The following is a 57,671-nucleotide window of genomic DNA, read 5'->3' as shown; positions in this document are numbered from 1 at the left end:
CGCACCAAGCAAATCTGGCACAGCCTGGGCATTCCGACCCCCCGTCACAGCGTGCTGTGCAGCGAGGACGATTGTATTTCTGCAGCCAAGGAACTGGGCCTGCCTTTGATCGTCAAACCAGCCCATGAAGGCTCCAGTATCGGCATGGCCAAAGTGAACTCGGCCGCCGAATTGATCGACGCATGGAAAGCGGCAAGTACCTACGATTCGCAAGTGTTGGTGGAACAGTGGATCCAGGGTCCCGAGTACACCATCGCCACCCTGCGTGGCCAGGTATTGCCGCCTATCGCATTGGGCACGCCCCACACCTTTTACGACTACGACGCCAAGTACGTGGCTTCCGATACCCAGTACCGGATCCCCTGCGGCCTCGATGCAAGCAAAGAACAGGAATTGATGGACCTCACGGCGAAAGCTTGTGAGGCGTTGGGTATCGCCGGTTGGGGGCGGGCAGACGTGATGCAGGACGACCAAGGGAATTTCTGGTTCCTGGAAGTCAACACTGCGCCCGGCATGACCGACCACAGCCTGGTGCCCATGGCCGCTCGCGCAGCCGGTCTGGATTTCCAGCAGTTGGTGCTGGCGATCCTGGCGGCAAGCGTTACCGGTGAAGGTGCCGGTGAAGTAAGGAACCGAGGCTAAGACATGAAAGGCGCATCGCTTCGTCATCAGCCCCCACAAGCACCGAGCCGCAAGCCGGTGCCACGGGGTGCCAGCCGAATGGTGGCTAAAGAGCCGATGTCGGCGCGCCTGCCCAAAGCCAACTTTGGTTTTATCAAGGCGCTGTTCTGGCCGGTGCTGCTGGTGGTGTTGGGCTTTGGCACTTACGAGGGCGCGCAGCGTCTACTGCCGTACGCCGATCGCCCGATCACCAAGATCAGCGTGCAGGGCGACTTGAGCTACATCAGCCAGCAAGCGGTGCAGCAGCGTATCGGGCCGTTCCTGGCGGCGAGCTTCTTTACCATCGATTTGGCCGGCATGCGCGCCGAGCTGGAACAAATGCCGTGGATCGCCCACGCCGAAGTGCGTCGCGTGTGGCCGGACCAGGTGACGATCCGCCTGGAAGAGCAACTGCCCGTGGCCCGTTGGGGCGACGAAGCGCTGTTGAACAACCAGGGCCAGGCGTTCACCCCGCGTGAGCTGGCTAATTATGAGCACCTGCCGCAGCTGTTCGGGCCGCAGCGGGCGCAGCAGCAAGTGATGCAGCAGTACCAGGCCTTGAGCCAGATGCTGCGGCCGCTGGGCTTCTCCATTGCACGCCTGGAACTGCGTGAACGGGGCAGCTGGTTTTTGACGACCGGGGCAGGCAGTTCCGGCCCGGGCATCCAGTTGTTGCTGGGACGCGACCGCCTGGTGGAAAAGATGCGCCGTTTCATCGCCATCTATGACAAGACCTTGAAAGAACAGATTACGAACATTGCGAGCGTCGACCTGCGTTACGCCAACGGCCTTGCCGTCGGCTGGCGTGAACCGGCTGCGCCCACGGCAGCGCAACCCGCTGTCGCGAAGAATTAAGAAGAGGCAGGACCCATGGCAAACGTGCAAAGCGGCAAAATGATCGTCGGTCTCGATATCGGCACCTCCAAGGTGGTGGCGCTGGTGGGCGAGGTCGGGGAAGACGGCACGATCGAAATCGTCGGTATTGGCACGCATCCGTCCCGGGGCCTGAAGAAGGGCGTGGTGGTCAACATCGAGTCCACCGTGCAATCGATCCAGCGCGCCATCGAAGAAGCGCAGCTGATGGCCGGTTGCCGGATCCACTCGGCGTTTGTCGGCGTGGCCGGCAACCATATCCGCAGCCTGAACTCCCACGGCATCGTGGCGATTCGCGACCGCGAAGTCAGCTCGGCCGACCTTGAGCGCGTCCTCGACGCCGCCCAGGCCGTGGCGATCCCGGCTGACCAGCGCGTGCTGCACACGCTGCCCCAGGACTACGTGATCGACAACCAGGAAGGCGTTCGCGAGCCGCTGGGCATGTCGGGCGTTCGTCTTGAAGCCAAGGTTCACGTGGTGACCTGCGCCGTCAACGCCGCCCAGAACATCGAAAAATGCGTGCGCCGCTGCGGCCTGGAAATCGACGACATCATTCTCGAGCAGTTGGCTTCGGCCTACTCGGTACTGACCGACGACGAAAAAGAACTGGGCGTGTGCCTGGTGGACATCGGCGGCGGCACCACCGACATCGCGATCTTCACCGAGGGTGCGATCCGTCACACCGCGGTGATCCCGATTGCCGGCGACCAAGTGACCAACGACATCGCCATGGCGCTGCGTACACCGACCCAGTACGCCGAAGAAATCAAGATCCGCTACGCCTGCGCCCTGGCCAAGCTGGCCGGTGCCGGCGAGACCATCAAAGTGCCGAGCGTGGGCGACCGTCCACCGCGTGAACTGTCGCGCCAGGCCCTGGCCGAAGTGGTCGAGCCGCGCTACGACGAACTGTTCACCCTGATCCAGGCTGAACTGCGCCGCAGCGGCTACGAAGATTTGATCCCGGCCGGCATTGTGCTGACCGGTGGTACCTCGAAGATGGAAGGCGCGGTCGAGTTGGCCGAGGAAATCTTCCACATGCCGGTGCGCCTGGGCGTGCCCCATGGCGTCAAGGGCCTGGGCGACGTGGTACGCAACCCGATTTATTCCACCGGCGTGGGCTTGCTGTTGTACGGACTGCAAAAGCAGACCGACGGCATTTCTCTGTCGGGCCCGAGCAACCGTGACAGCTACCGCAGCGACGACGAGCCCAAAGCGCCGTTGTTCGAGCGCTTGCAGGCGTGGGTCAAGGGCAACTTCTAACGATTTACCGCGGCACCGCAACACGCAACAAAGCAGTAGGCGAAAAAACTAGAGATAACGAAAGGAGAGGGAACATGTTTGAACTCGTAGACAACATCCCCGCTAGCCCGGTCATCAAAGTGATCGGTGTCGGCGGTGGCGGCGGCAACGCTGTCAACCATATGGTCAAGAGCAACATTGAAGGCGTTGAATTCATCTGCGCCAACACTGATGCCCAGGCGCTCAAAAGCATCGGCGCGCGGACCATCCTGCAACTGGGCACAGCCGTGACCAAGGGCCTCGGCGCTGGCGCCAATCCGGAAGTCGGCCGTCAAGCCGCCCTGGAAGACCGCGAGCGGATTGCCGAAGTGCTGCAAGGCACCAACATGGTGTTCATCACCACGGGCATGGGCGGCGGTACCGGTACCGGTGCAGCGCCGATCATTGCCGAAGTGGCCAAGGAAATGGGGATCCTGACGGTTGCCGTCGTGACCCGTCCGTTCCCGTTCGAAGGCCGCAAACGTATGCAGATCGCCGACGAAGGTATCCGTCTGCTGTCTGAAAGTGTCGACTCGTTGATCACCATTCCCAACGAGAAGCTGCTGACCATCCTGGGCAAGGACGCAAGCTTGCTGTCCGCGTTCGCCAAGGCTGACGATGTACTGGCCGGTGCCGTTCGCGGTATCTCCGACATCATCAAGCGTCCAGGCATGATCAACGTCGACTTTGCCGACGTCCGTACCGTCATGAGCGAAATGGGCATGGCGATGATGGGCACTGGCTGCGCCAGCGGTCCGAACCGTGCGCGTGAAGCCACCGAAGCGGCCATCCGCAACCCATTGCTCGAAGACGTGAACCTGCAAGGCGCGCGCGGCATCCTGGTGAACATCACCGCAGGTCCCGACCTGTCCCTGGGTGAGTACTCCGACGTGGGTAGCATCATCGAAGCCTTCGCTTCCGAACACGCGATGGTCAAGGTCGGTACCGTGATCGATCCGGACATGCGTGACGAACTGCACGTGACCGTGGTTGCGACCGGCCTGGGTGCGAAAATCGAGAAGCCTGTAAAGGTCATCGACAACACCCTGCATAACAGCCAGGCCAGCCACGCCAGCCAAGCGGCTGCCGCTCCAGCGCCTTCGCGCCAGGAACTGCCGTCGGTGAACTACCGTGACCTGGACCGTCCGACCGTGATGCGCAATCAGGCGCAAGCCGGTGCTGCGGCATCTCGTAGCCCGAATCCGCAAGATGATCTGGACTACCTGGATATCCCGGCATTCCTGCGTCGTCAGGCCGATTGATGGAATGTATCAGGGCTATGAAGGTGATTGGTGTTCAGCAAAGGTCTGGTCTGCTATTATCGCCAGCCTTTGTTGATACCAGTTCGCAATTTGCGCTCAAGCGGTCCAAGCCATGATTAAACAACGCACCCTGAAGAATATTATCCGTGCCACAGGTGTAGGTCTGCACTCCGGGGAGAAGGTATACCTGACCCTCAAGCCCGCACCTGTCGACACCGGCATCGTGTTTGTTCGTGCCGACCTGGACCCTGTGGTGCAGATTCCTGCTCGCGCGGAAAACGTTGGCGAAACCACTATGTCGACCACATTGGTCAACGGTGACGTCAAAGTGGACACGGTGGAGCACTTGCTCTCGGCCATGGCCGGTTTGGGCATCGATAACGCCTACGTCGAGCTCTCCGCGTCCGAAGTCCCAATCATGGATGGCAGCGCTGGACCTTTCGTATTCCTGATTCAATCTGCCGGCCTGGAAGAACAGGACGCAGCCAAGAAGTTCATTCGCATTCTGCGGGAAGTGACAGTAGAAGACGGCGACAAGCGCGCCACCTTCGTCCCGTTCGAAGGCTTTAAAGTGAGCTTTGAGATCGATTTCGATCACCCGGTATTCCGCGACCGCACCCAAAGTGCAAGCGTGGATTTTTCCAGCACTTCGTTTGTAAAAGAAGTCAGCCGCGCCCGTACCTTTGGTTTCATGAGTGACATCGAGTACCTGCGCAAGCACAACCTCGCACTCGGCGGCAGCGTTGAAAACGCCATTGTGGTCGACGCGGATGGTGTACTGAACGAAGACGGCCTTCGCTACGAAGACGAATTCGTCAAGCACAAGATCCTCGATGCAATCGGTGACCTCTACCTGCTGGGCAATAGCCTGATAGGCGAGTTCAAAGGCTTCAAGTCGGGCCACGCCCTTAACAACCAGCTGCTGCGCAAGTTGATTGAGCAGACAGACGCTTGGGAAGTCGTGACCTTCGAAGATGCCAGCACCGCACCGATCTCTTACATGCGTCCCGTTGCGGCGGTGTAAGTAACAACTCTCTTTCTTTAGTTTTAAAAGGCTGCCTTCGGGTGGCCTTTTTTTATTTGGGAATTTGCTGTGTCAGGTGGATGGCTTGACTCACAGAGCCTGGAGGGTGGCAGCGTCCACGATACGATTGCGCCCACGGTGCTTGGCCTCGTACAACGCCTGGTCGGCAGTCAGCAGCAGTGCTTCCAGCGACTGGCGGTTGCGCTTGTGCCAGGTGCTCAGTCCAATACTCACGGTAATCGGTCGCTCATCGCCCGCCACCCGTGGCAGGTGTTCGACGCTGCTGCGGATGTGCTCGGCGATGACCCAGGCACCCTGAGTGTCGGTATGCGGCAGTACCACCGCAAACTCTTCCCCGCCATACCGCGCCGCCAGGTCGGCAGGTCGGCGGATGTTGCTGCCGATCACTTGGGCAACCGTGCGCAATGCTTCGTCGCCGCCTTGATGGCCGTGTCGATCGTTGAAGGCCTTGAAGTGGTCCACATCGATCATCAGCAACGTCAGCGGTTCGTTCGAGCGTTGTGCGCGGTCCCATTCCAGGCGCAGGCGTTCGTCCAGGATGCGGCGGTTGGCCAGGCCAGTCAGTGCGTCGGTGGCCGCCAGTTCTGACAGCACCCGTTCGGCACGAAAGCGGCGTCGCAGTTCGCGGCGTAACATCCAGGTGAGCCACAGCAGGCCGACGCAAAGGATCCCGGTGGCGCTGCTGGTCAACAGCGCGGCGCGTTTCCATGCAGCGAATACATCGTCACTGGACAGGGCCACCACCACGATCAGCGGCAGCTCGCCGACGTTGGTGAAGGTATACAGGCGTTCCTTGCCACTGATGGCGGAGATGGCCTGGAAGCTGCCACTGCCTTCACGCAATATGCGTTTGAAATTCGGCCGCTCGCTGAGGTCCTTGTCGATCATGTCGCGTTCGAGCAAGGGCTGCTGGGCCAATAGGACGCCGCGGTTGTTGAGCAGGTTGACGCTGCTGCTGTTACCGATCGTCAGGGTGCTGAACAACTGATCGAAATACGCCAGGCGCATGGTTGCGACTGCTACGCCGAGGAACTCGCCATTGGGCCCCGACACGCGCCGGCTGAAAGCAATGCGCCATACCTGTTCGCAGTCGCAATGGACCCTGAATGGCCGGCTGATAAACAAGCCTGTTTGCAGGTCCCTCACGTGAACCTTGAAATAGTCGCGGTTGGCGAAGTTGCGTGGTGTGGGATGCAGGGTCGAGGAGTCTGCGATCACAGTGCCGTCGGCGTCCAGCAGCAATACTTCGCCTTTGAACGGCGCAGCTGTGGATAAATCAAACTGCATCAAGTGCTGGATACTGGGCGCGACCTGGGCCAAGTCTTCACGCTGTTTGGCTGCGATCAGCCCTTTGAGCGCCAGGTCGTACAGCTCGACGTTGCGTAGCACATCGGCATTGATCAGTTGGGCGATGTTGGTGGTCGAGCGCTTGGCCGCCTGCAAGGTACTGGCGTGCTCGCGGATCAACAACGCCGCGACGATGATCACGATCAGGGCGACAGTGACGCCGCTGCCGAGCATCAGCAACAGCTCCGGATGTGCAGGCGAGAGACGGGCGGGGCGTTGGCTCATCGGGCAGACTTCAGCGGTGAGGATGCTGGCAGTTTAGTTCTACCCGATGGAGATTAGCTGCAGGTTGAAAAGAAATCTTTATTCGTCAGAACACGTTGATCGGATAGTCGACGATCACCCGGTACTCATCCACGTCCCTGTCCACCGCCGAATAGCCGTTGCTGCCACGGTTGGCCGCCCATTGCAGGCGCACCGCCAGGTCCTTGGCCTTGCCACCCTGAACCACGTATTTCACGTCGATGTCCCGCTCCCAGTGCTTGGCATCCTTGCCGTCGGCGCTGTACCAGGCGCTATAGCCACGGCTTTGCGGGTCGACTTTGCTCAGGTCGGTCTTGCCGCTGATATAGGACACGGCCGAGGTCAGGCCGGGCAAGCCCAGGCCGCCGAAGTTATAGGCGTACTTGAGTTTCCATGAGCGCTCGTTGGGGCCGTTGAAGTCCGAATATTGCTGGGAATTGTCCAGGTACACACTGTCGCCTTGGGCGATGTAGTCGAACGGCGTATTGCCGTTGACCCGCTGATAAGCGGCGGTAACGCTGTGATGGCCGGCGTTCACGGTGAAATGCAGGCTGTAGGTGTTGTTGTCGATATCCCCGAGCAGCGACTGGCCGGTGTCCTGGGTGTGGTAGTAGTGCAGGCCGGGGTTGAGACTGATCATCTCATTTACCGCGTAGGTGTAGTCCAGGTCGTAGTAGTACTGCTGCCACACGTCCTTGAGCTCGGAAGCATAAAGGTTGCTGGACAACCCGTCGATACCGCTGAACGACACGCCCGCCCAGTTCATGTGCTGGCTGCCCGCAGCGTTCGGCAGCGCGCCATAGCTGGTGCCGATACGGCGGTGGCCGCTCTGGTTGTAAAGCTTGGTGAAGCTGGCTTGGCCCCCTTCGAACATCCAGCCGTCGAGGCTGTGGTTGGTCAGGCTCACGCCGCGGAAGGTTTGCGGCAGCATGCGGGTCATGCCACCGGCGATCACCGGATTGTTGAGGAACAGGTCGCCGGCCTTCAGCTCGGTATCAAACGCGCGCATTTTCAGAGTGCCGCCGGCCGTGGAGAATGAACCGGGCGCCTTGCCGTTGCCGCCGCCGTACGGAAGGATGCTGGAGCCGTCAGTGCCGCCACCGCCGTCCAGTTTGAGGCCGAGCATGGCGTGAGCGTCCAGGCCGAAACCGACAGCGCCTTGGGTGTAGCCGGACTCGAAGGTACCGATGAAACCTTGGCCCCACTCCTTGCTGTCGTCGGTGTGGAGGTCGCGACGGTCGCGGTTCATGTAGTAGTTGCGGGCGTTGAGGTTGAGGTGGGAACCCTCGACGAAACCGTCGGTGGGGTTGGAACCTGCCGCGTGGGCAAGTGGGGCGATCGTTGCTGCAATCGCGAGGAATAACGGGGTGAACGTCAGCGAGTTCTTCACCGGTAAAGCTCCTTTGGTCAAACGCAAACGGCCAGTGTCGTGAGGTGTGCCTGGCCTTTTTAACGGCAAAAAAAAGCCGCTGAAGTCAGCGGCTTTAAGACAGATTCCCAGTGCAGAGCCCTGGAAATAAGTCGAGGGAAATTCGGGTAAGCGGAGACTGCCTTTGCCGTCGCGCTCATCGATGCGTCAATTTAACGCAGGCGAGCGGTACGACACAGAGTGTAACAAGATAATGACTGTTGCCCAAATCGCAACAGTGCTGGGGATGATTTACCAATGTGGGAGCTGGCTTGCCTGCGATGGCGTCATGTCAGCCGCCTTGTCAGTTGCTGAACCACCGCTATCGCAGGCAAGCCAGCTCCACAGGTTAAACCGAGTTGGCTACACGGGCAGGGTAATGCCGAAGGTGTTGCCGCCGTGCTCGCTGCGTACGAACACATCGCCGCCGTGCATCAGCGCAATCGCTTTGACGATGGCCAGGCCCAGCCCGTGATTGGCCCCGCTGTTGCTGCGTGACGCATCCACCCGATAAAAGCGTTCGAACAGCCGCGGCAGATGTTCGCTGGCAATTTCATCGCCGGGGTTGGTCACGCTGATCGCCACCTGATGTTCGTGGACCTCGATGTTCACAGCGATGATCTGCCCCGGCGCGGTGTGCTGCACCGCGTTGCTCAGCAGGTTGATCAGCGCGCGGCGCAGGTGGGCTTTTTCGATGTGCACCGTGGCATCGCCACGTACCTGGACCTCGACCTGGGCGTCTTCGAGAATAAAGTCCAGGTAGTCGAGGGTGGTTGCCACTTCGTCGGCCAGGGAGCTTTCGATCAGCTTGGTGGCCTTGCTGCCCTGGTCGGCACTGGCGAGAAACAGCATGTCGTTGATGATCGAACGCAGGCGCTCCAGCTCTTCAAGGTTGGATTGCAGCACCTCGAAATAATGCTCGGCCGAACGCCCACGGGTCAGCGCCACCTGGGTCTGGCCGATCAGGTTGGTCAGCGGTGAGCGCAGTTCGTGGGCCACATCGGCGTTGAACGACTCCAGGCGCGAGTAGGCCTGCTCGACGCGGTCCAGGGTGGCGTTGAACGAATTGACGAACCGGCTCAATTCCGGCGGCAGCGGTGTCAGTTGCAGGCGGCCGGAGAGCTTGGGCGGTGCGAGTTTCTGCGCCTCGTCCGAGAGTTTGCCCAAGGGTTTCAGGCCGATGCGCGCCACCCAGAAACCCAGCAGCGATGCCATCACGACTCCCACCAGCGCCAGGCTGATCAAAGCCACCAGCAGGTGGTGCTGGGTAGCACGGAAATTCTCGGTGTCGATGGCGATCATGAACCGCAGTGGCGGGCGCTGGTCCTTGGCCGGGAACTGGCTCACCAGCACCTTGAGCGGGTACGTACGCCCCAGCACGCGCAGGTCGCGCTTGCCGGTCGGCCCTTCGGCGAACGCGCGGATCTGCGCATCGGGGTTGCCGTATTCATAGTTCGGGTCGCTGCTCACCACCCAGAAGCGGATGCGCTTGTCTTCCTCGCCCAGCAGCCTGAGCTTGGCCTGTATCTTGACCCAATGCTCCGGCGTGCCGAAGCGGTTTACCGAGGATTCCAACACGCTGTAGCGCGCATCCAGTTCGGCGCCCGGCAACAAACCCAGGCTGCGGTCCACCTGCTGATACAGCGCGCCGCCGATCAACAGGAAGATGAGCGCCGCCACCAGCGTAAACATTCCGCTCAGGCGCAGGGCGATGGAGTTAGCCACCCGTCGCATGCTCCTGCAGGCGACTCTCCAGCACGTAGCCCATGCCGCGAATGGTGTGCAGCAGCTTGGTATCGAATGGCCCGTCGAGTTTGGCGCGCAACCGCTTGATCGCCACTTCAACCACGTTGGCGTCGCTGTCGAAATTGATGTCCCAGACCATTTCCGCAATCGCTGTCTTGGACAGGATCTCGCCCTGGCGCCGCGCCAATACGCTGAGCAGCGAGAACTCCTTGGCGGTCAGGTCCAGGCGCTGGCCATTGCGGCTGGCCTTGCGGCTGATCAGGTCGATCCACAGATCGGCGACGGTCACCTGCACCGGTTCATGCCCGCCGCTGCGGCGGGTAAGGGCTTGCAGGCGGGCCACCAGTTCCAGGAACGAGAAGGGTTTGCCCAGGTAATCATCGGCGCCTTCGCGCAGGCCGCGAATGCGGTCTTCCACTCGTTCGCGGGCGGTGAGCATGATCACCGGCGTCTGTTTGCGCGCACGCAGCGCACGCAATACGCCAAAGCCGTCGAGGCCGGGCAGCATCACGTCGAGCACGATCACCGCGTAATCGTTCTCCAGCGCCAGGTGCAAACCCTCGACGCCTTCGCGCGCGACGTCGACGGTGTAGCCTTGTTCCGTCAGGCCACGGTGCAGGTAGTCTGCGGTTTTTTCTTCGTCTTCAATAATCAGGACGCGCATGAGCCTTTGCTCCAGGTCGGGGCCTCAGCCTCAGTGTGTGGTCGCCAACGCTGGCATGGGTTTGGGCTTGTGGAAAAACTTCTCCAGGTACAAGTATATGACCGGTGTGGTGAACAGCGTCAGCGCCTGGCTCACCAGCAGCCCGCCGACCACTGAAATACCCAGCGGCTGGCGCAGTTCCGCACCGGCGCCGTAACCGAGCATCAATGGCAGCGCGCCGAGCAGCGCGGCCAGGGAGGTCATGATGATTGGCCGGAAGCGCGTGATGCAGGCTTCGAAGATTGCGTCGTGCGGTGACAGCCCGCGCGTGCGCTGGGCGTCCAGGGCGAAGTCGATGAGCAGGATACCGTTTTTCTTGACGATACCGATCAGCAGCACCAGGCCGATCAACGCCATGATCGAAAAATCCTGGCCCAGCAGCCACAGCATGACCAGCGCACCCAGGCCTGCCGAAGGCAGCGTCGAGATGATTGTCAGCGGGTGCACGAAGCTTTCATACAGCACGCCCAGGATGATGTAGACCGCCACCAGCGCCGCGAGGATCAGCCACGGCTGGCTGGCGAGCGAACTTTGAAACGCCTGCGCTGCGCCCTGGAAATTGCCGATGATCGAGGCCGGCATGCCAATCTCGTTTTTTGCCTGGTTGAGCAAAATCACCGCATCACCCAACGCAACACCGGGCGCCAGGTTGAACGACAGGTTGGCGGCCGGGAACATACCGTCGTGGCTGATGGACAGCGGCCCGACCGTGGGCGCGTCGACGCGGGCCAGCGCCGACAGCGGCACCATTTCGTTGGTCAGCGGCGAGCGCAGGTAGAAGTAATTCAGGCTCTCGGCCTTGCCGCGCTGCCGGGTGTCCAGTTCCAGCACCACCTGGTACTGGTTGATTTCGGTCTGGAACTCGTTGACCTGGCGTTGGCCGAAGGCGTCGTACAGCGCCTGGTCGACGTCGGTGGCGGTCAAGCCGAAACGCGCCGCCGCACGGCGATCGATAGAAATATGGGTAATGCTGCCGCCCAGTTGCAGGTCGTTGGAGATATCACGGAACGCCGGGATGGCGCGCAGCTTTTCGGTCAGGCGCTGGGTCCAGGTATTGAGCGTCGCGCCGTCGTTGCTTTTGAGCACGTACTGGTACTGGCTACGGCTGGGGCCGGAGCTGAGGTTGATGTCCTGGCCCGCGCGCAGGTACAGCACGATGCCCGGCACCTTGGCCAGCTTGGGCCGGATGCGGTCGATGAATTGGCTGGCGGAAACATCCCGGTCGCCCCGGGGTACGAGGGAAATCCAGAAGCGACCGTTGGCGATCGTCTGGTTGCTGCCGGTCACGCCGACGGAATGGGAGAATGCCCGCACGGCCGGGTCATCCTTCATGATTTGCGCCAGCGCCTTGTGCTTGGCGACCATGTCCGGGTAAGACACATCCGCCGCCGCCTCGCTGGTGCCGAGGATGAAACCGGTGTCCTGTACGGGAAAGAAACCCTTGGGGATGAACACATAGCCCGCCACGGCAAGCGCCAGGGTCAGCATGAAGATGCCGGCCATGGTGCGTTGGTGGGCCAGGGCGCGGCGCAAGGTCTTTTCGTAGGCTGCCAGCAGTCTTTCGCCAAAGCCGGGTTTATCATGGGGCCGGTGGCTTGGCGCGTTCATGAACAAGGCCGCCAGGGTCGGCGCCAGGGTCAGGGACACCACCACGGAAATCAGGATGGTCGAGGTGGCGGTCAAGGCAAACTCCTTGAACAGCCTGCCCACCACGCCCCCCATGAACAGCAGCGGAATGAACGCCGCCACCAGCGATACGCTGATGGACACCACGGTAAAGCCAATTTCGCTGGAGCCCTTGAGCGCCGCCTCGCGTTTGTCCAGGCCGGCCTCCAGATGGCGATGGATGTTCTCCACCACCACAATCGCATCGTCCACCACAAAGCCCACGGCCACTACGATTGCAACCAGGGTCAGGTTATTCAGGCTGAAGCCCATCACGTACATCAGGGCGAAACTCGCGATCAACGATACGCCCAGCACGCTCGACACAATGATGGTCGCCGACCATTGGCGCAGGAAAATCGCCATTACCCCGACCACCAGCAAGACGGCGATCAGCAGGGTCATTTCCACTTCGTGCAGCGAGGCGCGGATGGTGGTGGTGCGGTCCATCAGCACGCTGACCTGAACCGATGCCGGCAGCATGGCCTCCAGGCGGGGCAGTTCGGCCTGGATACGCTCCACGGTCTCGACAATGTTGGCGCCGGGTTGGCGGGTGATCACCAGGTTGACGCCGGGCGTGTCCACCGCCCAGGCCTGGACGTAGGCGTTTTCCGAGCCGTGGACGACCTTGGCCACGTCGCGCAGTTGCACCGGCGCACCGTCCTTGTAGGAGACGATCAGGTCGCCGTATTCATCCGGATGAAACAACTGGTCGTTGGTCGCCAGGGTCGACACGCTGTTCTTGCCATAGAGCGCGCCTTTGGCCAGGTTCAGGCTTGATTGCTGGATCGCCAGGCGGATGTCGGCCAGGGTCAGGCCGATGGCGGCAAGTTTGTCGGGCGACGCCTGCACGCGAATCGCCGGGCGTTGCTGGCCGGTGATGTTGATCTGGCCTACACCGTCGATCTGGCTGATCTGCCGGGCCAGCAGGGTTTCCACCAGATCGCTCAGTTCAGTGCCGGGCATGTCATGGGAACTGACGCTGACGATCAGCACCGGGCTGTCCGCCGGGTTCACCTTGCGCCAGGTCGGCAGGCTCGGCATATCGCCCGGCAGTTTGCCTGCGGCGGTGTTGATGGCCGCCTGCACCTCCTGCGCGGCGGTATCGATGCTTTTGTCGAGGGTGAATTGCAGGGTCAGCAGGGTGGAGCCCAGCGCACTGCTCGAGGTCATCTGCGTCATGCCGGGGATCGCGCTGAACTGCACCTCCAGCGGGGTCGCAATCGACGAAGCCATGGTGTCGGGGCTGGCGCCGGGCAACTGTGCGGTCACCTGGATGGTGGGAAACTCCGCCTCCGGCAGGGGGGCGATGGGTAATTTGGGGAAGGCGATCAACCCGAGCAGCACCAGGGCGAAAGTCAGCAACAGCGTGGCGACCGGGCGGTCGATGCACCAGGCGGAAATCGATCCCCGCGCTGTCGTCATGGCTGCACCCTGGCGTCAGCGGTCTGGATCGTTTGCGGCGGATCCTTGAGGATCTCTACCTGGGCGCCAGCCTTGAGCCGCGACTGGCCATCGCTGACCAGTACATCGCCCGCCTGGATGCCCTTGAGGATGTTGCGGTCGCTGTCCTGATACACCACCTGCACCGGAAGGATCTCTACCTTGTCACCGTTGACGCGGTACACGAAGTGCGAGTCGAGGCCGCGTTGCACGACGCCTGGCGGGACGGCCAGGGCGTTGCGGTCGAGAGCGGTCTGGATCTTGATCGTCACCAGTTGGCCTGGCCAGAGTGTCTGCGTGCTGTTGGGGAATTCGGCCTTGGCGCGGATGGTGCCGGTGGTACCGCTGATCTGGTTGTCGATCAGGCTCAGGCGTCCCTCGCCCAGCAGGTCGGAGTGCTCGCCTTCGGTATCGGCGCCCATGTAGGCGTCCACCCGGGCAGGCTCGGAGGCGGCGATCAAACCCTGCAACGTCGGGAGCATTTGCTGGGGCAGGGAGAACTCGATGGCAATCGGGTCGATCTGCGTGACCGAAAACAACCCCTGGGCATCGCTCATGCGCAGGAAGTTGCCTTCATCCACGCTGCGAATACCGACGCGGCCAGTGACGGGAGAGCGGATCTGCGTGTAGGACAGCTGCACCTGGGCCGCATCAATGGCGGCTTGATTCCCTTGCAGCGTAGCTTTGAGCTGGTTGACCAGCGCCTGTTGCTGGTCGTAGGTCTGCTTGGAAATGCCGTCATCGACGCTCAGTGCCTTGTAGCGCTTGAGGTTGACCTGGGCCACTTGCAGTTGCGCCTGGCTCTCGCCCAGTTGTGCCCTGGCCTGGTCGAGACTGGCGCGGATCGAGCGGTCGTCGATAGTCGCCAACAGGTCGCCGGCCTTGACCCGTTGCCCCTCCTTGACCAGCAATCGAGTGAGGATGCCGTCGATTTGCGGGCGGATCACTACGCTGTGCAGCGACAGCACCGAGCCGATCCCCGTCACGTAACGCGGCAAATCCTGCTCCACCACCGTCATCACCCGTACCGGAACGGCGGCGGAAGCGACCAGCCTGGTCTTGGCGGGGCGGGTCAGCGCCCAGGCGGCAGTCGCCAGAAGGGCAAGGACACCCACGGTCAATACCGTTTTTCTTTTAATGTGCATGCTGTAAGGCGCCCAGGCAGGGATTGGGGGAGAAGGGTGAGTATTTATAGCCTGCCGACCCGGTCAGTAAAGTGACTGCCATCTGACAGCCGTGTCAGTTAGCTCCTGACCATTCGTACGACGTTGGTCAAAGATCGCGGCTGCGCAGGTATACTTCCTACATATAGGGCCCATCACTGGGGTCCGCATCCTCGTCTGCATGCCCTGGAGCGTTCATGAAATCCCCGACACATTCCCCTGTCGAAGCGACCGATCTGGTCGATTCGGTCAACGCCGACGGCGTTGAGAAATCCGAGATCCCGGCGTTCAAGTTTCCTTTCAAACCGGGTGAACTGGCCGGGGCCAGGAATGACGCCCAGCCCTGGTACAAGAACGGCGCCAAGAACGGCCACACCAAGACCCCTGGCATGGCCCCGCCGGGCACGCGTCGCTCGATGGGCAAACGCTAGGAATAATCCGCAACAAACATTGCAGGATGCTACCTACAGCGCCCGCTGAAATTTCCGCTTGTAGGCCCGTGATCGTTTCTTGAAAGCTTGCACCGCTTGTGTCCTGCCCCGACGTTTCAACGGGGCTGGGCAGAAGGCGCTCTTTCCGGAAAAGGATGTTTCCTGTGGCCCTGATACACCTTTGTGTTGCGCTTGCCCTGTTGCTTGCGGTGGATGCCGTTGCCGGCGTTGATCAACCGCGAAGTGAGCTCCGGTTCGCCGTCGCCGCGCAGTTTCCTCCCTTCCAGAGCCGTAACCCGCAAGGGCAGTTGGTCGGTCTGAATATCGAGCTGGGCAATGCCTTGTGCCAGCAGCTGAATGTGCGCTGTACCTGGGTCGACCAGGTTGTGGTCGAAAACTTCGATGACCTTGACGCCCGCCAATTCGACGCCATCATGGGCATCGCCCCTACCTCCAGGCGCCGCCGCCGGGTGAGTTTCACCGATATCCTCTACCCCTTCACCACGCGCCTGGTCGCACGCCGCACCTCAGGCCTGATGCCGTTTCCAGCGTCCCTCAAGGGCAAGCGAGTCGGTGTCTTGCTGGGGAGCAATCGCGAGGCTTTTGCCCGGTCGCAATGGGCGCGCAAGGGTGTGATCATCAAGAGCTTCTGGCTCAACGACGAACTGGTCCGCAGCCTGGTGGCAGGTGATATCGATGCGACGCTGCAGGGCACTGTGGAAATTCGCGACGCCCTGCTCGATACCGCCGCAGGCGAGGATTTCGCCTTCCTGGGGCCCGCCGTGTCGGCCGAGCTGCTGGGCGACGGTGTGGCGATCGCGTTGCGCAATACCGACACAGCGTTGCGTACCGAACTCAATCGAGCCCTCGAGCAACTTAAGCACAATGGTGAATACCAGCGAATCATCGCGCCTTACCGCCTCAACACGCCCTAATCTGCATACATAACCCTGTAGTGAGCGGGCTTGCCCCGCGCTGGGCGGCGAAGCCGCCCCAAACCAGGCGACTCGGTTTTATCTGTAAATCGGCGGTGACTGCATTAGGGCGGCTTCGCCACCCAGCGCGGGGCAAGCCCGCTCACTACAGAGATTCGTCAGCTGTAGAAGGCTTACGCCGCCCGCAGGGAGATAAACGCATAATTGGCCGGCACCTCGGTTGCAATCTGCGCCCCGGCTTCCAGCACCTGCTCGGCGATGTCCATCCCCGATACATGAAACACCCACTCATTGGCCACGGACGGGCGCTCCGCCGCCCGTTCAAGCGCTTGGGCAAATGCGCCCATGTCCGGCAGGTAGGCGGTAAATCCATCACCTTTGAGCGCCGTGGTCCTGATGCCCAGCAGAGCGCATACCGCTTCCTTGGCCTGTACATCGTCGCGGTCGGCCTGGCGTGAGCGGCGGATCAGCTCGGCCAGTTCCGGGTCGATCAACTCGCCACCGACGATCAGCGCCGGCCCCTGTTCCCAGGACTCCGGCGGGCAATCCTTGGCGGCGGGGTTCAGCGGGATATGCGGGTTGATCTCCATCGGGTAGATGCGGCACACCAACGGGCGACGCGCATAGATGCGGCACAGGTTGTCTTCGTCAAGATTCCGGCAGCGTCCGGCGTTGTAGGCGGCAAAGGTGATCGCCACGAACGCCTCGGTGTTGCCACTGGGTACCACCACCGAACGGCGTTCGGCATGTTCACGTTGTTGTTGGGGCAAGCCCAGGCCATTGCCCAGAAACCCTTCGACCAGAACAATGACAGTGCCGCCGTCGGCCGCCCACAGGCGAGCCTCGGCAAGGGTCAAGGGCACATGATGGTCAGAGCAGCATTTGCCGCAACCGACGCAGGAGAAGTGAGTGTTCATGGCAGATCTGTCACCAGGCTAGGTCAGAGAGGCACGCAGGATCGGTGACGGGTTTTTACCTCTGTTCACCGTTTTGTCTGTCTGGAAGCAAGTTATACGCCAGTGCCGCTCAATCCTCGGGCACCGCATCGCGTAGGACAAATCTCATACCCGCGCTTTCATACAACCGCCGTGCACGCAGGTTGCTCTCCATGACCTTGAGGTCGACGTAGGGCTCGCCGCGCTGTTTGAAGATCTGGAAGCTGTGCAGCAACAGCGCGCGGCCCAATCCCTGGCCTTGGGCGCAAGGGTGAACGCTGAGGTTCTTGATGAACGCGCTGGTCCAGCACTGTGCCACGCCAAGAATGCCCTCGGCATTACTGGCCACCAGGCACAGCGTGGGATCGAACTCGGCATCGGTGATGAACTGACGCTGCCAGGTTGGCAGGTTGGGGACGCGGCCGCCACCCTGGTCCTGGGCCAGGCGCAACACCGCGTGAATCGCCGGGGCCAGGTCGTCGCGGTAATGGTCCAACTGGGTACCCACCGGCCATTGGGGGGCGGGCAGGCTGCCGGTGAGATCGCGGCGCAGCAGTTGGAAGTACGCTGTCACTTATTACTGTCCCTGCTGTGCCACGCTCTGCGCTGCCACTACCAGACACTTGGTCAGCTCGGGCGAGGAGAACTTGGTCAGCACCGCGTTGGCGCCGGCCAGGCGGGCTTTTTCGCTGTTCATTGCGCTGTCCAGGGAGGTGTGCAGCAACACATAGAGGTGCTGGAAGTCCGGGGTTTCGCGCAGGGTGCGGGTGAGGGCATAGCCGTCCATTTCCGACATCTCAATGTCCGACACCATCACGTTGATCTGTTCGGCCGTGCCTTGCAGCTCCAGCAGCACATCGATGGCTTCCTTGGCACTGCGCGCGGTGTGGCAGGTGAGGCCGAGGTTGCGCAGGGTGTGCACCGATTGCTGCAGGGCGACCTGGCTGTCGTCGACCACCAGGATGCGCGCATGGCCCAGCACTTCGGCCTCTTCCATGGTCAGATCGGTCGGCGCCACTTCAATCGGTGCCGGAGCGATGCCGTGGATGACTTTTTCGATGTCGAGCACCTGCACCAGACCGCCTTCGACCTGGGTGACCCCAGTGATGAACGCGCGGTTACCGCCGGAGCCATAGGGCGGTGGGCGAATGTCGGTGGTCAGGCAATGCACGATCTTGCTCACCGCCTGCACGTGCAGGCCCTGCTTGGAACGGCTCACATCGGTGACGATCAGGCAGCCGCCGTCCGGGTCCGCCAGAGGCATTTCGCCCAACGCGCGGCTCAGGTCGATCACCGCCAGCGAGTTACCGCGCAAGGTGGCGATGCCTTTGACGTGGGGGTGGGACTCCGGCAGCTTGGTCAGCGGCGGGCAGGGGATGATTTCGCTGACTTTCAGCAGGTTGATGGCCATCAGCTTGCCGCTGCGCAAGGTAAAGAGCAGAAGTGAAAGTGAGTCTGCGCGGGCTTTGGTGGTGGACATAAAAACCTTCTGTGGATCAAGGATGGTGATCTATAGAGGGTTATCGACTTGGGTGAGCCAGGCTTTAACCGGATTTTGTGTCGGGCAGAGCTTGTGTGGGCGCTGGCTTGCCTGCGATAGCATCACCCCGGTGCAACTGAAAGACCGAGGCGCCTGCATCGCAGGCAAGCCAGCTTCCACACAAGCCCGTCCCACAGGGATTTGGTTCAGCCCTTCCAGACCTGCGGGTTCACCAGGTCCTGCGGACGCTGACCCAGCAGGGCGCTGCGCAGGTTTTCCAGGGCGCGGTTGGCCATGGCTTCACGGGTTTCACCGGTGGCCGAGCCGATATGCGGCAAGGTCACGGCATTGCTCAGCTGGAACAACGGCGATTCGGCCAGCGGCTCCTGTTCATACACATCCAGCCCGGCACCACGGATGCGCTGGGTTTGCAGGGCTTCGATCAGCGCCGGCTCGTCGACCACCGGGCCACGGGAGATGTTGATCAGGATCGCGCTGGACTTCATCAGTCCCAGCTCGCGGGTGCTGATCAAATGACGGGTCTTTTCGCTCAATGGCACCACCAGGCACACGAAATCCGATTCGGCGAGCAACTGATCCAGGCTGCGGAACTGCGCGCCCAGTGCTTGTTCAAGCTCGGTCTTGCGGCTGTTGCCGCTGTACAGGATCGGCATGTTGAAACCCAGTCGCCCGCGCCGGGCGATCGCCGCGCCGATATTGCCCAGGCCGACGATGCCCAGCGTCTTGCCGTGCACATCGCAGCCAAACAACGGCGCGCCGACGCTGGCTTTCCACTGCCCGGCCTTGGTCCAGGCGTCCAGCTCGGCCACACGGCGCGCGCTGCTCATCAGCAAGGCGAAGGCCAGGTCGGCAGTGCTTTCGGTGAGAACGTCGGGCGTGTTGGTGAGCATGATCCCGCGCTCATTGAAGTAGGGCACGTCATAGTTGTCGTAGCCCACCGACACGCTGGACACCACCTCCAGCTTGTCAGCGCCTTGCAACTGCTCGCGGCCCAGCTTGCGCCCCACGCCGATCAAACCGTGGGCGTGGGGCAGGGCTTCATTGAATTGAGCGTTGATATCCCCCAGCTTGGGGTTGGGCGCGATCACCTCGAAATCCTGTTGCAGGCGTTCGATCATTGCCGGGCTGACGCGGCTGAAGGCGAGGACAGTCTTTTTCATGGCAGGCGGGCTCATCGACTACGGAAGAATGCCAAGCACGCTAACATTCCTGTGCACGGTTGTCAGGACACAGCAGCGCTGAAGTGGGCAGAGGATAAGTGTGGGAGCTGGCTTGCCTGCGATAACGGTCGGTCAGCACTACATAGGGCACTGACTCACCGCTATCGCAGGCAAGCCAGCTCCCACATTGAAATGATGTTGTGTGGGGAGGAATCAGTTCGCCAGGCGAGCGCCGCTCAGGCTGCCACTCAATTCATACGCCACCAACTCCGCCTGGTGCGCTGCCAGAATCTCCGGCAACGAACCGCGCAGGTATTCCACCCAGGTCTTGATCTTGGCATCCAGGTACTGGCGTGACGGGTAGATGGCGTACAGGTTCAACTCCTGGGAGCGGTAGTTGGGCATGACCCGCACCAGGGTACCGTTGCGCAGCCCCTCGATGGCCGCGTACACCGGCAGCAGGCCGATGCCCATGCCGCTGGTGATCGCGGTTTTCATCGCATCGGCCGAGTTCACCAGGAAGGGGGACGTGTTGATGGCCACGCTTTCCTGGCCTTCGGGGCCGTTGAAGGTCCACTTGTCCAACTGGATCACCGGGCTGACCAGGCGCAGGCAAGCGTGGTTGAGCAGGTCATGGGGGCGATGGGCACAGCCCTTGGCCTTGACGTAATCCGGCGAGGCACAGGCGATGCTGTAGGTAATGCCCAGGCGCTGGGACACGAAACCCGAGTCCGGCAGCTCGCTGGCCAGCACGATGGACACGTCATAGCCCTCATCGAGCAAGTCCGGCACACGGTTGGCCAGGGTCAGGTCGAAGGTCACGTCCGGGTGGGTGCGGCGGTAACGGGCGATGGCGTCGATGACGAAATGCTGGCCGATGCCGGTCATGGTGTGCACTTTCAGCTGCCCGGCGGGGCGCGCATGGGCGTCGCTGGCTTCGGCCTCGGCTTCCTCGACATAGGCCAGGATCTGCTCGCAGCGCAGCAAATAGCGCTTGCCGGCCTCGGTCAGGGCAATGCGCCGGGTGGTGCGGTTAAGCAAGCGGGTTTGCAGATGGGCCTCAAGGTTGGAGACCGCGCGCGACACATTGGCTGTGGTGGTATCCAGTTGCACCGCGGCCGCGGTGAAGCTGCCGGCTTCGGCCACGCAACTGAAGGCGCGCATGTTTTGCAAAGTGTCCATGGAGTGTTCTCAGGGGAGATAGCAAATTGTGACAGAAAGTTGCGCCGTCCAGTGATCCCTACCAACGGATTATCGCCTGAACGGTAACAAAGATTCACAGGAATGCCTGCTTATCGTTCCCCATGCCGCCCCCTAGAATTGCGCCACCTCTCCCCGCACCACCACCTCAGGAATTCGCAGCAGTGCCGCGTCGCATCAACAGAGAGTTGAAGGCTCTCAGTGTTTGGGCTTTATCGTTAGCAATCAGCGGCTGCATCGGAACCGGAGGAATCGCCCCCCATGGCCAGTCCCTCAACGCCAACAACCTGGCCACCGACGAAGCGATCCAGAGTGCCGCCAAGGATGCTCATTGGCCCGCCGCGCAATGGTGGCAGGCCTACGGCGACCCTCAACTCGACCGCTGGGTCGACCTCGCCACTCAAGGCAGCCCGAGCATGGCCATGGCTGCCGCACGCGTACGTGAAGCACGGGCGATGGCCGGGATTGCCGAGTCGGCCGAGTCGTTGCAGCTCAACAGCGACACCACCCTCAAGCGCCACAACTGGCCGAAGGATCAGTTCTACGGTCCCGGTGAATTGAGTGGCGCCAACACCTGGGACAACAATGCGTCCCTCGGCCTGAGCTATGCCCTCGACCTGTGGGGCCGCGAAAGCAATGCCTCCGAGCGTGCCGTCGACCTGGCGCATATGAGCGCCGCGCAAGCGCGCCAGGCCCAGCTCGAACTGCAAAATAACGTAGTGCGCGCCTATATCCAGCTGTCCTTGCATTACGCCAACCGCGATATCGTCGCGGCCACCCTGGCGCAACAGCAGCAGATGCTCGACCTGGCCAACAAACGCCTGAACGCCGGGATCGGCACGCACTTCGACGTCAGCCAGGCTGAAACCCCGCTGCCGGAAACCCATCGCCAACTGGACGCCCTGGACGAAGAAATCGCCTTGAGCCGTAACCAGCTGGCGGCGTTGGCGGGCAAAGGTCCGGGGGAGGGCGCGCAATTGCAACGCCCGACACTGTCATTGGCCGCACCGCTGACATTACCGTCAATCCTGCCCGCGCAATTGCTCGGCCAACGCCCGGATGTGGTCGCCAGCCGCTGGCAGGTTGCGGCCCAGGCGCGTGGCATCGATGTGGCCCACGCAGGCTTTTATCCAAACGTGGACCTGGTCGGCAGCCTCGGCTACGTGGCCACCGGCGGCGGCATGCTTGAGTTTTTGGCGGGCAAGAAATTCAACTACAACGTTGGCCCGGCGATCACCTTGCCGATCTTCGACGGCGGTCGCTTGCGTGCGCAACTGGGTGAAGCCAGCGCCGGTTATGACATCGCGGTGGCGCGCTATAACCAAACCCTGGTGAATGCGCTCAAAGGCATCAGCGATCAATTGATCCGTCGCGAATCGATGGATAAGCAATCCTCTTTCGCCGCGCAATCGGTCGCCTCGGCGCGCAAGACCTACGACATCGCAATGATCGCCTACCAGCGCGGCCTCACCGACTACCTCAATGTGCTAAACGCCCAGACCTTGTTGTTCCGCCAGCAGCAGATCGAGCAGCAAGTACAGGCCGCACGCCTGACCACCCACGCTGAACTGGTGACCGCTCTTGGCGGCGGCATCAAAGCCGGTGACGACGTACCGCCAGATACCAAGACCCTCCCGAGCAAGACCCCGACGGCGCTGGCCGTGTTTGATCACTGAGTAGGATCTGATGACTCCCTTGCCTGCACCGCTGCGCTGGTTGTATGCCCTTGAATGGCGCCGTGGTTTTTTCGATTGGGCGCGCAGTGACGGCGTGACCTGGGTGTATATCTTCAAGGTGCTGATCGCGGCGTTCCTCACGCTGTGGTTGGCGATGCGCCTGGAATTGCCGCAACCGCGCACGGCGATGATCACGGTATTTATCGTGATGCAGCCGCAGAGCGGCCAGGTATTCGCCAAGAGTTTCTATCGCTTCCTCGGCACCCTGGCAGGGTCGGCGGTAATGGTGGTGCTGATCGCCTTGTTTGCCCAGAACACGGAATTGTTCCTCGGTGCGCTGGCAATCTGGGTGGGCGTCTGCACGGCGGGTGCGACACGCAATCGCAACTTTCGCGCCTACGGTTTCGTGCTGGCCGGCTACACGGCGGCAATGGTCGGCCTGCCCGCGCTTGCCCATCCGGATGGCGCCTTTATGGCGGCGGTATGGCGGGTGCTGGAAATTTCCCTGGGGATTTTGTGCGCCACGCTGGTCAGCGCGGCGATCCTGCCGCAAACCACCAGCGCGGCCATGCGCAATGCCTTGTACCAGCGTTTCGGCGTGTTCGCGCTGTTTGTCACCGATGGCCTGCGCGGGCGCAGCCAACCTGAAGCGTTCGAGGCCAGCAACGTGCGCTTTATCGCCGAAGCCGTGGGCCTGGAAGGGCTGCGCAGCATCACCGTGTTTGAAGACCCGCACATGCGCCGGCGCAACGGCAGGCTCAGCCGCCTCAACAGCGAGTTCATGAGCATCACCACGCGCTTCAATGCCTTGCACCAGTTGCTTGAACGACTGCGCAAGGATGAAGCGGACCATGTGGTCGCGGCAATCAAACCCGGCCTGCAGGACCTTGCCGAAGTGCTCGATGGTTTCTCGGGCCGCGCGCTCACCAGCCCTGATGCGGCGCGCCTGGTCGACCTATTGAGTGCCTATAAGGACGGCCTGCCCGCCAAGGTCCGCAGCCTGCGCGCCACTTTCCAGGAAGCGAGTCCCAGCGAAGCCGAGCAGTTGGATTTCCACACCGCCTACGAGCTGCTCTATCGCTTCGTCGACGATCTGCACAACTATGCGCAAACCCACGCTTCGCTCGCTGAACACCGCCATGCGCGCGAGCAATGGGACGAAACCTTTATCCCGAAAACCAACTGGCTGGCTTGCGCCGCGTCCGGCATCCGCGCGTCATTTATCCTGATCGTACTGGGCAGTTATTGGGTGGCCACCGCCTGGCCGAGCGGCGCAACCATGACCCTGATCGCCGCGGCCACCGTCGGCCTCTCCGCCGCCACACCGAACCCCAAGCGCATGGCGTTCCAGATGGCGTGCGGCACCTTGATCGGTGCGTTGGTGGGCTTTGTCGAGATGTTTTTCGTGTTCCCCTGGATCGATGGCTTCCCACTGCTGTGCGTGATGCTCGCGCCGGTGATCGTCTTTGGCGCCTTCCTCGCGTCACGCCCGCAGTACGCCGGTGTCGGCGTCGGCTTGCTGATCTTCTTCAGCACCGGATCAGTGCCGGACAACCTGACGGTCTACAACCCCTACACCTTCATCAACGACTACATCGCCATGGTGATCGGCATGCTGGTGTGCGCCGCGGCGGGGGCGATCATCCTGCCGCCCAACAGCCGCTGGCTCTGGCGGCGGCTGGAGCAGGACCTGCGCGAGCAAGTGGTGTACGCCATCAGCGGCAAGCTCAAGGGGTTGGCGTCGAGTTTCGAAAGCCGTACCCGCGATCTGTTGCACCAGGCGTACGGCCTTGCGGTTGGCCAGCCGCGGGTACAGCGCGACCTGCTGCGCTGGATGTTCGTGGTGCTGGAGGTCGGCCACGCGATCATTGAACTGCGCAAGGAACAGGCGATTCTACCGGTGCACCCGGCGTATGCCGAATCCCAGCCATGGCGCCAGGCGATCCGCGTCATGGGGCGCTCGCTGGTGCGGCTGTTCCTGCAGCCCAGCGCGAGCAATCTGGAGCGCGGCCTGATCGCTGTCGACCATGCGATCAGCCGCGTGCAGGCCACCGACGAACCCTTCGCCCCGCACTTCGACACCTCGGCCCTGCGGCGGGTGAAAAGCTACCTGCACTTTATCCGCACCTCGTTGCTGGACCCGCAATCACCGCTGGCGGCCCTCAAAGGAATCCCGAATGCCTCGTGAAATCGCATTCCACGGCCTGTACATGCCGACCATGACCCTGATGTTCCTGATCGCCGCCGTGCTGGCCTGGGCGCTCGACCGCTTCGTGGCCGGGTTCGACCTGTACCGGTTTTTCTGGCATCCGGCGCTGCTGCGCCTGAGCCTGTTCGTTTGCCTGTTCGGCGCCCTGGCGCTGACCGTCTACCGTTGAGACTGCCCCGATGAAAAAGTTTTTCAGCCTGCTCGCCACCTTGCTGGTATTGGCTTTGGCGATCTGGATTGGCCGCACGTTGTGGGTGCACTACATGCAAACGCCGTGGACCCGCGACGGCCGTGTACGGGCCGATATCATCAACGTCGCCGCCGACGTTACCGGTGAAGTGGTCGAGGTGCCGGTGCGCGACAACCAGCTTGTCAAAAAAGGCGACCTGCTGATGCAGATCGACCCCGAGCACTACCGCATCGCCGTCAAACAGGCGCAATCGCTGGTCGCCTCGCGCAAAGCCACCTGGGAAATGCGCAAGGTCAACGCGCACCGCCGCGCCGACCTCGACGCCCTGGTCATTTCCAAGGAAAACCGCGACGACGCCAGCAACATCGCCGACTCGGCGCTCGCCGATTACCAACACGCCTTGGCACAACTGGAAGCTGCCGAGCTCAACCTGAAACGCACCCAGGTCTTGGCGGCGGTGGACGGCTACGTCACCAACCTCAACGTGCACCGCGGCGACTACGCACGCATCGGCGAAGCCAAGATGGCCGTGGTCGACATGAACTCGTTCTGGGTCTACGGCTTCTTCGAAGAAACCAAACTGCCCCATGTGAAAGTCGGTGACAAAGCCGATATGCAACTCATGAGTGGCGAGACCTTGAGGGGCCACGTGGAAAGCATCTCGCGCGGCATCTACGACCGTGACAACCCTGAAAGCCGCGAGCTGATCGCCGATGTGAACCCGACGTTCAATTGGGTACGCCTGGCCCAGCGGGTGCCGGTGCGGATTCACATTGATGAAGTGCCGGAGGGCGTACTGTTGGCGGCGGGGATTACCTGCACCGTTATCGTGAACCAAACACAAAACTAAACGGTGGGCTAGCAAGCTCCCACATTCGTTCTTTGTTGATAAGCAGATTGGGCTCTGTCTCAGACAGTTACTTGGGTCTGATTTTTCGTCGACGCCTGACCCGCAACATACTGACGTAGCGGCGGTGGTTTCTTGTGTGGAGGAGGAACAACCAGAACAGCGCTTGAAATAAAGGAAACACTGCAAACATCGTCACTCGTTGGTTACCCAAGTAGTCGGCCGCAAGCATAGCGTTCAACGCTGCGACGCCTACCAGTAGGGCAGGGCCAAAACGAAACCCCGCCGCGACCAGCGCCATCCCAATGTAAATGATCAGTAGCAATACCAGAGCCGCCAAAACCGCATATTCGCTTGGCAGGTAATTTATTCGAGCGTAATACGACAGGCTATGCGACAAGTTGCCGGATGTGCTGACGAGGCTCATTGATACTCCCATGCCCACCGTGAATGCAAAACGTCGGGTGTAATAACGTAAGGTTCGGGGGCCCTGCGCCCTAACAATGTCACTGTTCATGGCTGACGAACTCCTCGTAAATCCCAATAACGACAGAATTGATGTTTCCGGACAGGCCGCTGCCAGTGACCGCCAGAGCGGCGCCCACTTGATCGGCTAACTGAATGAGGAGGTCCTGACGTAATTGGACATTGCTGAAGCGCTTGGGGAGTGTTCCTGCCAACTGCTTTAATCGGATCATTTCGCGAGGATGACGAGAGTTCTGCAAACGCAGAACTTCGTTTGTCAGTTTTGCGCGTTCTTGGCGGCTCATGCGTCTCAAGATGTCGGTCAGGGTGCGGCCTGTCGTATTTTTGGTCGTCATGACGGTCTTTACCGTCATGAACGTCGAGCTGCCTGCCCCCACCAGCGAAATGCCATCCAAGGCTGCGCTCATCGCCTGATACCAACCAAGGCTGTCGTAATAATCGTTTTCAGCCGGGTCGGTCAGTTCTTTGTAGGTTCGCCATAAGCCGTTACCACATTGCAAAGCACTGGCGGCTGCCGCTGTATAAGCAATGTAAGTAACTGCAAGGCTGGAGCCTGCACTAAGCGGCGCTGAAGCGATGCCTGCCTTGGCAACGATAATGCCTATCACGGCTCCACTGCATGCCAGGGCCATCCCCGCCGCCTCGCGCCATAGATGCGACTCGCGCGGCGAGTTTGCCACCCATTGCGCATAATCATCGGCAGCCATCATCGGTCCTGTGACCTCCCGCAGAATCACCCGCTTGGGTTTGATACTGCACAGCGGCACAAACTCCCGTAGCACCGTCATCTGATAATCACTGCCGATATGCACCACACCCGCTCCGACAAGGGCCGGGTCGGCGTCAATGGTTCGATAGAGCTTGGGCAGATTCAGCAGGCTGGTCAGTCGCTGGCGGGTCGTGGTGTGGGCATCCGGCACACCGTTTCGTAGGAAGTCGCTGGGCATCCTTTCACCTGTGAGGAGACAGAGGTGAAAGAGCCTGAGGATTGATTCCTTTTAATGATGTCAGGCCGTTCGCTTTTTGCTGTAGGACCTGGCTACTGCATGTTGACTGCGTCAGGCCTTGATAAAGGTCTCATGCAAATGGCGCCACAGCAGCGCGCCACTGGCTTGTTTTTCGAAGACCACCGTGGCGCGGCGATCGGTCTGCGTGCCGCTGTCATCAATCTGCTGCTCGCGGTAGGTCACGGTGGCGCCGCGTGCATGGCGATCAATCCCCGCCATCTCGCTCAAGGTGATTTTCAACCCCGGCCGCATCCCGCCCAGGCGCGTGAACAGCGCATTGACCCCGGCCGCATTTACCCGCGTGCCGGTGGCGGGGGCAACCATGCTGAATTCAGGCGAGAAGCGAGCCAGCAAATTTTGCAGGGTGCCCTCAGGCGCAACGCCCGCAAACCATTGCTCGATCTCGACGTGGGTCTGGATCACTTCTTCGAAAAAGTCGTTGTAGTCGATCATGAGGGTACTCGTTATCAGGCGCTTAACTGGCGAATCACATTCACCAGCACGGGGGCGAAGGGTTTCAGGCGGTTGTTGGCGTCGGGCTGTTCCAGTTCTTCCTTCAATGCCGTTAATAAGTCGATGTCAGCTACTTCAAGGTCATCGCCTTCCATTCCGCTGTTGTAGAGCAGCGCGTCCAGAATCGACTTTCTAGCGCCGAACAGAGCGCGATTGTTTTCGCGAGAGTCTCCAAGGTTCAGGACCTGGATGGAGGTCACGGCTCTAGCGCTCAGCCCCTCCACACGGCCGGAGAGATAAAATTTCAGTTCTGTTTCGCATTCATCCATTAAGGATGTCAGCGGCAAAACCTGATGGGCGTGCGCTCTGCCGCATTGTTTGCTGCGGTTGCAGCTCGCGACGATGTTGGCAAAATCCAACGAACGATGTGGGGCGGTTTCTCTGGCCTCAACGTGTTCATTGTGGGCGCTGTCGGGTGTTATTTCGTGGCAGCAATACGCGCACAAGCCATGTTGCTCTTCGATACAGGCGCGGCGAATGCATGTCCTTTCTTCCGGGGTCAAATCTGAGTAGCGGCCATTCGGGTACGTGCGCTTCCATTTTGTCAGGGCTGCCGGTTCATTTCCTTTGGTGATCTTACGCACTGCGCAACTCCAGCTTGCGAATCAGAAGGGCGGCTTTGGTCAGTTCGATATGGCCGGGCGGCAGGTCTGCGGACAGCTCTTCGAAGAGGGCTTTAGCTGCTTTCAATTTTTTGTCTTGCAGCAGCTCCAATAATTTATCCAGGCGTGCTTGAACTTCACTGTTGCGCACGTCCGTGTCCATGACGCTGAGCAGTACCTGGTTTGCGTCGAGACCGTATAAGCCGTTGCGTTCTTCCAGTTCGCCGTCGTCCAGCACGTAGCACAGGACGTCTTTGGTATCGCTGATTACCAGGGGGGAGTGGGTGGTCAGGATAAATTGGCAGTGGGGGAAGGTAGCGGTCAGTTGGTGGATTAGGCGACGTTGCCACTGCGGGTGCAAGTGCAGATCGACCTCGTCAATCATGACTACACCTTTGCCAAGTAACGGATTGCTCAATGAAGGATTCATTAGCGCAAGACGGCGGGCTATGTCTCCAATCAGAGCCATCAACGTTTTTTCGCCCTGAGACAGCTGGTTAACATTCAGCGTCCTTCCTGCTTTATCTACTGCCATATGCAGGTGTGGTTGGCGCTGGACTCGGAGATTATTAAAATCGGGCATAAATGCGTTAATGGCATTTCTTACTGCATTGAGCTGAGGGTCGCGAGAAGCAAGATATACAGCAGTCAATTCGGACAAAATATGGTTTTGTGCAGGCGTAACCGTTTTCGCGAGATTTTCCATTACCGAAAGCGGAATGCCTTTTTCGTTCTCGCTATCTTCCCGCTCTCTAAACCATTCAAAAAAGTGACTGAAGTCCACACGCCCACTTAACGAATAATCGTAGCCATCCAATTGGTCAGATGGTTTTCCAGACTTCTTGATGTTTAAGGGGATATCCAGCACTGATCGCTCTACTGGATAAAAAGCAATGATCGGAACGGATGCCTTTTCATCAACGATGGCGATATGCAAGCGAAAATAATCGGCTAACTTTGTGACGTCAGCAAGGTTGCTAGTTGCCTTGGATGGGTGCCCTTTTCGAGTGCGAGAAAGCGTCCAGCGAAAACCTTCTGATTTGTCTTCGGTAGGGTGGCCGGTCGAGCGTACAAATATGTCGATAGAAGAAGAGGATGTGCTGTTATTTACAATGTCCTCGGCTATCGGGCTTCCACTTCCGTTATCCGTTTTAATTCTTCCGACAAGCCAACTGAGTGAAGTCGCCAACGACTTCAAAATCGTCGTCTTCCCCGCCCCATTATTTCCCACAAACACCGTCACCTTCGATGCATGCTTTTCGGTAGGCGCAAAGGCGACTTCCAAGTCGGTAAAACGACCGACGTTGTTCAGTCGAATTTTTCTAATTTCCATCGCATTACCCTTGTGGGGCCAGTCAGTTTCAAGAGGCAGGCGGCGATTATGGCACTCATCCCAGGTTTTGGCAGGTGGGCTTCACGCTTGCTTACAACACACCGCTCAACCCAAAGCGTTTGTTCAACACCTTCTCCAATAACCCTTTGGGCACTAACGCCGCCATCAACGGCAACGCTCGGCTGCCATTGCCCGAACGCAGCAGGCGCGGCGGTTTTGGTTGTTGCACGGCCTTGAGCACATCCGCCGCAAATTCGTTGGCCGGGGTCGGCTTGTCCTGGGAAGCCTGGCTGCGTGCACGGATGCCGTCGCGCAACGGCCACCAGGGGGATTTTTCGTTGATCAACTGCTCGGCTTGGGCGCCGGCGGTTTTTGCAAAGCTTGTATCAATGGCGCCGGGCTGAACTTCCATCACCCGCACGCCGAACGGTGCCAGTTCCATGCGCAGTGCATCGCTCAAGGCATGCACGGCCGCTTTCGAGGCGCAGTAGGCGCCGGCAAACGGTGTGACCAATACGCCGGAAACACTGCCGATATTCACCACCAGGCCTTTGCTGCGACGCAGGGCCGGGAACAGCGCCTGGGTCATGCCGACGATAGAGAACACATTGGTCTCGAACTGGCGCTGCATCGCCTCGGTGCCGCCATCGAGCAGCGGGCCCATGGCGCCGTAGCCGGCGTTGTTGACCAGCACATCCAACTCTCCCAATTGCTCGGCCAGGCGCTGCAAGGCGGCACTGTCGTTGACGTCCAGTTCGAGCGCATTGAAGCCGGCGCCGGCCAGGGCGGCGACGTCTTCCGGGCGGCGGGCGCTGGCCCACACGTTGAATCCGGCGGATTTGAAGGCGTCCGCCAGGGCGCGGCCAATGCCGCTGGAGCAACCGGTGATGAGTACATTGGGCATGGGTCAGTCCTTTGTCAGTCCGAGAAACTGCCTTGCAGGTGCTCGGCACGAAATTCCAGGGTTTGCGGCCGGTAGCCGGGGCGCAGCGGCGGGGTGGGCAGGCAATCGTCCCAAGTGGCGCCGGCCTGCAACTCGCCGGGGCCGCGATAGCGTGGAGCAGCATAGACGTTGTCGGCGAGGTTGACGGTGTCACCCGGTGCATAGGCGGCGACGCGCCAGCGCAGTTCGGTCAGCGGTACGTCGTTGCCGTTGTTGAGGGTCAGCTTGAGCGGGCGGTCGGCGGGGCATTCCTGTGGCGCGTAGGTGATGCGCAGCTCAAGGCGCGCCAATTGGGACGCTTCACGGTTATCCAGCCATACCATCCAGATCGCTACGAAGCCCAGGCCGACAGCGGCGGCGAGAGATACCGGCAAGGCCTTGGCGGGATAGCGCAGCAGCAGGATCAGCCAGGTGATGATCAGTAGAACGCCGAAGAACATGGAGGTTGCCTCGAATAGGGAACGAGCATCCTAACTTAAGCGTAGGTGGGATTGGTTAGCTTGAGCATTGTGTGGGCCGCACGGGCGCCATCGCAGGCAAGCCAGCTCCCACAGGTTGAGCGTATTCCGGGGATGAACCCGGTCAACTGTGGGAGTGGACTTGCCCGCGATGACTTACTTACTGAGTAGAAGCATCGGCCTGCAAGCCATCAATGCAAGCCTCCACCAAAGCCAAGCCAGTTTCTGCCAACTGCAGGCTCGCCCAATTCAGGTAACTCTGGTGCTCAGTGCATAAATCTTGAGCGGCCAGGGTGAGCACGCGCGCAGTGCCTAAGACACAACTGGCATGTTCCAGTGCTTGTTCGATAGGGATGTCGGGCTGTACGGAAAACAGAGGTGCCTCATTCCGGTCGCAGACGCCGAAAGGGGTGGGGCGGGTGGTTTGTTTGGACATGGTGGATCTCCTATGAAAATGGGAGTTGCCACGCTTCGCCGTCAAACGAATGGGTGGCAACTGTGCGCAGGTTGACGGACCGGTCATAGGAACCCGGCGCGCTCGAAAGCGCCCCACGCACAGTCGCCATGACAATGTGCTTGGTCCTATGAGTGGTAGAGGCCGTCAAACCTCATCACGAATGAGTCGTGACAGGCGCGAGGATAGGCAGGATGGGGGCAAGGGTCAATGCTGGCGGTTGTGCTTCCAGGCGTCATCGCAGGCAAGCCAGCTCTCACAGTTGACCGGGTACATCCTTTGCAATGCGGTTAACTGTGGGAGCTGGCTTGCCTGCGAAGAGGCCCTTACAGCCACTGCAAGGCCCAAACAAAAAGCCCCCACCCAACCCACTGCGGATAGGGGACGCAATGGGCTGGGCGAGGGCTTCTCTTACGACTGTATTATTGCGCGATAGTTTTCACCGACACGCCACGTTCAACCGGCGTCGAGCGACCGTAGATATCTTCGAACCGCTCGATATCGTCTTCGCCCAGGTAACTGCCCGATTGCACTTCGATGATCTCCAACGGAATCTTGCCCGGGTTGCGCAGGCGGTGCACCGAGGCGATCGGGATGTAGGTGGACTGGTTTTCGGTGAGCAGGAACACGTTCTCGTCACAGGTCACTTCGGCCGTGCCGCTGACCACGATCCAGTGTTCGGCGCGGTGGTGGTGCATCTGCAGCGACAGGCACGCGCCCGGCTTGACCGAGATGTGCTTGACCTGGAAGCGACCGCCCATGTCCACCGAATCGTACGAGCCCCACGGACGATAGACTTCGCAGTGGTTCTGGGTTTCGCTGCGGCCCTGGTCGTTGAGGGTCGAGACCATCTGCTTGACGCCCTGGACCTTGTCCTTGTGGGCAATCATCATTGCGTCCTTGGTTTCCACCACCACGATGTTGTCCAGGCCGATCACCGACACCAGTTTGCCGTTGCCGTGGATCATGCAGTTGCGGCTGTCCTGGATCACCACGTCGCCTTTGCTGACGTTACCGTGTATATCTTTATCGTTGACCGCCCACAGCGACGCCCAGCAGCCCACGTCGCTCCAACCGGCGCTCAACGGCACCACGCAGGCGCGCTGGGTTTTTTCCATCACGGCGTAGTCGATGGAGTTGTCCGGGCAGCAGGCGAAGGTGGCTTCGTCGAAGGAAACCGTATCGGCATCCTGCTGGCTGCGTTCCAGCGTCAGCAGGCAGGTGTCGTAGATGTCCGGGTCGTGCTTTTTCAGCTCTTCGAGGAAGCGGCTGGCACGGAACAGGAACATGCCGCTGTTCCAGAAGTAACCGCCGCTCTTGACGAACTCGACGGCGCGCTTTTCATCGGGCTTCTCCACGAACTGTTCGACGCGGCTCACGCCCTCGGGCAGCAGCGCATCGTTGGTGGACTTGATGTAGCCATAACCGGTTTCCGGACGGGTCGCCGGTACGCCGAACAGCACCATCTCGCCGCGTTCGGCCGCTACGGTGGCCAGGGCCAGCGCACGTTGCAGGGCTTTCTGATCGTCGATCACGTGGTCGGCCGGCAGCACCAGCATCAGTTCGTCACGGCCTTCATTGACCAGCATCATCGCGGTGAGGGCCACGGCCGGCGCGGTGTTGCGGCCGAACGGTTCCATCAGGATGCGCTGGCATTCCAGCTTGCGCGCGGCCAGTTGCTCGTTGACGATAAAACGGTGGTCCTTGTTGCAGACCACGATCGGGGAGTCCATGCCTTCGAACACCAGGCGTTCCAGGGTTTGCTGGAACAGCGTGTGCTCACCGGTCAGGGCGAGGAATTGCTTTGGGAACTGTTTACGGGAAAGCGGCCAAAGACGTGAGCCGCTACCACCGGAAAGGATGACTGGAATCATGGGGGTTTCTCCTTGAATCGATTTGGGTCAGAGCTACGAAGGTTTGTCGTTTCACTCTTGTTTTTGTCTCGGTCCCTGTGGGAGCTGGCTTGCCTGCGATGCAGGCGACTCGGTCTGTCAGTGACACCGAGGTGATGCCATCGCGGGCAAGCCCGGCTCCCACAGAGGAATAGTTAGCGGGTCGACACGGGGCGTTTTACCCACACTGGCGACAGGCTCGAACCGGAACCGGTGACGTACAGCACCGCCGCTTCACCGCGCTCCAGGGCAACCGGCTTCACATCGCCGACCTTCTTGTCACCGTCATAAAGCGCCAGGCTCACCTTCACCGGGTTGATTTCGCGTTCGCCACGGCTTTTGGCGGCGACTGCCTTGACCACGTCAGTCTTGCCATCGGCGGTTTTCAGGGTCAGCGCTTTGTCGCTGAGGTTCTGCACACGCACCAGGGACTTCTGCTTGTTCTTGAACGGCGGTTCTTCGATCAGTTGTGGCTGGCCGCTGCTGTTGTTGACCAGGGTGTAGTAGTGATCGGGGGCGAGTTTGACCGGCACCGTCTGGCTGCCGACCTTGGCGCTGTAGTCACCGCCAGGCATGAAGCTGAAATCGCTGCTGGCCAGTGGCGCGACTTCGCTCAGGTTGGTGCTGCCAACGGTCGCGCTGACTTCCTGGTTCGAAGCGTTGTAGATACGCACGAAGCTCGAGCCTTTTGGTGCGGTCGGGCCATAGAGGGCGGCGTCACCGCCGGCGAAGGCGGACATCGATACGAAGCTCAAGCCGGCAGCGATGGCCAGGGTCTTGGCGAGACGACGCGGAGTTGTAGTGAAAGTCATGTGAGTTACCTCTCTTTCAGTTTTGCGCCCGGTCGGGCGTCTCGGATTTAGTGTTGATTGCCATGTTTTGTTGGCGCGAACCGGCTTGTTTTAGCTGCGCAACCCATGAAGGGTCGGCATCGCCGATTTCGTTGTTGATAGGCAGATAACGTTCAGGGAACTCCCAGACCAGCACCTGTGGCGGGCTGTTCTTGAAGTCGTCGCTTTTGAGGTAGCTGAGCATCGGCAGGATCGGGCCGTGGCCGTCTTCGGCGTAGCTGACCACGTCGCGGCCCAGGGCTTGCTTGAGCGCGCCGACGAAGTTCCAGTTGGGGTTGGCGCTGTAGCTGGTGCCCACCAGGGCCACCGGGGTTTCGCTGTCACTGAACAGTGCGTCGTCGCCTTTGGTTTCGGCCAGGTGCGTCACGCGTTTTTCCAGCGGCTCTTTAGGCGGCATCAGGTTTTCGAACAGCGGGTCCAGGGGCAGGAACAGACGCAGGTCGCCTTTGTGCGGCGCAGTTGTTTCGGCCTCGGTGACAAACTGCTGCGGCTCGCCGCTCAGCGGGGTCTTGTCGGCAATCGCCTTGGCCAACTGCTTGGCCGCGATTTCCGCACCGTCCGGCGTCCAGTGGGTGTCGGTGCGCAGGAACACTTGCTTGCCGCCCAGCTTGGCTTGTTGCAGGGGGCCGAGCAGGTCTGGGGCGATGATCTTGTCGGCCGCGACGCGGGCATGGAAGTCCTGGTACAGGTTGGCGTGGATGCTCGCCGGTTTCACCTCATCCAGGTGTTCCGGGTACAGGCGCACCTTGGCCGGTACGATCGCCATTACCAACTGAATGCCTTGGGCCTTGAGCTTTTGGCGTACGCCTTCGACCAGCGCGTAGTTGTCTTGAAGGTTCTGGTCTTCGTTGACGGCGGGGTTGAACTCCTCGTCGCTGTACAACCAGTGATCGCGGCCCAGCACCACGCCAGGGCGGCCTTCATTGAACAGCTTGTAGTCCAGCGCCGCCCAAAGGTTAGTGCCCAAGCGCTTGATCGGGAACTCCTCGTCGTAGTGCGTCTCGACGGCTTTGGCCCAGCGGCCGTTGAGCACGGTCGCGTCGGCATTGGTGCTGAAGCCGAAGAAACTGCGCAGCGACCAGGCGCCCAGGGCCAGCAACAGCACCAGGAACAGGCCGATGTAGAGGATGCGTAATGAACGGGTCATGGTCGGCTCCCTCAGAATTGGAAGTAAAGGAACGGCGAGAAACTCTGCGCCGACAGTTTGAGAATCGACGCCACGAACAGCAGCAGCACAGCCGCGCGCATTGCGTAGCGTGGCCAGTCAGCGGTCCAGTAGGCCGGTTGCACGGCGGCGTCACGGCCCACGGTAAAACCGGGCTCGTGGATGCTGCCTGGGTTGTCGCCCGGTACGGCCTTGATCAGGCTCGGGTCGGCCGGCTTGGTCTTCTCGGCAGGGCGATTGGTGTAGAAGTCGCGCAGGCCAAAGAACGCCAGGGTCGCGTAGGCCACCACCAGGGTCGCCACTTGCAGCCCGGTGAGGTTGGCGCGGTTGAGTTCCGACAGCGACCACTCGCCAAAGCTGAACATCGCACCGTACATACGCCCGGCAACGTGCAGGTTCTCGGCGCGGAAGATCACCCAGCCCATCACCACCAGCAGGAAGGTGAAGGCCCAGCGCAGCACATTGAAGCTGCGCGGCGCGGTATTGAGGCCGATGGCTTTTTCAATCGCCAGCCACATGCCGTGCCAGGCACCCCACACGATGTAGGTGATGTTCGCACCGTGCCACAGGCCACCGAGCAGCATGGTCAGGAACAGGTTGCGGTAGGTGGTCAGCGTGCCTTTACGGTTGCCGCCCAGGGTGATGTACAGGTAGTCACGCAGCCAAGTGGAGAGGCTGATGTGCCAGCGCCGCCAGAACTCGGTGATCGACTGGCTGATGTACGGCTGCTTGAAGTTTTCCATGAAGCGGAAACCCATCATCAAGCCCAGGCCGATCGCCATGTCGCTGTAGCCGGAGAAGTCGAAGTACAGCTGCGCGGTGTAGGCCAGCGCGCCGAGCCAGGCATCGCCGGTCGTCGGGTTCTGCAAGGCGAAGCAATGATCGGCCACCACCGCCAGGGTATCGGCGATGAACACCTTCTTGATGAACCCCTGCATGAACCGCGTGCAGCCCTCGGAGAATTTATCCAGGGTATGGGTGCGGTTGTTGAACTGGTCGGCCAGGTCGCGAAAGCGCAGCACGGGACCGGCGATCAGGTGCGGGAAGATCGCCACGAACGCTGCAAAGTCGATGAGGTTGCGTGTGGCCGGGGTATCACCGCGATACACGTCGATGATGTAGCTGATGGACTCGAAGATGTAGAACGAGATCCCGATCGGCAACAGCACGTGGGTGAGGATGAACGGCTCCAGGCCCATCGACTTCATCATCACGTTGATGCTGTCGACGCCGAAGTTGGCGTACTTGAAGTAGCCGAGGATGCACAGGTCGACCGCCACGCCGAGCAGCAGCCAGCGCTGGGCCGGCTTGGTGCGCACGCCGGCCGCACCGACCTTGAGGCCGATCCAGTAGTTCCACAGCGTCACGGCGGCGAACAGGGCCAGGAAGTCCACTCGCCACCAGGCGTAGAACACGTAGCTGGCCAGCAGCAGCAGCAGGTTGCGATAGCGTTGCCCGCTCAAATAGTACAAGCCGAGAAAGATCGGCAAGAACAGAAACAGGAACACATTGGACGAGAAAACCATCCCGATCTCTCCATGTTTAACCAACAGTCAAGGGCCGCAGCCCCCCCAAACCCCCCCACGATGTCGGGGGAGGCTGTGATCGTTCCCACGCTCTGCGTGGGAATGCCTCTTGTGACGCTCTGCGTCACGCTTTGGGACGCAGAGCGTCCCGTGCTGCATTCCCACGCAGAGCGTGGGAACGATCAGCGACTAACTGCCTTTGTTGCCTTTCTCATGCGTCGGGTCGTAGACCTTGGTCAGGTCACCCCCCAGACGGAACGTCTTGAACGGCTGCATCCCATGCTTGCGCTCGATCACATCCGGCGCGCAGGTGTAGAGGGTGCAGAAGGGTTCAAGCCAGGCATATTTCATGTCCTCCTTGAGGTCCTTCATGTCCTGCTCTTTGCCGTTCTTCTGCTCGAAGATCTCCGGGTCTTTCACCCCGGCCAGCACTTTTTCGCCGAGGCGCTTGAGCGCGCTGTTGTTTTCCTGACGCAGATCCACCCCGTTGACCAAGGCAAAACTGGCGATCATCGACAGCGGCGGCAGGGCGTAGTTGTGGTACGACAACGCGCGCTGCTGACGCTTCAATTCATTCGGCAGGAAGCCCTGGTCATCGACCTGGTTCACGCCGACCTTGTATTCCTTGACGGCCCAATCGAACAGATCGCGACGGTTGGTGGCGATGGACGTCGCCATCACCGACCAGGCGGCCCAGTAGGAGTGGTTGTTGGTTTTTTCCAGCGGCAGGTTGTCCCAGTCGCTCACCACCTGATCAGCCAGTTTGTTGAACCAGGCTTCGATCAGTTGCGCTTCCTGCGGGTGGTTGGCCAGCGGGTGCGACTCGGAGAACTTCAGGCGCACGTAGGCCGAGGCCATGCTGCCCAGCGCCCATTTGCGCATCGATTTACCGGTGTGGTTGAAGTCCTTGGACATCAACGCATCGGCCTTGGCCCACGAAACCAGCCAGTTCAGCGTGCATTCGAGCTGTTCCGGGCGACCGTCGCGCATGAACTGCATCACGCGTTTGCTGGTGTCTTTTTCCAGCTTGGTGATGTCGGCGGTGCTGTCGCGAAAGGCTTTCTCCGATTGCACGTTCAAGGTCGAACGCGCCTTGTCGGAGCCTTCGTACTTGCTGCGAAACTGCAGAGGCCCGGTGTAGGGCGTCGGCATGGTGTCGCAGTTTTCCTTGGCTTCGCCGGTCTTGAACGCTTCGATCGGTGCGAAATAGCCCTGGGGCGGACGCAGCGGGGCGGCAGCGTTGGCTGCGCCGGCGAAAATCGCCAGGCCCAGCAACGATGGAATCAGTAATTTCTGCATAGGTAACCTCATTGCCCCGTTGAGGCAGTCTGTTGACCACCGGCGGGGAATACGTTGCGTGTGCAAATTTTCGCTTCGACTTTCTGCGCCGCAGCGCCCGCTTCAGGGCCCTGCACTTCCACGGCCAGCAAGTTCTGCGAGGCCCAGTCTTCATCGGTGCGCAGTTCAAAGGCGAAACGCCCGTCTGTATCGGATGTTTCGGGTTTCTCGATCTTGATGTCCTCGTGGCGCCCGTTCATGTACCAGAGGGTGGCTTGCAGGGTTTTCACCGACGGGTCGGCAAAGCGGATATCGACCTGATGGTTGGCGTTGCGCAGGTCTTTGTTCGAACTGTTAACCATCAATTCGTTCTTGCCGGGTTTCAATGTCGTGCTGGCGGTCATCTGCGCGGTCTTGCCTTCGCAACCGTTGTCCAGCAGCGCCATCATCTGGCGGTAGATGGTTTCCTGGTCGAGGCGGTACAGCGGCGAGAATTCCCAGATCAGGATCTTCGGCGGGTTTTTCTGGAATTCTTCGCTGCCCAGGTACTGGATCATCGAGCCTTCCAGGCCACCGCCGGGGAAGGCGACGTTGAGGATGTCGGCACCGATCTCCTCCTGCAGGAAACCGGCGAAGTTGTAGTTCTTGCCACTGTGGCTGGTGCCCACCAGCGTGATCTGCGGGTCGCCCGAATCGCCGAACAGATCGCCGTCGCCCGCTTCGCCCTTGGGCTCGGTGGTGAACTGGTCCATGTACTGGATCGCGTAGCTGGTGCCGCACAGTTGCCCGGCCATGTTGTGCAGGGTGCCGGTCTTGCCCATGCGCCCGGAGCGCTTGGTTTCGAATTCACGCTTGGGAATTGCGGCGTACTCAGGCATCTGCTTGATCTTGGCTGCGACGATTTTCGCCGTGCGCTGGGCACCGTAAGGAGTCCAGTGCTGGTCGCCACGGAAATAGAAGTCGTGGGCCGGCAATTCATCCGGCAGTTGCTCATTGGTCAACGGCGACAGGTCCGGTACCACGTAGCCCATCTTGGCGAAACGGCCGAGCATGGTCTTGTAGTTGCCCAGTGCCTTGTCGAAATCGAACTTGGCTTTCTCTTCGGGGTTGAGCTTGTTGCGGTTCACCAGGCCGCGGGTCGGCTGGTAGACCACCACCAGTTCCACGCCCTTGCTCTTGAACGCATCGTGCAGCTGTTGCATGCGCTTGTAGCCGGACGGGGTGGTGTCGAATTCGGTACGCAGGTCTTCCTGGGTACGGAACAGCCAGTCGCCCTGGGCTTGTACCAGAGTGGTGAAGTTCTGCTGATAACGCGTGGTGTAGTTCTTTGCGTCATGGGCGGCCGGGCACAGGCTGCAGCAAGGTTCGGCGGTGAAAGTCGGCGCCTTGATCTCGTCGGCGCGCACGCCCTGGCTGGCCGCGAGCAGGCCGAGGGTCAGACCCGAGAGGCTCAGCAGTTTGATCATGTGTGGGTGCATAAGGGTCATCCTCAGTCCTGCAATTCGGTCTGGCGTTCGACAGGGTCGATCAGCACGGCTTTCTGCTGGCGCACCAGCAGATCGAGAATCTCTTCCTGGCGATCGCCCAGCACGCCGTTGAAGCTGATGCCGCTGGTTTTGGTCGGCGCCAGCATCGACACGCGATACAGTTCCACGCTCAACGGCGAGTCGATGGACAGCGGCCCGCTGCCGTTACCCGCCAGTTCACCGCCGACCACGATCAGCGACACCTTGGCGTCGAACGGGTCGAGTGCGATGTCGCGGTCGGTGTCGGTCAGGTCCTTGATGTGGCCGTAGAGCCCGGTCAGGCCGTTGGCCATCGAGGTGTTTTCGTACAGCTTGATGTTCACGCTGTTACGCACGCGGATACCGTGGCGACGGTTGGCGATGACCTTGTTGCCCCACAGCAGGTTGTCACCGCTCTCATAGAGGGTGATGCCGTCGGTGTGGTTGCGGTAGAACTCGTTGTCGGCCACCAGGTTATTGACGCTGTTACGGTCGAGCACCAGGCCCGAGAGCTTGTTGTCGTAGCTGCGGTTGTTGAAGATGAAGCTGTCGTTCACTTCCCGGGAAATGATGATGCCGTGCTTCTTCTTCGTGCCGTAGACGGTGTTGTCCGCGATGATCAGGCCGTGGGAACGGTCGTGCGGGTCAATGCCGTAGACGATGTTGTCTTTGTAGGTATTGCTCTTGATCACAAAGCCTGTGGTCTCGTAGCAGTAGAAGCCGTACCACATGTCCGAGAACTCGGAATCGATGATCCAGCCCGTCGGCTCCGCACGCTTGAGCACCTTGGCCATATTCGGCGTGTACTGGGAGATACTCACCCCGTACGACTTACTGTTGGCGTAGCCGAAACTGGCCATCTTGGTGTTGGAGATATAAGTCTCGGTGCCGCCCCAGGCCAGCAGGAACGGACGAAATTCCTTCGGCGACTTGAACAGCGCCGGGCCGTTGGCCTTTTCGCTCCAGCCGGTGACTTTGGTGTCACGCACAAACAGCTGGCCATCGTTGATCAGGAACGAACCGGCTTCCTGCGAAAGGCGCAGCTCCTGGGTGTTTTTGTCGATGTCCAGGATGCCCTTGCGCCCGACCACGATCGGCAGCTTGGCCAGGAACACGCCCGGCGAAGTTTCGCTCAGGTACTGCTTGGGCACTTTGCCCAGCAGGTCCTTGAGGTTCATGTAGCCATCGTCGATGAAAATCGCCTGGGGGATGCCGTGCTGGCGCACCACCCACTCGGCCATCTTGTTGTCACCGCCAATGAAGTCCTTGAGCGCGTCTTCCTGCATCATGCGGCGGATGCTGATCTTGCCTGGTTTGGTGCGCACGATCTTCTTCTCGATCGCCGCCGCGGTGTAGCCCGACAGGTCCGGCAGGGCCGGCTTGGCCATTTCCAGCGGCGCGGTCGGCGGGCTGGAAATGGTGTAGGTCTTGGCCTGCTGCAGCTCTTTGGCGATAGTCGGCGCTTTAGCCTGCGGCGCGACATCGGCCATGGCGGCGCCGCTTGCCAGCAGCATCGCTGCCGCCAGCAGGGCCGAGCCTTTGAGGGCTTGAGGGTTCATTGCGCAGGCTCCCATCAGAATTTCCAGATCACGTCGACGAACGCGCGATGCATGTAGGAGTCGACGTTGCTGCCATAGGCATCACCTGGCTTGAACACACCGGCACGGAAACGCACCAGGGCCGAAGGCTCGTCGAACGACTGGCTGATTGCTGCCGGCAACAGGCCGGACTTGAAGTACTTGGTCACCACCAAGTCCATTTCCTGGCCCAGGTCCTTTTTACCGTCTGCCAGCGGTAGCGAGGTGCTGGCGACAATGTCACCCGCGGCGTCGGTGGTGTTGTCCAGCGCCGCAATGCCGTTGCTGCTGACCGGCTTGTTGCCGTCCACGCGCCAGAACTTGTGGTACACCAGGCTGGCGTCATAGTCCTCACGCAGCTGCCAGGAACCGAACAGGCTCATGGACTGCATGTTGTTCATCTCGCCACGGAACGCTTCGCCGAAACGGTGCACGCGGGACTGGGTGCCGGTCCAGTTCGAACGGTTGCTTTGCAGGCCGTTCTGCTCATAGTTTTCGCTGGCGCGGGCATAGGCCGCACCCACTTGCCACTGCGGATCCAGGCGCAGGCGAACACCGATGTCGGTCGCCCAGCCGTTCACGTCCTCGCTGCGCTTGGCCTGGTCCGGGCGCGAGCCGTCGGACTTCAACGCGTTGACGCTGTCACGGTCGCCGCGCATGCCGGTGATGCTGGCCCAGTAGTTCACGGTGTTGGTGTTGCGCCAGTTGTAGGCGTCGCTGTTGGCTTCGATGCCGAGCCAGGTCAGGTCGCCGTTCGAACGCTTGTCCAGCGAGTCGGTGGGCTGGCCCGGTTCCGGATAATCGAGCTTGCCGTTGTCATGGGTGTGATGGCCACGCAGGCCGATCCACTGGCCCGGCATCCACTGGTAGGACGCGTCGGCGTAGAGGTGCTGACGGTCCTTGTCCACCGGCGACAGTTCCTTGAGGTCGGTGCGGTATTCGCTGAAACGCTCGGCGACGCCGACATTGGCCTTGAGCAGGGTGGTGTCGAAGGTCCAGTTCAGCGCCTCGATGTTGGTGTCGCGCCATTGGCCGTCGTCATTACGCAGGCGTTGGCGACCCAGCTTGAGGATCTCGCCGGGGTACGGCGTGAAGCCGCTGTAGCCGACCCAGAATTCGCGCATGGCCAAGTAATTTTTCTTGGTCTTGCGGTCATTGTTGGTGGTCTGCTGGTTTTCGTCATTCGCCGACTGTTGCAGGGTGTCGGTCTCGATGATGTCGCTCGACACCACCGCCTGGCCCATGGCGTAGGCGCTCCAGGCGCCACTTTCGCCGTAGACCCACGGGCGCAGGTCGAGGCCGATGCCGTTGACGTCGCCGCCTTTCTGCGTGCCCAGATCGCGGTCATCTTCGGACTGCGCGGTGGCCTTCACTTCCAGCCCGAAGTTCTTCGCTTCGGTCAGGGCGGCCAGGGTCGGGCACGACCACAGCAGGGCAAAAGTCAGGCCAATACCGGCCTTGACGAATGGGTTGAGCTTCATAGGGATTCCTCGCCGTCTTCTTCTTCTTCATCCAGGGCGTGCAGTTGCAGCGTGCTCTGGGCCAGGGTGCCGCGGGCGGCCAGTTCCTGCTGCACCAGGCGTTGGCCTTGCGCGCGTTGTTCCGGCGTGAGCGGGGCTTCGAGCTGCGTGGCCAAGTCATTGGCCTCCGGCGTGTCCTGGGCTTTAGCCAATTGGCTGAAGACATAGGCGTTCAATGGGTCGGGCTTGGTGCCCTTGCCTTGGGAAAACAATTGGGCGATGGCGAAATCGGCGCTGTTCTGGCCATTGCGCGCAGCGGTCAGCAAGTGGTCCAGGGCTTTTTGCGGATAGACCTTGCCCAGGTAGCCACGGCGGTAGATCTGGCCGAGGTAGTAATCGGCGGCCACTTCCTTGCCGACGGCTTTTTCGAAATGGGCTTCGGCGGCCTTGGCGTCGGCCGGTACCCACTTGCCTTCGTAGTAGAGCTTGCCCAGCAACAGCTCGGCGCGCGGCTGGTCGGCGGCGCGGCCGTTGTCCAGGTACTTCATCATCTGGTCGACATCGCCCAGTTCGGGGAAGTCGTAGAGCAGTTGCGCCAGGCTGACCCACGACGCCGGGTAGCCAGGGGCGATTTTTTCCAGCAGGGCCTGGGCGGTTTTCTCGTCGGTCTTGCCCAGAGTCGAATCGCCCAACACACGGGCGACGCTGTCGACACGTTGTGCGGTGACGGTGCCACGGCTGTAGCCGGCTTCCATCTGCTTGAGCAGCTCGGCCTGTTTTTCCGGCTCGGCTTTTTTCTGGTAGACCGTGGCCAGTTCGACGTAGCAGATATCGGTGGTGTTCAGCGCCGCTTTGCAGATGCGCTCTACGTCATCCAGATGCTGGTCGTAGGTGTCCTGGGTGCGATACAGCAGCACCTGGGCCAGGCCGGCTTCCGGGTAGCCGGCGGCTTGCCACTGGCTGATCTGCTGCTGGGCGTTGACGTTCGGGAAACTGTGCGGGTATTGCAGGTACAGCATCGCCAGCGGGATCAGCGTGTTGCCTTCGCCATTGGCAAAGGCCTTTTTCAGCAGGCCTTCGGCTTCATGGTGTTCGGCTTCGGTGCTGCCTGGCTTGGCCACCAGCAAGCGGCCAAGCCGCGCCTGGGCGCGCGGCGATGTCTGCGCCGCTGCGCGATAGGTGGCTTCGGCCTGTTTGATCTGCGCCGGATCGCGGGTGCCCACCTGGATGTCGGCCAGGCCCACCTGGGCCTCGCTGTAGCCCAGGTTTGCCAGTTGCTGGTAATTCTGCTGGGCGGTGACGGTGTCACCGCGCTTGAGGGCTTCATTGGCCAGGCGTTGGTCGGGCAGGCCGGCGCAACCGGCGAGGCTCACGGCCAGTGCCAGCGCGCAATACGCAGCGGCCGAATGAGCTTTGCTCTGTGTGGGAGCTGGCTTGCCTGCGATAGCATCGACGCGGTGCAACTGATGCACCGAGTCGTCTGCATCGCGGGCAAGCCCGGCTCCCACAGAAGCTGATGGTGTAATTGAAATACGATTCACAGGCATGTCCTCGCTTACAGACCGTGAGCCATGGCTTTATCGATCAGCCAGTTCAGCGATGGGCCACGGTCGCTGGTCACTTCCACCGGGCGGCCGGCGTAGGTGCTGTCCAGCGGTGCATCGGGCTTGATCTGCACACGGATGTCGGAGGACAGGTCGGCGCTGTTCAGGCTGGTGCTGCTGACGATGGTGCCGGTGCGGGTCTGTTCTTCGTCGGCGACCTGGAAGGTAACCGGGGTGCCTGGGCGCACGTCGCCGAACTGGCGATAGGAGAAGCGTGCTTCAACATTGGCCTGGGCGCCGCGTGGAACCAGTTGGAAGATCACGTCGCCTTTGCTGGCGTACTGACCGTCGGCGACCAGTTGCTGCGCCACGATGCAATCGCAAGGGGAGGTCAGGGTGCCGGTCATTTGCTTGCCGAACAGTTCTTCAACCTTGGCCGGTTGCAGCTGCTCTTCGTCCAGGTGGCCCTTGAGCACATCCAGCATGCTGGTGCTGAACGTCGCCAGCGGCGCGCCTTTGGCGGCGATCGCGTCACCTTTGAGCAGGCTTTGTACGGTGCCGTCACGCGGCATGGTCACGTTCATGCCCGGCACGCTGACGAGGCCGGCCTGTGCGTGGCTGACGAAATACATGCCGTAGAGCGACTTGAAAACAAAACCGAACGCGGCGAGGCCCACCAGGAAGATCGCCAGGCTGAAGGTCACGGCGCGCAAACGGCCAAAGGCGCTCATGTTGCTGCCGCTGTCCTTGTTCTTGCGCGCCTTGGTGAAGTTGTCGCGTTGCAGGGTGGCCAGCACGTCGCCCATGGTCACGATGTCACCGGACAAGTGCGAGGTGATCAGGTGGCGCAGGGTGGAAATATCCTGGGCGTCGAGGTTCTGGAACTGGCAACCGGTGCGGCCGGTCTGGCGGTCGTAAGAGCGGATCTGCAGCTCCACGTCCATGGCCAGGCCGAGGTTATCGATCACAAACTGCAGGCGGCCCTTGTGCACTTCACCGACGGTCAGCGGCTGGGTGGCGGTGAACGCCAGGCCGCCGGCGGACAGGTCGAGCACGCGTGCTTCGGTCGGCGTGCGGTCAGTGTTGAAGAAGCGCAGCTTGGCCGGGATTTTGACCCGGGCGTGCTGGCGCTGGGCTTCGGATTCGTGGACAACGTTGGCGTTTACTTGGCTATTCATGGTGTGTGTAGTTCCTAGTTAATTCAGGCTTGGCAGGGTCAGACCATCATCAGCAACACGGCGACGAAAATGCTGCCGGCGGAGAAGGTCATGGTCCGAGACGACCAGGTGTTGAACCAACGTTGAAAGCTGGCCAAATCGCGGGTCAGTTTGGTGTCCTGGCGGGTCCAGGACTGTTGATCAAGGCGGAAGAACACGTAGATCTTCACCAGCGCGCCCATGATCTGGTTGTAATAGAGAATCGCCGGGTACGCCGGGCCGATCGTGTGGCCGGAGCACGACAGCAGCAGGGTCAGAATCAGGCGGGTGATGCCGATCCACAGCAGGTAGACGAGGATGAACGCGCCGCCGTACTTGAAGGTGGCGATTAGCGCCACGGTCAGGCCGAGCAGCGAGGTCCACATCGACACACGCTGGTCGAACAGCACCACGCTGGTGAACAGACCCAGGCGGCGTACACCCAGGCCCAGGGCGCGGGAGTTCTGGCGCAGGTTGTTGCCGTACCAGCGGAACATCAGCTTGCGGCTGGCCTTGATAAAGCTCTTTTCCGGCGGGTGTTCCACGGTGTGGATCGCGGCGTCCGGCACGTAGAAAGTGTCGTAGCCCAGGCGCATCAGGCTGAACCAGCTGGACTTGTCGTCACCGGTAAGGAACTTGAAGCGGCCCAGGCGCCAGTGTTGCAGCGAGTCGCTTTCGACGTCGGCGATAAAGCCCGGGTCGGTCACGACACTGGCACGGAACACCGACATGCGGCCGGTCATGGTCAGTACCCGCTTGGACAGGGCCATGGAGCACATGTTGATGTGGCGCTGGGCGAAGCGCAGTTTGTGCCACTCGCTCATGATGTAGCCGCCGCGCACTTCGCAGAACTCGTTGGTGGTCAGGCCGCCGACATTGCCGAACAATTGGAACCACGGCACGGTCTTGCGCACCACGCCTTCGGCGAGCACGGTGTCGCCATCGATCACTGCAACCACGGCGCGGTCATCGGGCAGGTGGCGGGAGATGGCGCGGAAACCGAAGGCCAGGCCGTCGCGCTTGCCGGTACCGGCGATACGCACGAAGTCGAGCTTCACATGCTCCGGCGGGTTCATGCGTTCCCACAGGCTTTTCACCAGCAGCTCGTCGGACATTTCCACCAGCGAGCAGACCACGGTGGTGGGGAAGCCGCATTCGATGGCTTCGCGGATCACCGAGCTATAGACCTGCGCGGTGGTCAGCGCATCGATACGGAAACTGGTGACCATCAGGAACACGTGGGACGGGTCGGCGGATTTGCCCAGCTTGCGCACTTTGCGGCGCAGGTGCGGATACACCACATACAGGAACAGCATGCCGCGAAAGAAATGCGTAGCACCCATCGAGTAGCGCCAGATACCGACGGCGCCAATCAGGAAAATAAAATTCTTCGACTCGGAGTCGAACGTACTCGCCGGCAGCAGCAGGGCGAGTCCCATCAGCAGGCTCAGGAAGAACAGCCAGCCGGCGGATTGAAGGAATACGTGTTTTAACTTGGACATAAGCGTCATCCGAAGGTGAAGAAGGCTCCAGGCTGCAAGCGCTGGGGATTGGTACGCTTGCAGCCGGGAACTTGCCGTTGCTGTTACCAGCAAATGCCTTCGGTGCGACCGCTCGCACTGGTGGCCTTGGACATGAAGCCCACCAGGTCGATCACTTGCTTGCCGTGCGGTGCGTTCTGCGCCAGGGCACGGAACTTCTCATCACGGTTGCCCAGGATGATCACGTCGGAGTTGTTGATCACGTCGTCGAAGTCCGAGTTGAGCAGGGACGACACGTGCGGGATCTTGCCTTCGATGTAGTCTTTGTTCGCGCCGTGGACACGGGCGTACTCGACGTTGGCGTCATAGATGCTCAGGTCGTAGCCCTTGCCGATCAGCATTTCGGCCAACTCGACCAGCGGGCTTTCGCGCAGGTCATCGGTACCGGCCTTGAAGCTCAGGCCCAGCAGCGCGACTTTGCGTTTATCGTGGCTGGACACGATGTCGAAGGCGTTCTGTACCTGGGACTCGTTGCTGCGCATCAGCGAGTTGAGCAGCGGCGCTTCCACGTCCAGGGTGCTGGCGCGGTAGGTGAGGGCGCGCACGTCTTTGGGCAGGCACGAACCGCCAAAGGCGAAGCCTGGGCGCATGTAGTACTGGGACAGGTTGAGCGTCTTGTCCTGGCAGACCACTTCCATCACTTCGCGACCGTCGACGCCGACAGCCTTGGCGATGTTGCCGATCTCGTTGGCGAAGGTCACTTTGGTGGCGTGCCACACGTTGCAGGTGTACTTGATCATCTCGGCAACGGCGATGTCCTTGCGGATGATCGGTGCGTCGAGTTCTTCGTACAGCGACTGCAGGACATCGCCGGAGGCTTTGTCGAATTCGCCGATGACGGTCATCGGTGGCAGGTCGTAGTCGGCGATGGCGGTGGATTCACGCAGGAATTCCGGGTTGACCGCAACACCGAAGTCGACACCGGCTTTTTTGCCGGAGCAGTCTTCGAGGATCGGGATCACCACATTGGCCACGGTACCCGGCAGCACAGTGCTGCGCACGACCACGGTGTGGCGGGTGGCTTTGTCACGCAGGACCAGGCCGATCTCGCGGCATACCGCTTCGATGTAGTCCAGTTCCAGGTCGCCGTTTTTCTTGCTCGGGGTACCGACGCAAATCATCGACAGGTCAGTGTCGCGGATGGCTTCGGCGAAGTTGGTGGTGCCGCGCAGCCGGCCGGTTTCAATACCCTGGCTCAACAGCTCGCCCAGGCCGGGTTCAACGATTGGCGATTTGCCTGCATTGATAAGGTCAATCTTGTCCTTGGAGATGTCTACGCCAACCACTTCGTGGCCGCGGGCAGACAGGCAACCGGCACATACCGCGCCAACGTAACCCAAACCAAATATGCTGATGCGCATCGCATTTACCTCATTGTCATTGAAGACGGTATTAATCATGCCAAATAGATGGCGAGTTCATTTTTGCAAGCGTCACTGAATGCCACGGAAGTTGAGCGAATAGACGCCGACTTACCGCGTACAGGCATGTTAAATAGTGAGTGACTAACTATTGCACTCAAGTTGTGCGCAACTTGGCCTTGTTATTGGGGCTTGCCCTTAAATGCAGCCGGCCTTCTTGGGGGAAGGTGCCGACGCCAGTGCCGCAGGGTGCAGATAGAGGCTGCTAGCCTTTAAATATCAACACCTTGGGTGTCATCACTGACACATTTGGGTAAGCGCTACCTTGGCCTCTTGGGGATAGCAATTGATCCTTATCGCCGCCCTCAACTCATATCAGTCGATGATGTGACCCGTGAGTCAAAGTTGATGGGGCAACTTGGCTGCTTCCGTGGGTCGCTATGTAAGTCATCTCTTACAGGAACAGAGAATTTCGTTACCGGTGGTATGAGCCGTGCGTTCAGACGAAGTTCCTGGCCGCTCATCCTGTTTCCAGAAATTTTTTGAAATATTGGCAGAGATGGCACTAATACTATATTGATAGCACTTGCAATTTGGGCCAGTAGTTACAGGTAGTTGGCGCGAAGGGATAGTTTTGTGCCACTAGTGTTTAAAAAAATTGGTGCCACTACGAAAAAAAACGACGGATGTCGAGTGAAAGAATTGTTAGATGTGCTTCATGATGTTTTTTGACGCCAAAAGTATGACGTTTTAAGGCGGGAATGCGCTAAAAATGTGGGAGCTGGCTTGCCTGCGATAGCGGCGGGTCAGTTGGCAATTGTGCTACTGAAAGACTGTTATCGCAGGCAACCCAGCTCCCACATTTGAGCGTCTGTGCGAGGGCGCCTTATTCCGGTGCGTGATCGCGCAGAAACACCAATTTTTCCGGCGTGGACTGCTGCGCATCGAAGCGATAGCCCTGCGCATCAAAGGCCTTGAGCTTGGCTGGGTCGTTGATGCGCTCCTGGATGACAAAGCGGCTCATCATGCCCCGCGCCTTTTTGGCGTAGAAGCTGATGATTTTGTACTGGCCGTTCTTGAGGTCCTTGAACTCGGTATTGATGACCCGCGCGTTCAAAGCCGTGCGCTTGACCGCCGAAAAGTACTCGTTGGACGCCAGGTTCAGCAGCACGTTGTCACCTTGTTCAACCAGCGCTTCGTTCAACCATTCGCTGATGCGCGTGCCCCAGAACGCATACAAATCCTTGCCCCGCGGATTGGCGAGCTTGGTGCCCATCTCAAGGCGGTACGGCATCATCAGGTCCAGGGGGCGCAGCAGGCCGTACAAACCCGAGAGCATGCGCAGGTGATCCTGGGCGTAAGTGAAATCGGCATCGCTGAAGGTCTCGGCATTCAAGCCGGTGTACACATCGCCTTTGAACGCCAACAGCGCCTGCTTGGCATTGGCCGGCGTGAACGCCGGGGTCCAACTGCCGAAGCGCGCGGCGTTGAGGCCGCCGATCTTGTCGGAGACGTGCATCAACTCGCTGATCTGCGCCGGGCTGAGTCCGCGCAGTTGCTCGATCAATTGCTGGGAGTGGTCCAGGTACTGCGGCTGGGTGAAGCGCGCAGTGGCCGGCTTTGACTCAAAGTCGAGGGTTTTGGCTGGGGAAATCACCATCAGCATGAAGTTGGCTCCTGGAATCGTGGCGTGTAGCGTGGGCGCGATTCTAGGGGTTGGGGCGTTTTGACTCCACCTATGATGGTGATAGGCATGATCCGCTATAGTGGCCGACGACTCTGGAGAAGGAGACCCCAAGTGCGAATCGCGCTTTTACTGACAGCCTGCGTGCTCTGCCTGAACGCCCAGGCGGCGCCGGTGGATGTGGCCAGCCTCGACCGTGGCACCTGGCCCGAGCAGCTCAGCAGCCCGGCGCTGTTCGATGTGGCTTCGCGCGCGGAAATCCTGATGTTCGCCCACAGCCTGCTCGCAAGCGAGTCCCAGGATGACGCCGCGCTCAAACAGCGCCTGGGCTTGAAGATCATCAACCGGGCCGCCACCGACGACCTGCGCCGCCGGCTCTGGCAGCGCTTGCTGGAGAACTATAGGTTCGCCCAGGAAAGCTGTGAGGTCGACGCGTCGTTCTGCTATCTGGTCGAAAGCATGGACGACCTGCGCGAGCAGGCCGGCAAGTTCGAAGTGAGCCAAGACTCTTTCTATATAGCCTGGGCTGCCCCGAGCCGCACGTTTCATGAGCGCTATCTGGACGAGCTGCTGCGCAAGGCCGCGCTGTTCCCGCAGATCAGCAGCGAAGTCGCGCGTTTCGGCGAGCACGAGCGCAATGGCGACGAATTCAACGACCGTCTGTTCCTGCTGACGTTTGACGGCGGCCCTGCGCCGGCCAGCGGCAACACCGACTGGCTCGCCGATTACCTGCGCAAGCAGAAGATGAACGCCACGTTCTTTGCCCTCGGCAGCAGCCTGCAAACCCGTGTGGAACGTAGCTCCGTCGCCGAGGTGCAGGCGTTGTACCAAGGCCAGTGCGTGGGCACCCAGGGCTGGCAATATCGCTCCCACAGCCATTGGGTGGATTGGCAGGGCTCCGTCACCCGCAGCGCCTCCCTGGTGCAAAACCTGATGCCGGAAAACTATGTGCCGCTGTTCCGTCCACCCTATGGCCAGCGCCGCGCCGACAGCCAGGGTTTTTTCCAGGCCCAGGGCTTGCAGGTGGCGTTGTGGGACATCGATTCCCAGGACGAGCCGGGCAAGCTTGAGGCCGATGAGTCGGCGCAACGGGTGCTCACATTGATGCTGCTGTGGCGCAAGGGCGTGATCGTGTTTCACGACACCCAGGGCAAGGCGCGTGAGGCGTTGCCGATGTTGTTGCAGGCGACGGCGCAGAGTGGTTTGGGTTGGCAGGACTGCCGGGAGGCATTTCGCTGAAATGCCCGGCCCTGTTGGGTACGGGGCATTTCGGGGTGATTTTGCGCGACATTTCGATGCAGGCGGACTTCCGACTTTAGCGGGCTGCCTGGCACTCGGCTAGTGCTATTCGTCATTCTGAAAAATAAACTTCAAAAAAGCGTCAAAGTGCTTTTTCCTGTCATGGGTTTTGCGGTATTACGAAGTCAGATCGCCGAAACCTGCAACACAGGTGGCGTCTTCCAAGACTCCTGCTGTGGGCAATGCACTTGACGTCACTCAGGTGTGTTCGGTGGTCGATTCGAGGCGCAGCACCGCCCAGGTATTGCGTCGAATGGCTCCCACAAAGGTGACCGAGTATGGATGATCATGGACGTAACCCTTCTTCCGACCAGCCAATCCTTTATGTGCTTGATACCAACGTACTGATCCACGATCCAAACGCACTGCTTAACTTCGAAGAACACCACGTCGCCATCCCCATGATCGTGCTTGAGGAACTCGACAAACTCAAAAGCGGGCATCACAGCGTGGCCGCCGAATGCCGACAGGCCATCCGCCTGATCGACAAGACACTGGGCGAGGCATCGCCGGAGGACGTTGAAGTCGGCGTACCCATCCAGCGTGGCAAGAGCGGGCCCAAGGGCTTGCTGTCGATTCTGATGAGCAAGCGCAGCGAGCCCAACAGCCTGCTGCCGGAAAACCTGAACGACAACAAAATCATCAACCAGTTGATCGACCTGCACGCGCGCGACAAGGACCTGCGCCTGGTGCTGGTGACCAAAGACATCAATATGCGCCTCAAGGCCCGCGCGTGTGGGATCGCCGCCGAGGACTACAGCACCGACCAACTCGTCGACGACGTATCGATGCTGTCCCGTGGTTATCACACCGTGACAGGCTCGTTCTGGGACCTGGTCAGCAAGGTCGAAACCCGCCAGGACCATGGCCGCACCTGGCACCAGGTACAGTTGATCGACAACCTGCCGGCCGTGCACATCAATGAATTCATCATCGACGAACAGGGCTTCGTCGGCTGGATCAAGGAAATCCAGGTCGACAAGCTGCTGATCCTCGACCTGCATCAGGAACCCCTGTTGCACCAGGAAGCCTGGGGCCTGAAACCACGTGATATCTACCAGAGCCTGGCGTTGTATGCGCTGCTCGACCCGGACATCCACCTGGTCAACCTGACCGGCGCCGCAGGCTCGGGCAAAACCATCCTCGCCCTGGCCGCCGCCATCGAACAGACCATGGTGACCAAGCGCTATCGCCGCATCATCGCCACCCGCAGCGTGCAGGGCCTGGACCAGGAGATCGGCTTTTTGCCCGGCACTGAAGCGGAAAAAATGGAGCCGTGGCTGGGGGCGATCACCGACAACCTCGAAGCCTTGCACATGGATGACGAAAACACCCATGGCAGCGTCGACTACATCCTCAGCAAAGTGCCGTTGCAGTTCAAATCCCTCAATTACATCCGAGGTCGCAGCTTCCAGCAGAGCCTGATCCTGATCGATGAATGCCAGAACCTGACCCCGCACCAGATGAAAACCATCATCACCCGTGCCGGCGCCGGCTCCAAAGTGGTGTGCCTGGGCAACCTGGCGCAGATCGACACCCCTTACCTGTCCGCGACCAGCTCCGGGCTGACCTACCTGACGGAGCGCTTCAAAGACTTCCCGAACGGCGTGCATATTGCGCTGCAAGGGGTGCCTCGTTCGATTCTGGCCGAATACGCCGAATCTCACTTATAGCCTGCAAGAGCCGGTTTGTGTGGGAGCTGGCTTGCCTGCGATAGCATCACCTCGGTGCAACTGATACACCGCGGTGGCTGCATCGCAGGCAAGCCAGCTCCCACACAGGTCTGCTGCCACATTTAATCCTGGTTGGGTTTACAATCCCTGCTCCTGATCAGGAGTATCCCTGTGCTGACTCATCTCGATTCCCAAGGTCGCGCCCATATGGTCGACGTCACCGACAAGTCCGTGACCTTCCGTGAGGCGGTGGCCGAAGCGCGCGTGCGCATGTTGCCCGAAACCCTGCAAATGATTGTCGACGGCGCGCACCCCAAGGGCGACGTGTTTGCCGTGGCCCGCATTGCCGGGATCCAGGCGGCGAAAAAAACCAGTGACCTGATCCCCCTGTGCCACCCGCTGATGTTGACCGGGGTCAAGGTCGAACTCAGCGCCGACGGTGCAGACTCGGTGCACATCCTGGCGCGCTGCAAACTCTCCGGCCAGACCGGCGTGGAGATGGAAGCGTTGACCGCCGCCAGCGTCGCCGCATTGACCATCTACGACATGTGCAAGGCCGTGGACCGTGGCATGACCATCGAAAGTATTCGCCTGCTGGAAAAGCTTGGCGGTAAGAGCGGGCACTTCAAGGCGGACCAGGCATGAGCATCAACGTATTGTTTTTTGCGCGCTACAGCGAAGCGATCGGCTTGGATTCCCTGGAGATGGAAGGTGACTTTGCGACCGTCGACGCCGTGCGCCAGGCGCTGGCGGGTGAGCCTGACTTCGCAGTGCTCAACGAAACCAGCCTGATGTGCGCGCGCAACCAGGAACTGTGCAGCCTGGACGAGCCGCTGCAAGCCGGCGATGAAGTCGCGTTTTTCCCACCCGTGACCGGAGGCTGAGCATGGCCATCCGTGTGCAGGTCGAAGCGTTTGATCCCGGTGCCGAAGTCAACGCGATGCACGCGGCCAACGTCGGCGTGGGCGCGGTGGTGGGTTTTGTCGGGTATGTGCGCGATTTCAACGATGGGCTGGATGTGGCGGGGATGTTCCTGGAGCATTATCCCGGCATGACAGAGAAAGCCTTGGCCAAGATCGCCGTGGAAGCCGAGCAGCGTTGGCCGCTGCTCAAGCTGGAAGTGCTGCACCGCATTGGCGCACTGGAGCCGGGTGAGCCGATTGTTTTCGTTGCAGCTGCCAGTGCCCATCGGCAGGCGGCGTTTGATGCCTGTGCGTTTGTGATGGACTATCTGAAGACGCGGGCGCCGTTTTGGAAAAAGGAAATTACCAGTGAGGGGCCGCGTTGGGTGGATGGGCGGGACAGCGACCACGCCGCTGCTGACCGCTGGAAGTAGTACGCCAGGCGCAGAACCAAGTGTGGGAGCTGGCTTGCCTGCGATACAGGCACCGCGGTGCATCGGTTACACCGAGGTGATGCTATCGCAGGCAAGCCAGCTCCCACACAAGCCAGCTTCCACATGTTTACTGCATTTCAGACTTGAGGGCGTTTGCGCTCCACGGCCCGCAACAAATGCGTCGGTGGCGTCTCACAACTGATCTTGCGCCCCAGCAACGTCTCGATCGACGGCAACTGATACGAGTCATCCTCCCCGGCAAAACTGATCGACACACCCGCCGCGCCTGCGCGACCCGTACGGCCAATGCGGTGCACGTAGTCGTCGGGCACTTCCGGCAGGGTGAAGTTGATCACGTGGCTGATGCCGTCGATGTGGATCCCACGCCCGGCCACGTCGGTGGCCACCAGCACGCGGATCTTGCCTTCGCGGAAACCTTCCAGGGTCTTGATGCGCTTGTGCTGCGGCACGTCGCCGGACAGTTGCGCGGCGTTCACGCCGTCGCGCACCAGGCGCTCTTCGATGCGGCGCACTTCGTCCTTGCGGTTGGCGAACACCATCACGCGTTCCCAACCGTTGTCGTTGATCAGGTTGTAGAGCAGCTTGTACTTGTCGGCACCGGCCACGGCGTAGATGTGCTGCTCGACGTTTTCGCTGGCGACGTGGAGCGCTTCGATCTCGACGATGGACGGGTCGGTGGTCCATTGCTTGGCCAGGTTCATCACGTCTTCGGTGAAGGTGGCGGAGAACAGCAGGGTCTGGCGCTCGGCTTTCGGCGGGGTCTGGCGAATGATCTGGCGCACTTGCGGGATGAAACCCATGTCGAGCATGCGGTCGGCTTCGTCCAGCACCATCACTTCGACCATGTCCAGGTGCACGTCGCCGCGCTGGTTGAAGTCCAGCAGGCGGCCCGGGGTGGCGACCAGGATGTCGCAGTGGCGGGCTTCGAGGTGCTTGAGCTGCTTGTCGAAGTCCATGCCGCCAACGAAGGTCATCACGTTGAGGCCGGTGTACTTGGTCAGATCGGCGGCGTCCTTGGCGATCTGCACCACCAGCTCCCGGGTCGGGGCGATGATCAGCGCGCGCGGTTCACCCATGTAGCGTTCTTTGGGCGGCGGCGTCTGCAGCAACTGAGTGATGATCGAGATCAGGAACGCGGCAGTCTTGCCAGTGCCGGTCTGGGCGCGGCCGATGGCGTCCTTGCCCGCCAGGGTGAAGCCCAGCACCTGCGCCTGGATCGGCGTGCAGTACGGAAAACCCAGGTCCTGGATGGCGTGCATCAGTTCCGGGGCCAGGTTGAAGTCGTGGAAGCGGGTCTTGCCTTCCTGGGGCTCGACGACGAAGTCTTCGAGTTTCCACGGGATCACGGCCGGCTTTGGGGCGTGTTCGCGGCGCGGCTTTGGCGCGACTGGCGCGGCGGCGACCTCAACCGGTTTTGCCTGCTCAGGCGCTGTCACCCTCGGCTGGGCAACAGGTGCCGGCCGGACGGGCTGTTTGCCGTTATTGCGGCTGCCGGTTGGCGGGACGGGAGCACTGGGCACTGGCGCGAGCGGCTCAGCCTCGCTTTTGCCGAACATCTTCTTGAGTGCTTTGAGCACGGTCATCTCATTTAATTGGCTAAGGAATATACGCCGGCCAGTGTAATGCAAGAATCGGGCGCGGCGTAGTGCGTCTGTCATACGGCTACAAAAACGCCCGGTTCAGCCCAGGCGCGCGGTCAACCAGGCGCCGATATCGTGTATCTCCTGGGGTAACACTTCGTGCCCCATTGGGTATTCCTGCCATGTCACGGTGACACCACGGCTCTTCAAGTGCTCGAAGGCGCTGCGGCCCATGGCGTTCTGTACCACCTCGTCGTACTGGCCGTGCAGGCACAGCGTAGGAATGCGCTGTTGGCTGGCGGATAGCTCCAGCTCATCACCGAAGGTCGGCGCATAAGTGGAGAGGGCGATCACGCCACCCAACGGGCCTTCCCAATTCAGGAAGGCGGTGTGGAAAACCACGGCGCCGCCTTGGGAAAACCCCGCGAGGAAAATCCGCGAAGCGTCTATTCCGGTTCTCTTCTGCGCTTCGATCAGGTCTGTCACCATCTTTGCCGACACTTCCAGCTCTTGCAGGCTGATCGAACGGGCCGGGCTCATGGCCTTGATGTCGTACCAGCTGGGCATCTCGTAGCCGCCGTTGATGGTCACCGGACGGGTCGGTGCCTGGGGCAGAACGAAGCGGGTGGTCAGCAAACTTTCCTGCAGCGCTTCGGCCACCGGCAGGAAGTCGTAGCGATCGGCACCCAGGCCATGCAACCAGATGACGCAGGCGTCTGCGGGCTTGGCGGGCTGAAGAATCAAGGGTTCGGTCATGTCTGCTCCATTAATGTGCGCGCGCTCCGATTGGGTGCGTCGGAACGGTGCGCGACGGGTTGATCTGTTAATAAGATGTCGCACGGTTGAATCTTTTTCTATTGACCGTGGGCTGAATCGACCCGGCCGGCACTCTGGTACGGGCCTTGCTATGTGTTGAACGATGTCAGCGCTATCTCAGGACGGTAACACTATCAGTGACAGCCGTTCGTGGGCTAGCAACTGGAATGACCGCGACAACTTCATGCCGCTTGACCCCAAAAAAAGCCAACACGGGTCGATATCGCCTCATAAGGGTGCGCTGAAGTTCGAGCTCCGACACAACAAGAGCAACTGGAGGTTTTTGAATGAAGGTATTGAAATCCACCCTGGCCATCGTTTCCGCGGCGGCTGTACTGGGTGTCAGTGGTTTCGCCCAAGCGGGCGCCACGCTGGACGCCGTGCAGAAGAAAGGCTTTGTGCAATGTGGCGTGAGTGACGGTTTGCCGGGTTTCTCGGTACCGGATGCCAGCGGCAAGATCCTGGGGATCGACGCTGACGTGTGCCGCGCTGTGGCCGCTGCCGTTTTCGGCGACGCGACCAAGGTCAAATTCAGCCAGTTGAATGCCAAGGAGCGTTTCACCGCGCTTCAATCCGGCGAAGTCGACATTCTGTCGCGCAACACCACCATGACCAGCTCCCGCGATGCCGGCATGGGCCTTAAATTCCCA

Annotated in this window: 51 protein-coding genes (2 of these 51 only partly in view); 17 read left to right on the top strand and 34 right to left on the bottom strand. The window is 60.7% G+C overall.

Going from position 1 to position 57,671, the window contains the following annotated elements; genetic code table 11:
• From KVG91_RS00740 to lpxC, 5 genes are all read left to right on the top strand, one after another.
• Window positions 1–642 carry the 3' portion of a D-alanine--D-alanine ligase gene (locus KVG91_RS00740; RefSeq protein WP_169378320.1) on the top strand. It extends 339 nt beyond the left edge of the window, so 642 of the gene's 981 nt are visible here — the last part of the coding sequence; the start codon falls outside the window, past its left edge; the stop codon is at window positions 640–642.
• Between the two features lie 3 nt (window positions 643–645).
• Complete coding sequence (locus KVG91_RS00735) at window positions 646–1,515, top strand: cell division protein FtsQ/DivIB (RefSeq protein WP_169378319.1); 870 nt, start codon at window positions 646–648, stop codon at window positions 1,513–1,515.
• A gap of 15 nt (window positions 1,516–1,530) precedes the next feature.
• Complete coding sequence (ftsA, locus tag KVG91_RS00730; RefSeq protein ID WP_122712521.1) at window positions 1,531–2,793, top strand: cell division protein FtsA; 1,263 nt, start codon at window positions 1,531–1,533, stop codon at window positions 2,791–2,793.
• Window positions 2,794–2,867: 74 nt separating this feature from the next.
• Window positions 2,868–4,073 (top strand): cell division protein FtsZ, encoded by a 1,206-nt coding sequence (ftsZ, locus tag KVG91_RS00725; RefSeq protein ID WP_017526184.1) that lies wholly within the window; start codon window positions 2,868–2,870, stop codon window positions 4,071–4,073.
• A gap of 112 nt (window positions 4,074–4,185) precedes the next feature.
• Window positions 4,186–5,097: a UDP-3-O-acyl-N-acetylglucosamine deacetylase gene (lpxC, locus tag KVG91_RS00720; RefSeq protein ID WP_003171886.1), complete on the top strand. Its 912-nt coding sequence runs from the start codon at window positions 4,186–4,188 to the stop codon at window positions 5,095–5,097.
• Between the two features lie 90 nt (window positions 5,098–5,187).
• On the opposite strand, the gene KVG91_RS00715 is transcribed toward lpxC, so the two are convergent.
• The 6 genes from KVG91_RS00715 to KVG91_RS00690 all read right to left on the bottom strand — a co-directional run bounded on the left by KVG91_RS00715 (window position 5,188) and on the right by KVG91_RS00690 (window position 14,818).
• Window positions 5,188–6,690, bottom strand: coding sequence for a sensor domain-containing diguanylate cyclase (locus KVG91_RS00715; protein WP_169378318.1), 1,503 nt, complete (start codon window positions 6,688–6,690; stop codon window positions 5,188–5,190).
• Window positions 6,691–6,775: 85 nt separating this feature from the next.
• Entirely contained in the window at window positions 6,776–8,098 is a 1,323-nt protein-coding gene (locus tag KVG91_RS00710; RefSeq protein ID WP_169378317.1) for an OprD family porin, read from the bottom strand.
• Window positions 8,099–8,479: 381 nt separating this feature from the next.
• Window positions 8,480–9,850 (bottom strand): heavy metal sensor histidine kinase, encoded by a 1,371-nt coding sequence (locus KVG91_RS00705; protein WP_169378316.1) that lies wholly within the window; start codon window positions 9,848–9,850, stop codon window positions 8,480–8,482.
• Entirely contained in the window at window positions 9,834–10,526 is a 693-nt protein-coding gene (locus KVG91_RS00700) for a heavy metal response regulator transcription factor (RefSeq protein ID WP_217894856.1), read from the bottom strand. Before KVG91_RS00700 ends, KVG91_RS00705 begins: the two co-directional genes overlap by 17 nt.
• A 30-nt stretch (window positions 10,527–10,556) precedes the next feature.
• A complete protein-coding gene (locus KVG91_RS00695; protein ID WP_169378481.1) occupies window positions 10,557–13,655 on the bottom strand; it encodes a multidrug efflux RND transporter permease subunit in 3,099 nt (1,032 codons plus the stop codon).
• Window positions 13,652–14,818 carry an efflux RND transporter periplasmic adaptor subunit gene (locus KVG91_RS00690; protein WP_169378482.1) on the bottom strand — a complete coding sequence of 389 codons (1,167 nt, stop codon included), beginning with the start codon at window positions 14,816–14,818 and terminating at the stop codon, window positions 13,652–13,654. Before KVG91_RS00690 ends, KVG91_RS00695 begins: the two co-directional genes overlap by 4 nt.
• A gap of 215 nt (window positions 14,819–15,033) precedes the next feature.
• Between KVG91_RS00690 and KVG91_RS00685 the strand changes: the two genes are divergently transcribed.
• Both KVG91_RS00685 and KVG91_RS00680 read left to right on the top strand, forming a co-directional pair.
• Window positions 15,034–15,267 carry a hypothetical protein gene (locus KVG91_RS00685; protein WP_169378483.1) on the top strand — a complete coding sequence of 78 codons (234 nt, stop codon included), beginning with the start codon at window positions 15,034–15,036 and terminating at the stop codon, window positions 15,265–15,267.
• Between the two features lie 164 nt (window positions 15,268–15,431).
• Window positions 15,432–16,202 carry a transporter substrate-binding domain-containing protein gene (locus tag KVG91_RS00680; RefSeq protein WP_169378484.1) on the top strand — a complete coding sequence of 257 codons (771 nt, stop codon included), beginning with the start codon at window positions 15,432–15,434 and terminating at the stop codon, window positions 16,200–16,202.
• A 173-nt stretch (window positions 16,203–16,375) separates the two neighbouring features.
• On the opposite strand, the gene KVG91_RS00675 is transcribed toward KVG91_RS00680, so the two are convergent.
• The 5 genes from KVG91_RS00675 to KVG91_RS00655 form a co-directional block, all read right to left on the bottom strand.
• Entirely contained in the window at window positions 16,376–17,119 is a 744-nt protein-coding gene (locus KVG91_RS00675; protein WP_169378485.1) for a YkgJ family cysteine cluster protein, read from the bottom strand.
• Between the two features lie 109 nt (window positions 17,120–17,228).
• Window positions 17,229–17,711, bottom strand: a complete 483-nt coding sequence (locus KVG91_RS00670; protein WP_169378486.1) for a GNAT family N-acetyltransferase — start codon at window positions 17,709–17,711, stop codon at window positions 17,229–17,231.
• Between the two features lie 3 nt (window positions 17,712–17,714).
• Entirely contained in the window at window positions 17,715–18,617 is a 903-nt protein-coding gene (locus KVG91_RS00665) for a chemotaxis protein CheV (RefSeq protein WP_169378487.1), read from the bottom strand.
• 206 nt (window positions 18,618–18,823) lie between these two features.
• Entirely contained in the window at window positions 18,824–19,798 is a 975-nt protein-coding gene (locus tag KVG91_RS00660) for a 2-hydroxyacid dehydrogenase (RefSeq protein ID WP_169378488.1), read from the bottom strand.
• Window positions 19,799–20,011: 213 nt separating this feature from the next.
• On the bottom strand, window positions 20,012–20,980 hold the full coding sequence (locus KVG91_RS00655; RefSeq protein WP_012722315.1) for a LysR family transcriptional regulator: 969 nt from the start codon (window positions 20,978–20,980) through the stop codon (window positions 20,012–20,014).
• Between the two features lie 182 nt (window positions 20,981–21,162).
• Between KVG91_RS00655 and KVG91_RS00650 the strand changes: the two genes are divergently transcribed.
• Genes KVG91_RS00650 through KVG91_RS00635 form a run of 4 tightly spaced genes read left to right on the top strand, consistent with a single transcriptional unit; the run spans window position 21,163 to window position 25,923 of the window.
• Window positions 21,163–22,674 (top strand): efflux transporter outer membrane subunit, encoded by a 1,512-nt coding sequence (locus KVG91_RS00650; protein WP_169378489.1) that lies wholly within the window; start codon window positions 21,163–21,165, stop codon window positions 22,672–22,674.
• 10 nt (window positions 22,675–22,684) lie between these two features.
• Entirely contained in the window at window positions 22,685–24,862 is a 2,178-nt protein-coding gene (locus tag KVG91_RS00645) for an FUSC family protein (RefSeq protein WP_169378490.1), read from the top strand.
• Window positions 24,852–25,052 carry a DUF1656 domain-containing protein gene (locus KVG91_RS00640; RefSeq protein WP_076951250.1) on the top strand — a complete coding sequence of 67 codons (201 nt, stop codon included), beginning with the start codon at window positions 24,852–24,854 and terminating at the stop codon, window positions 25,050–25,052. Before KVG91_RS00645 ends, KVG91_RS00640 begins: the two co-directional genes overlap by 11 nt.
• Window positions 25,053–25,062: 10 nt before the next feature.
• Window positions 25,063–25,923, top strand: coding sequence for an efflux RND transporter periplasmic adaptor subunit (locus tag KVG91_RS00635; RefSeq protein ID WP_169378491.1), 861 nt, complete (start codon window positions 25,063–25,065; stop codon window positions 25,921–25,923).
• Between the two features lie 67 nt (window positions 25,924–25,990).
• On the opposite strand, the gene KVG91_RS00630 is transcribed toward KVG91_RS00635, so the two are convergent.
• The 21 genes from KVG91_RS00630 to yaaA form a co-directional block, all read right to left on the bottom strand.
• Window positions 25,991–26,437 carry a hypothetical protein gene (locus KVG91_RS00630; RefSeq protein WP_225926934.1) on the bottom strand — a complete coding sequence of 149 codons (447 nt, stop codon included), beginning with the start codon at window positions 26,435–26,437 and terminating at the stop codon, window positions 25,991–25,993.
• Complete coding sequence (locus KVG91_RS00625; RefSeq protein ID WP_169378492.1) at window positions 26,427–27,353, bottom strand: NAD synthetase; 927 nt, start codon at window positions 27,351–27,353, stop codon at window positions 26,427–26,429. The genes KVG91_RS00630 and KVG91_RS00625 overlap by 11 nt, the downstream gene beginning before the upstream one ends.
• A gap of 111 nt (window positions 27,354–27,464) precedes the next feature.
• Window positions 27,465–27,866 (bottom strand): DUF4440 domain-containing protein, encoded by a 402-nt coding sequence (locus KVG91_RS00620; protein ID WP_169378493.1) that lies wholly within the window; start codon window positions 27,864–27,866, stop codon window positions 27,465–27,467.
• A gap of 14 nt (window positions 27,867–27,880) precedes the next feature.
• Window positions 27,881–28,510, bottom strand: a complete 630-nt coding sequence (locus tag KVG91_RS00615; protein WP_169378494.1) for a retron system putative HNH endonuclease — start codon at window positions 28,508–28,510, stop codon at window positions 27,881–27,883.
• Window positions 28,503–29,861, bottom strand: coding sequence for an AAA family ATPase (locus KVG91_RS00610; protein ID WP_169378495.1), 1,359 nt, complete (start codon window positions 29,859–29,861; stop codon window positions 28,503–28,505). The genes KVG91_RS00615 and KVG91_RS00610 overlap by 8 nt, the downstream gene beginning before the upstream one ends.
• A 91-nt stretch (window positions 29,862–29,952) precedes the next feature.
• The gene (locus tag KVG91_RS00605; protein WP_169378496.1) at window positions 29,953–30,765 is read right to left on the bottom strand and encodes an SDR family oxidoreductase; all 813 of its coding nucleotides are present in this window, start codon (window positions 30,763–30,765) and stop codon (window positions 29,953–29,955) included.
• A gap of 14 nt (window positions 30,766–30,779) precedes the next feature.
• Complete coding sequence (locus KVG91_RS00600) at window positions 30,780–31,244, bottom strand: multidrug transporter (RefSeq protein WP_169378497.1); 465 nt, start codon at window positions 31,242–31,244, stop codon at window positions 30,780–30,782.
• A gap of 178 nt (window positions 31,245–31,422) precedes the next feature.
• Complete coding sequence (locus KVG91_RS00595; protein WP_169378498.1) at window positions 31,423–31,698, bottom strand: DUF3077 domain-containing protein; 276 nt, start codon at window positions 31,696–31,698, stop codon at window positions 31,423–31,425.
• A gap of 440 nt (window positions 31,699–32,138) precedes the next feature.
• Window positions 32,139–33,590: a mannose-1-phosphate guanylyltransferase/mannose-6-phosphate isomerase gene (locus tag KVG91_RS00590; protein ID WP_169378499.1), complete on the bottom strand. Its 1,452-nt coding sequence runs from the start codon at window positions 33,588–33,590 to the stop codon at window positions 32,139–32,141.
• Between the two features lie 173 nt (window positions 33,591–33,763).
• Entirely contained in the window at window positions 33,764–34,420 is a 657-nt protein-coding gene (locus KVG91_RS00585; protein WP_169378500.1) for an alginate O-acetyltransferase AlgF, read from the bottom strand.
• 16 nt (window positions 34,421–34,436) lie between these two features.
• Window positions 34,437–35,606 (bottom strand): alginate O-acetyltransferase, encoded by a 1,170-nt coding sequence (locus KVG91_RS00580; protein WP_169378501.1) that lies wholly within the window; start codon window positions 35,604–35,606, stop codon window positions 34,437–34,439.
• 11 nt (window positions 35,607–35,617) lie between these two features.
• Complete coding sequence (locus KVG91_RS00575) at window positions 35,618–37,150, bottom strand: MBOAT family O-acyltransferase (RefSeq protein ID WP_076951263.1); 1,533 nt, start codon at window positions 37,148–37,150, stop codon at window positions 35,618–35,620.
• A 189-nt stretch (window positions 37,151–37,339) separates the two neighbouring features.
• Window positions 37,340–38,449, bottom strand: coding sequence for a mannuronate-specific alginate lyase (locus tag KVG91_RS00570; RefSeq protein WP_169378502.1), 1,110 nt, complete (start codon window positions 38,447–38,449; stop codon window positions 37,340–37,342).
• Window positions 38,450–38,457: 8 nt separating this feature from the next.
• Window positions 38,458–39,906: an alginate O-acetyltransferase gene (locus tag KVG91_RS00565; protein ID WP_169378520.1), complete on the bottom strand. Its 1,449-nt coding sequence runs from the start codon at window positions 39,904–39,906 to the stop codon at window positions 38,458–38,460.
• Window positions 39,907–39,917: 11 nt separating this feature from the next.
• Entirely contained in the window at window positions 39,918–41,507 is a 1,590-nt protein-coding gene (gene algG / locus KVG91_RS00560) for a mannuronan 5-epimerase AlgG (protein WP_169378503.1), read from the bottom strand.
• Window positions 41,507–42,991, bottom strand: coding sequence for an alginate export family protein (locus tag KVG91_RS00555; protein WP_169378504.1), 1,485 nt, complete (start codon window positions 42,989–42,991; stop codon window positions 41,507–41,509). Before KVG91_RS00555 ends, algG begins: the two co-directional genes overlap by 1 nt.
• On the bottom strand, window positions 42,988–44,442 hold the full coding sequence (gene algK / locus KVG91_RS00550) for an alginate biosynthesis TPR repeat lipoprotein AlgK (RefSeq protein ID WP_318840824.1): 1,455 nt from the start codon (window positions 44,440–44,442) through the stop codon (window positions 42,988–42,990). Before algK ends, KVG91_RS00555 begins: the two co-directional genes overlap by 4 nt.
• An 83-nt stretch (window positions 44,443–44,525) precedes the next feature.
• Entirely contained in the window at window positions 44,526–45,692 is a 1,167-nt protein-coding gene (locus tag KVG91_RS00545) for an alginate biosynthesis protein Alg44 (protein ID WP_169378505.1), read from the bottom strand.
• Window positions 45,693–45,730: 38 nt separating this feature from the next.
• Complete coding sequence (gene alg8 / locus KVG91_RS00540; RefSeq protein ID WP_169378506.1) at window positions 45,731–47,212, bottom strand: mannuronan synthase; 1,482 nt, start codon at window positions 47,210–47,212, stop codon at window positions 45,731–45,733.
• An 83-nt stretch (window positions 47,213–47,295) separates the two neighbouring features.
• Complete coding sequence (locus tag KVG91_RS00535; protein WP_169378507.1) at window positions 47,296–48,612, bottom strand: nucleotide sugar dehydrogenase; 1,317 nt, start codon at window positions 48,610–48,612, stop codon at window positions 47,296–47,298.
• Window positions 48,613–49,498: 886 nt separating this feature from the next.
• Window positions 49,499–50,278: a peroxide stress protein YaaA gene (gene yaaA, locus KVG91_RS00530; RefSeq protein ID WP_169378508.1), complete on the bottom strand. Its 780-nt coding sequence runs from the start codon at window positions 50,276–50,278 to the stop codon at window positions 49,499–49,501.
• 132 nt (window positions 50,279–50,410) lie between these two features.
• Between yaaA and KVG91_RS00525 the strand changes: the two genes are divergently transcribed.
• From KVG91_RS00525 to moaE, 5 genes are all read left to right on the top strand, one after another.
• Window positions 50,411–51,535 (top strand): polysaccharide deacetylase family protein, encoded by a 1,125-nt coding sequence (locus KVG91_RS00525; RefSeq protein ID WP_169378509.1) that lies wholly within the window; start codon window positions 50,411–50,413, stop codon window positions 51,533–51,535.
• Between the two features lie 338 nt (window positions 51,536–51,873).
• Complete coding sequence (locus tag KVG91_RS00520; RefSeq protein ID WP_012722339.1) at window positions 51,874–53,268, top strand: PhoH family protein; 1,395 nt, start codon at window positions 51,874–51,876, stop codon at window positions 53,266–53,268.
• Window positions 53,269–53,439: 171 nt separating this feature from the next.
• A complete protein-coding gene (gene moaC / locus KVG91_RS00515) occupies window positions 53,440–53,913 on the top strand; it encodes a cyclic pyranopterin monophosphate synthase MoaC (RefSeq protein WP_017736740.1) in 474 nt (157 codons plus the stop codon).
• A complete protein-coding gene (gene moaD, locus KVG91_RS00510) occupies window positions 53,910–54,152 on the top strand; it encodes a molybdopterin converting factor subunit 1 (RefSeq protein ID WP_169378510.1) in 243 nt (80 codons plus the stop codon). The genes moaC and moaD overlap by 4 nt, the downstream gene beginning before the upstream one ends.
• Before the next feature lie 2 nt (window positions 54,153–54,154).
• Window positions 54,155–54,604, top strand: a complete 450-nt coding sequence (gene moaE / locus KVG91_RS00505) for a molybdopterin synthase catalytic subunit MoaE (RefSeq protein WP_169378511.1) — start codon at window positions 54,155–54,157, stop codon at window positions 54,602–54,604.
• A gap of 137 nt (window positions 54,605–54,741) precedes the next feature.
• Here the strand turns inward: moaE and rhlB are convergent, their stop codons facing one another.
• Both rhlB and KVG91_RS00495 read right to left on the bottom strand, forming a co-directional pair.
• A complete protein-coding gene (gene rhlB / locus KVG91_RS00500; RefSeq protein ID WP_169378512.1) occupies window positions 54,742–56,208 on the bottom strand; it encodes an ATP-dependent RNA helicase RhlB in 1,467 nt (488 codons plus the stop codon).
• Between the two features lie 96 nt (window positions 56,209–56,304).
• A complete protein-coding gene (locus KVG91_RS00495) occupies window positions 56,305–56,961 on the bottom strand; it encodes an alpha/beta hydrolase (protein WP_169378513.1) in 657 nt (218 codons plus the stop codon).
• Between the two features lie 347 nt (window positions 56,962–57,308).
• Here KVG91_RS00495 and KVG91_RS00490 point away from each other — a divergent pair, with 347 nt between their 5' ends.
• On the top strand, window positions 57,309–57,671 hold the 5' end (the start) of the coding sequence (locus KVG91_RS00490) for an amino acid ABC transporter substrate-binding protein (protein WP_010212954.1). 669 nt of this gene lie beyond the right edge of the window; the window shows 363 of its 1,032 coding nt (coding positions 1–363); it begins with the start codon at window positions 57,309–57,311; its stop codon lies off the right edge, out of view.

The sequence above is a fragment of the Pseudomonas azadiae genome, from assembly GCF_019145355.1.
GTDB lineage: Bacteria > Pseudomonadota > Gammaproteobacteria > Pseudomonadales > Pseudomonadaceae > Aquipseudomonas > Aquipseudomonas azadiae.
This window is presented reverse-complemented; position numbering and strand designations above follow the sequence as displayed.

Excerpts from the sequence above, each read along its gene's own strand:
- yaaA (WP_169378508.1), bottom strand. The coding sequence starts at position 50,278 with ATGCTGATGGTGATTTCCCCAGCCAAAACCCTCGACTTTGAGTCAAAG.
- KVG91_RS00660 (WP_169378488.1), bottom strand. The coding sequence starts at position 19,798 with ATGAAAAAGACTGTCCTCGCCTTCAGCCGCGTCAGCCCGGCAATGATC.
- KVG91_RS00675 (WP_169378485.1), bottom strand. The coding sequence starts at position 17,119 with ATGAACACTCACTTCTCCTGCGTCGGTTGCGGCAAATGCTGCTCTGAC.
- KVG91_RS00655 (WP_012722315.1), bottom strand. The coding sequence starts at position 20,980 with ATGGACACTTTGCAAAACATGCGCGCCTTCAGTTGCGTGGCCGAAGCC.
- KVG91_RS00685 (WP_169378483.1), top strand. The coding sequence starts at position 15,034 with ATGAAATCCCCGACACATTCCCCTGTCGAAGCGACCGATCTGGTCGAT.
- KVG91_RS00535 (WP_169378507.1), bottom strand. The coding sequence starts at position 48,612 with ATGCGCATCAGCATATTTGGTTTGGGTTACGTTGGCGCGGTATGTGCC.
- KVG91_RS00600 (WP_169378497.1), bottom strand. The coding sequence starts at position 31,244 with ATGTTCTTCGGCGTTCTACTGATCATCACCTGGCTGATCCTGCTGCTG.
- KVG91_RS00625 (WP_169378492.1), bottom strand. The coding sequence starts at position 27,353 with ATGCCCAGCGACTTCCTACGAAACGGTGTGCCGGATGCCCACACCACG.
- KVG91_RS00570 (WP_169378502.1), bottom strand. The coding sequence starts at position 38,449 with ATGCAGAAATTACTGATTCCATCGTTGCTGGGCCTGGCGATTTTCGCC.
- lpxC (WP_003171886.1), top strand. The coding sequence starts at position 4,186 with ATGATTAAACAACGCACCCTGAAGAATATTATCCGTGCCACAGGTGTA.
- KVG91_RS00565 (WP_169378520.1), bottom strand. The coding sequence starts at position 39,906 with ATGCACCCACACATGATCAAACTGCTGAGCCTCTCGGGTCTGACCCTC.
- KVG91_RS00640 (WP_076951250.1), top strand. The coding sequence starts at position 24,852 with ATGCCTCGTGAAATCGCATTCCACGGCCTGTACATGCCGACCATGACC.
- KVG91_RS00690 (WP_169378482.1), bottom strand. The coding sequence starts at position 14,818 with ATGCACATTAAAAGAAAAACGGTATTGACCGTGGGTGTCCTTGCCCTT.
- KVG91_RS00520 (WP_012722339.1), top strand. The coding sequence starts at position 51,874 with ATGGATGATCATGGACGTAACCCTTCTTCCGACCAGCCAATCCTTTAT.
- KVG91_RS00495 (WP_169378513.1), bottom strand. The coding sequence starts at position 56,961 with ATGACCGAACCCTTGATTCTTCAGCCCGCCAAGCCCGCAGACGCCTGC.
- KVG91_RS00735 (WP_169378319.1), top strand. The coding sequence starts at position 646 with ATGAAAGGCGCATCGCTTCGTCATCAGCCCCCACAAGCACCGAGCCGC.
- KVG91_RS00545 (WP_169378505.1), bottom strand. The coding sequence starts at position 45,692 with ATGAATAGCCAAGTAAACGCCAACGTTGTCCACGAATCCGAAGCCCAG.
- alg8 (WP_169378506.1), bottom strand. The coding sequence starts at position 47,212 with ATGTCCAAGTTAAAACACGTATTCCTTCAATCCGCCGGCTGGCTGTTC.
- KVG91_RS00630 (WP_225926934.1), bottom strand. The coding sequence starts at position 26,437 with ATGAACAGTGACATTGTTAGGGCGCAGGGCCCCCGAACCTTACGTTAT.
- KVG91_RS00595 (WP_169378498.1), bottom strand. The coding sequence starts at position 31,698 with ATGTCCAAACAAACCACCCGCCCCACCCCTTTCGGCGTCTGCGACCGG.
- ftsA (WP_122712521.1), top strand. The coding sequence starts at position 1,531 with ATGGCAAACGTGCAAAGCGGCAAAATGATCGTCGGTCTCGATATCGGC.
- KVG91_RS00665 (WP_169378487.1), bottom strand. The coding sequence starts at position 18,617 with ATGTCCACCACCAAAGCCCGCGCAGACTCACTTTCACTTCTGCTCTTT.
- KVG91_RS00705 (WP_169378316.1), bottom strand. The coding sequence starts at position 9,850 with ATGCGACGGGTGGCTAACTCCATCGCCCTGCGCCTGAGCGGAATGTTT.
- KVG91_RS00610 (WP_169378495.1), bottom strand. The coding sequence starts at position 29,861 with ATGGAAATTAGAAAAATTCGACTGAACAACGTCGGTCGTTTTACCGAC.
- KVG91_RS00695 (WP_169378481.1), bottom strand. The coding sequence starts at position 13,655 with ATGACGACAGCGCGGGGATCGATTTCCGCCTGGTGCATCGACCGCCCG.
- KVG91_RS00700 (WP_217894856.1), bottom strand. The coding sequence starts at position 10,526 with ATGCGCGTCCTGATTATTGAAGACGAAGAAAAAACCGCAGACTACCTG.
- algG (WP_169378503.1), bottom strand. The coding sequence starts at position 41,507 with ATGGGAGCCTGCGCAATGAACCCTCAAGCCCTCAAAGGCTCGGCCCTG.
- KVG91_RS00620 (WP_169378493.1), bottom strand. The coding sequence starts at position 27,866 with ATGATCGACTACAACGACTTTTTCGAAGAAGTGATCCAGACCCACGTC.
- KVG91_RS00605 (WP_169378496.1), bottom strand. The coding sequence starts at position 30,765 with ATGCCCAATGTACTCATCACCGGTTGCTCCAGCGGCATTGGCCGCGCC.
- KVG91_RS00715 (WP_169378318.1), bottom strand. The coding sequence starts at position 6,690 with ATGAGCCAACGCCCCGCCCGTCTCTCGCCTGCACATCCGGAGCTGTTG.
- ftsZ (WP_017526184.1), top strand. The coding sequence starts at position 2,868 with ATGTTTGAACTCGTAGACAACATCCCCGCTAGCCCGGTCATCAAAGTG.
- moaD (WP_169378510.1), top strand. The coding sequence starts at position 53,910 with ATGAGCATCAACGTATTGTTTTTTGCGCGCTACAGCGAAGCGATCGGC.
- KVG91_RS00645 (WP_169378490.1), top strand. The coding sequence starts at position 22,685 with ATGACTCCCTTGCCTGCACCGCTGCGCTGGTTGTATGCCCTTGAATGG.
- KVG91_RS00585 (WP_169378500.1), bottom strand. The coding sequence starts at position 34,420 with ATGACTTTCACTACAACTCCGCGTCGTCTCGCCAAGACCCTGGCCATC.
- KVG91_RS00555 (WP_169378504.1), bottom strand. The coding sequence starts at position 42,991 with ATGAAGCTCAACCCATTCGTCAAGGCCGGTATTGGCCTGACTTTTGCC.
- moaE (WP_169378511.1), top strand. The coding sequence starts at position 54,155 with ATGGCCATCCGTGTGCAGGTCGAAGCGTTTGATCCCGGTGCCGAAGTC.
- KVG91_RS00590 (WP_169378499.1), bottom strand. The coding sequence starts at position 33,590 with ATGATTCCAGTCATCCTTTCCGGTGGTAGCGGCTCACGTCTTTGGCCG.
- rhlB (WP_169378512.1), bottom strand. The coding sequence starts at position 56,208 with ATGACCGTGCTCAAAGCACTCAAGAAGATGTTCGGCAAAAGCGAGGCT.
- KVG91_RS00635 (WP_169378491.1), top strand. The coding sequence starts at position 25,063 with ATGAAAAAGTTTTTCAGCCTGCTCGCCACCTTGCTGGTATTGGCTTTG.
- KVG91_RS00575 (WP_076951263.1), bottom strand. The coding sequence starts at position 37,150 with ATGGTTTTCTCGTCCAATGTGTTCCTGTTTCTGTTCTTGCCGATCTTT.
- KVG91_RS00580 (WP_169378501.1), bottom strand. The coding sequence starts at position 35,606 with ATGACCCGTTCATTACGCATCCTCTACATCGGCCTGTTCCTGGTGCTG.